We start from the raw sequence: 45,562 nt of genomic DNA, 5'->3' as shown, positions 1-45,562 counted from the left end.
AGGGTTGAAAACCTGGGGGATGACCTGTGGTTAGGGGTGAAAGGCCAATCAAACTCCGTGATAGCTGGTTCTCCCCGAAATGCATTTAGGTGCAGCGTCGTGTGTTTCTTGCCGGAGGTAGAGCACTGGATAGGCGATGGGCCCTACCGGGTTACTGACCTTAGCCAAACTCCGAATGCCGGTAAGTGAGAGCGCGGCAGTGAGACTGTGGGGGATAAGCTCCATGGTCGAGAGGGAAACAGCCCAGAGCATCGACTAAGGCCCCTAAGCGTACGCTAAGTGGGAAAGGATGTGGAGTCGCAGAGACAACCAGGAGGTTGGCTTAGAAGCAGCCACCCTTGAAAGAGTGCGTAATAGCTCACTGGTCAAGTGATTCCGCGCCGACAATGTAGCGGGGCTCAAGCGTACCGCCGAAGTCGTGTCAATCCAGCATAGAAGGCTAACGCCTGTTGGGTTGGGTAGGGGAGCGTCGTGTGCCGGGTGAAGCAGCCGCGTAAGCGAGTTGTGGATGGTTCACGAGTGAGAATGCAGGCATGAGTAGCGATTCACACGTGGGAAACGTGTGCGCCGATTGACTAAGGGTTCCTGGGTCAAGCTGATCTGCCCAGGGTAAGTCGGGACCTAAGGCGAGGCCGACAGGCGTAGTCGATGGACAACCGGTTGATATTCCGGTACCCGCTTTGAAGCGCCCAATACTGAATCTTCTGATGCTAAGGCCGTGAAGCCGCCCTGGAGCCTTCGGGCAAAGGGGAGTGGTGGAGCCGCTGACCCTAGGGGGTAGTAGGTAAGTGATGGGGTGACGCAGGAAGGTAGTCCAGCCCGGGCGGTGGTTGTCCCGGGGTAAGGGTGTAGCCCGTCATCTAGGTAAATCCGGATGACATGAGGGTGAGACCTGATGCCGAGCCGATTGTGGTGAAGTGGATGATCCTATGCTGTCGAGAAAAGCCTCTAGCGAGTTTCATGGCGGCCCGTACCCTAAACCGACTCAGGTGGTCAGGTAGAGAATACCGAGGCGTTCGGGTGAACTATGGTTAAGGAACTCGGCAAAATGCCCCCGTAACTTCGGGAGAAGGGGGGCCATTTCTGGTGATCACTTTTACAGTGTGAGCTGGGGGTGGCCGCAGAGACCAGCGAGAAGCGACTGTTTACTAAAAACACAGGTCCGTGCGAAGCCGTAAGGCGATGTATACGGACTGACGCCTGCCCGGTGCTGGAACGTTAAGGGGACCGGTTAGCTGACTTTCGGGTTGGCGAAGCTGAGAACTTAAGCGCCAGTAAACGGCGGTGGTAACTATAACCATCCTAAGGTAGCGAAATTCCTTGTCGGGTAAGTTCCGACCTGCACGAATGGCGTAACGACTTCTCGACTGTCTCAACCATAGGCCCGGTGAAATTGCATTACGAGTAAAGATGCTCGTTTCGCGCAGCAGGACGGAAAGACCCCGGGACCTTTACTATAGCTTGATATTGGTGTTCGGTTCGGCTTGTGTAGGATAGGTGGGAGACTGTGAAGCATGCACGCCAGTGTGTGTGGAGTCGTTGTTGAAATACCACTCTGGTCGTGCTGGATGTCTAACCTGGGTCCGTGATCCGGATCAGGGACAGTGTCTGGTGGGTAGTTTAACTGGGGCGGTTGCCTCCTAAAGGGTAACGGAGGCGCCCAAAGGTTCCCTCAGCCTGGTTGGCAATCAGGTGTTGAGTGTAAGTGCACAAGGGAGCTTGACTGTGAGACTGACGGGTCGAGCAGGGACGAAAGTCGGGACTAGTGATCCGGCGGTGGCTTGTGGAAGCGCCGTCGCTCAACGGATAAAAGGTACCCCGGGGATAACAGGCTGATCTTCCCCAAGAGTCCATATCGACGGGATGGTTTGGCACCTCGATGTCGGCTCGTCGCATCCTGGGGCTGGAGTCGGTCCCAAGGGTTGGGCTGTTCGCCCATTAAAGCGGTACGCGAGCTGGGTTTAGAACGTCGTGAGACAGTTCGGTCCCTATCCGCTGTGCGCGTAGGAGTCTTGAGAAGGGCTGTCCCTAGTACGAGAGGACCGGGACGGACGAACCTCTGGTGTGCCAGTTGTTCTGCCAAGGGCATGGCTGGTTGGCTACGTTCGGGAGGGATAACCGCTGAAAGCATCTAAGCGGGAAGCCTGCTTCGAGATGAGGGCTCCCACCCACTTGATGGGGTAAGGCTCCCAGTAGACGACTGGGTTGATAGGCCAGATATGGAAGCCTCGTAAGGGGTGGAGTTGACTGGTACTAATAGGCCGAGGGCTTGTCCTCAGTTGCTCGCGTTCACTGTGTTAGTTCTGAAATAACGACCGTGTCATTGTCTGGTTGGTTTATTTCATAGTGTTTCGGTGGTTATTGCGTTAGGGAAACGCCCGGTTACATTCCGAACCCGGAAGCTAAGCCTTTCAGCGCCGATGGTACTGCAGGGGGGACCCTGTGGGAGAGTAGGACGCCGCCGAACTCCTTTTGAGAAGAGCCTTGTTAGGACCCTGGTCCTAACAAGGCTCTTCTGCGTTGTGTTGCAGGCCACTCGGCGTTCATATTTGATGGGCACCATCCGGCCTATGGGGACTCCAGCGGATGAGCTGCGACATGAGTTGGCGCGGGCAGGCGTGCGGGCCGGCGACGAGGTGATCGTGCCCTCGTACGACGTGTGCGAGACCGCCCACGTGGTGCTGGCCCTCGGGGCGGAGCCGGTGTTCGCCGATATAGAACCGGCGTCCTTCTGCCTCGCTCCCGCGGCCGTGGAAGCCGTGGTGACCGAGCGGACGCGGGCCGTCGTGGCCGTTCACACCTTCGGTCACCCCGCGGACCTGGCCCGCCTGGCCGAGCTGGGCCAGCGGCACCAGCTCGCGGTCATCGGGCACGGCCTGTCCGCCGAGCCGGCAGCCGACATCGCGCGACGGCAGCAGCACGCCCGATATCTGAGCGCCCGACTCACGGGCGTTCTCACCCCGCCGACGTGTTCCGCGGTGGCGCACGGGTTCCAGCAGTACGTGGTGCGGGTGCCGGGCAACGGCAGGCCGGACCGGGACGCGTTCGCCCGCGCCCTGCGCTCCCGCGGCGTCGACTGCCGGGTTCCCGTGCAGACCCCGGTGCACCGAAGTGCGGCGTTCCGGCGTGACGTGTGGCTGGTCGAGACCGAGCGGGCCGCTGACGAGTCCCTGGCGCTGCCGGTCGCTGCCGGAATGTCGCGGCGTGAGGTGCAGCGTGTCGTCGCCGCCTGCAACGCGCTCGGTGGGCTTTTGCAGCCCGCCTCGTAGAGCCGGGTTCGGCCCCGTGGCGGCGGGTGTTGGACCTACTCGACGTGGTCGGAAGCGCTCGTGAGTTCGGGTAAGATTCTTTCCGTCGCTGCGCCCCAATAGCTCAGTCGGCAGAGCGTCTCCATGGTAAGGAGAAGGTCTACGGTTCGATTCCGTATTGGGGCTCGATGGAAAGAGGCCCTCACCGTCTGGTGGGGGCCTCTTCGCGTATAGGCCGGCTTGCGCCGGTCGTCGCTCGATCAGGTGGTCTGCGGTTCGGGCTGCGGCTCGGGGACCCGCATGGCGAGGATGGCCATGTCGTCCGAGGCCGGTTGCGCGGCGAAGCGTTCCACCGCGCGCAGCACGCGGGAGGCGACCGCGCCCGCCGTCAGGCCCGTACACGTGGTGAGCACGTCGACCAGCCCGTCGTCGCCGAGCATGCGGGTGCCCTCGCGGCGTTCCGTGACGCCGTCGGTGACGCACAGCAGCACGTCGCCGGGGGCGAGGGACACCGTCTGCTCGTACAGCTCCAGGTCGTCCATGACGCCGAGCAGCGGCTGCGGTTCGGCCGCCGCCTCGACGTCGCCGGTCTGGCGCAGCCGTAGGGGCAGCGGGTGCCCGGCGCAGACGATCTTGAGGGTGGCGCTGCCGTCCTCCTGCGGCCACAGCTCGCCGTAGAGCAGGGTCAGGAAGCGGCTGCGGGCCCCCTCGTCGAGGATGGCCGCGTTCAGGCGCTCCAGTACGGCGGGGCCGCCGAAGCCCTCGCGGGCGAGCAGCCGCAGCGCGTGGCGGGCCAGCCCGGTGACGGCCGCGGCCTCCGGGCCGGTTCCGCATACGTCGCCGATGGCGAAGCCGTAGGCGCCGTCGCGGATCGGGAAGAGGTCGTAGAAGTCGCCGCCGACCTCGTTGCCCTCGCCGGCCGCGCGGTAGATGACCTCGACCTCGACGCCCGGCACGTCGGGCAGCTCCGGCGGCAGCAGACTGCGCTGGAGGGACTGGCTGATGGCCGTGCGCTCGGAGTACAGGCGGGCGTTGTCCAAGGCGAGTGCGGCCCGGCGCGAGAGGTCCTCGGCGAGTTCGAGGATCTCCTGCCTGAAGTGCTCGTCGGTGGGCTTGCCGAGGGTGAGCATGCCGATGACGCGGTTGCGGGCCACGAGCGGCAGCACCACCGTCTCGCCGCCGACCGCGGAAGCCGTGGCCAGGGACGTGCCGGGGCCGGTGGCCGGGCGTACCGAATCGCCCAGACCCAGGCTGCGCAGTGAGGTGCGCAGCGCGGCGGCGTGCGCGGCGTGCGCCGGCGCGGTCCACACCTGCGCGCCGGGCGTGGTCACCGGCTCTGGTGGGTCGACCTTGGCGAGCAGTGCCTTGAGGCCGTCGATGCGGTCCTCGTCCTCGTGCAGTACGTAGGAGAGTTCGGGCTCGGACGCCGGGTCGGCGATGGTGTAGACGGCGCACCAGGTGGCCAGCGTCGGTACCGTCATCTGGGCCATCAGCGCGAGCGTCTGGTCCCGGTCCAGGGTGCCGGCGAGCAGGTCGGACGCCTCGACGAGGAAGGAGAGCGAGCCGCGGCGCAGCCGCTCCAGCTCGGTCAGCCGGGCGGACTCGACGGCCAGGGCGATGCGGTCGGCGGCGAACTGGAGCCGCAGCGCCTCCTCGTTGCTGTACCGGCCGGGGGCCTCGGCGGCGACGCCGAGCGAGCCGGTCAGCCGGCCCTCGACCTTGAGCGGGACCGTGACGACCGAGCGCATGCCGGTGTTGCTGAGCAGCGGCACGGCGCCCGGCACGGCGCTCAGGTCCTCGTGGACGGCGGGCATCCGGGCCGATCCGTACCGCCCCGAGCCGGCCTCGACGGGCACCCGGGCGAAGCGCTGACGGGAGGAGGGCAGGCCGGTGGAGGCGCGGACTTCGAGTTCGGTCTCGTCGTCGGTGGCGAGCAGGAGGTAGGCGCTGTCGCCGTCGAGCATGTCCCGGGCCCGTTCCACGGTGCGCTGGAGCAGCCCGTCGAGGTCGTCCGGGGCCGGGGAGCCGATGAAGACCTCGAACGCGTCGGTGGCCGTGCCCCGCTCGGAGGCGGTGTGCCGGTCGGACGCGGGGGCGCGCGAGGGGGTCTGCAGGACGGCGCGCTCGTGGTCGCGTACGAGCAGGCAGACGGTGGACGGGTCGCCGTCGGCGTCGCGGACCCGCAGGTGCGAGGCGTAGACGGGGATGACGCGGCCGTCGGCGCCGCGGATGCCGTACGAGCCCTCCCAGCGGGAGAGCTGGAGGGCCTCGACGATGCCGGTGCTGGTGCCCGGGGTGTGGGGCCAGGCCGCGAAGTCCGTGAGCTGCTTCCCCGTGACCTGCTCGGGGCTGAAACCGAAGAGGACCTGCGCGTCCTCGTTCCAGGAGCTGATGCCGCCGAGGCTGTCGATCTGGATGACCGCGACCCGCACCCGGGCGTCGGTGACCGGCAGCGCGCCGACGGGCAGCGACGGGCCGGCGGAGCGGGTGCCGGCGGGGCGGTCGGGCAGGTCGAGCTGGAACCAGACCTGCTTGTTGGTGGCGGTGTACTCCACGCCCCAGCGGGAGGCCAGGGCGGCGCACAGCAGGAGGCCGCGTCCGCCCTCCCGGTCCGGGCTGCCGAACTGGACGCCGGCGCTCTGGAGCGGGACCTCGCGTTCCGGATAGCGGTCGCCGACCTCGACGCGTACGCCGGTGTCGGTGCGCATGCAGGCCACGTCGGCGGCGGTCCCGGCGTGCACCACGGCGTTGGTGACGAGTTCGCTGGTGAGCACCACGGCGTCGTCGACGACGTCGGTGAACCCCCAGCCCTGGAGCGTGTCGCGGACGAAGGCGCGGGCGGAGGCGACCGAGCGGCCGACCGGGTCGAAGGTGGCGGCTGCCCGCGCGGTGATCACAGGTCTCCTCATACGTGTCTCGGCGATCTGCTCACCCATGTCGCAGCGCCCCTCCGATGCCCTAGCCGAATGCCAGGTTACTTACCTTCGCCGTGCGCGCGGATGCCGGTCGCCTGTGATTCCACCCCGAGCGCGTCCCCGACGGTGTGCGATGCTGCCGAACTGTTATGGCCTGGTTGGGCCATGGTGAAACACTGGGAAGGCTCAAAAGAGAGCCCGACGAGGATGGTCGACCCTGCGGGAGGCATACGGTGGAGTCTGGCGCAGCCGCGCGGGGCACGAGCACGCGCGCGAAAGGCGGACGTACCCGTACGAACGGGACGACCGAGGTAGATACGGCAGCCCTGAACCGGCTGCTGACGGCGCTGACTGCCATGCGGGACGGTAATTTCCGCAAGCGTCTGACGGTCTCGGGCGAGGGCGTCATGTCCGAGATCGCCGCGGTATTCAACGAGGTTGCCGACCGCAACCTGCAGCTCACCGGGGAGCTGGCGCGGGTGCGCCGGGTCGTCGGCCGGGAGGGCAAGCTCACCGAACGCCTGGAGGCCGGCGCCTGCGAGGGCTCCTGGGCTGCGGCGATCGACGCGTCCAACGCCCTGGTCGACGATCTCGTACGCCCGGTGTCCGAGGTCGGACGGGTGCTGTCCGCGGTGGCCGAGGGCGACCTCGAGCAGCGGATGGACCTGCGTTCGCGCGGAGCGGACGGTTCCGCGCACCCGCTGCGCGGCGAGTTCCTCAAGGTCGGGCGCACCGTCAACGGGCTCGTGGACCAGCTCTCGGCGTTCACCGACGAGGTGACGCGGGTAGCGAGCGAGGTCGGTACGGAGGGCAAGTTGGGCGGTCAGGCCCGGGTGCGCGGGATGTCGGGCTCGTGGAAGGACCTGACCGACTCCGTCAACACCATGGCGTCCCGGCTGACGGCGCAGGTTCGCGACATCGCGCTGGTCACCACGGCGGTCGCCAAGGGTGACCTGTCGCGCAAGGTCACGGTGCACGTGGCCGGCGAGATGCTCGAACTGAAGAACACCGTCAACACGATGGTGGACCAGCTCTCGTCGTTCGCCTCCGAGGTGACGCGGGTGGCGCGCGAGGTGGGCACCGAGGGCGAGCTGGGCGGGCAGGCCAAGGTGCCGGGCGTGGCCGGGGTCTGGAAGGACCTGACCGACTCCGTCAACCTCATGGCCGGGAACCTGACCGCGCAGGTCCGCGGGATCGCCCAGGTGACCACGGCGGTCGCCAGCGGCGACCTGTCGCAGAAGGTCACGGTGAGCGCGCGCGGCGAGATCGCGCAGCTCGCGGGCACGATCAACACGATGACCGAGACGCTGCGCACCTTCGCCGACGAGGTGACCCGGGTGGCCAGCGAGGTGGGCGCCGAGGGCCTGCTGGGCGGGCAGGCGCAGGTGCCGGGCGCGGCGGGGACGTGGAAGGACCTGACCGACTCGGTCAACACCGCCTTCCGTAACGTCACCACGCAGGTGCGGGACATCGCGCAGGTCACGACGGCGGTGGCCAACGGTGATCTGGGGCAGAAGGTCACGGTCGACGTCTCCGGCGAGATGTTGGAGCTGAAGAACACCGTCAACACGATGGTCGACCAGCTCTCCTCGTTCGGTGCCGAGGTGACGCGCGTGGCGCGCGAGGTGGGCGTCGAGGGCGAGCTGGGCGGACAGGCGCAGGTGCCGGGCGCGGCGGGGACGTGGAAGGACCTGACCGACTCGGTCAACACCGCCTTCCGCAACCTCACCGGCCAGGTGCGCAACATCGCGCAGGTCACGACGGCGGTGGCCAACGGCGACCTGTCGCAGAAGGTCACGGTCGACGTCTCCGGCGAGATGCTCCAGCTCAAGAACACCGTGAACACCATGGTGGACCAGCTCTCCCTCTTCGCCGACCAGGTCACGCGGATGGCGCGGGACGTCGGCACCGAGGGGCGGCTCGGTGGGCAGGCCCAGGTGGACGGGGTGAGCGGCACCTGGAAGGAGCTGACGGACTCCGTCAACTTCATGGCCGGGAACCTGACGTCGCAGGTGCGGCAGATCGCCCAGGTGACCACGGCGGTGGCGCGCGGCGACCTGTCGCAGAAGATCGACGTGGACGCCCGCGGGGAGATCCTGGAGCTGAAGAACACCATCAACACGATGGTCGACCAGCTCTCGGCCTTCGCCGAGCAGGTGACGCGGGTGGCCCGTGAGGTGGGCACGGACGGCAGGCTGGGCGGTCAGGCGCAGGTGCCCGGCGTGGCCGGTGTCTGGCGCGACCTGACCGACTCGGTCAACAGCATGGCGGGGAACCTGACCGCGCAGGTCCGCAACATCGCGCAGGTGGCCACGGCGGTGGCGCGCGGCGATCTCTCGCAGAAGATCGACGTGGACGCGCGGGGCGAGATCCTGGAGCTGAAGAACACCCTCAACACGATGGTGGACCAGCTCTCGTCGTTCGCCGGCGAGGTCACCCGGGTGGCCCGCGAGGTCGGTACCGAGGGCCGGCTCGGCGGCCAGGCCGAGGTGCAGGGCGTCTCCGGCACCTGGAAGGACCTGACCCAGTCGGTCAACTTCATGGCCAACAACCTGACCTCCCAGGTCCGTAACATCGCCGAGGTCACCACCGCGGTCGCCGAGGGCGACCTGTCGAAGAAGATCACGGTGGACGCCAAGGGGGAGATCCTGGCGCTGGTCACCACCGTCAACACGATGGTGGACCAGCTCTCCTCGTTCGCCGACCAGGTCACCCGGGTCGCCCGCGAGGTGGGTACCGAGGGGCAGCTCGGCGGCCAGGCGCGGGTGCCGGGTGTGACCGGTATCTGGAAGGACCTGAGCGACAACGTCAACCTGATGGCCAACAACCTGACCATCCAGGTGCGCAACATCTCGCAGGTCTCGGCCGCGGTCGCCAACGGAGACCTGACGAAGAAGGTGACGGTCGAGGCGCGCGGCGAGGTCGCACAGCTCGCGGACACGGTGAACACCATGGTCACGACGTTGTCCTCGTTCGCGGACGAGGTGACGCGGGTGGCCCGCGAGGTGGGCACCGAGGGACGGCTTGGCGAGCAGGCGCGGGTGCCCGGTGTCGCCGGGACCTGGAAGGACCTGACCGACTCGGTGAACGGGATGGCCGGGAACCTGACCGCGCAGGTCCGCAACATCGCCATGGTGACCACCGCGATCGCCAAGGGCGACCTCACGAAGAAGATCGACATCGACGCGCGGGGCGAGATCCTGGAGCTGAAGACGACCGTCAACACGATGGTCGACCAGCTCTCCTCGTTCGCCGAGCAGGTGACCCGGGTGGCCCGCGAGGTGGGCACGGACGGGCAGCTCGGCGGCCAGGCCCGGGTGGACGGCGTCAGCGGCACCTGGCAGGACCTGACCGTTTCGGTGAACGAGATGGCCGGCAACCTCACCCGGCACGTGCGCGCCATCGCCGAGGTGGCCACCGCGGTGACCCGCGGCGACCTCAGCCTCAAGATCGAGGCGGACGCGGCGGGCGAGATCCTGGCGCTCCAGGAAAACATCAACACGATGATCGCCAACCTGCGCGAGACCACGCTGGCCAACAAGGAGCAGGACTGGCTCAAGGGCAACCTGGCCCGTATCTCCGGGCTCATGCAGGGCCGGCGCGACATGGAGGACGTGGCGCGGCTGATCATGAGCGAGCTGACGCCGGTGGTCACCGCGCAGCACGGCGCGTTCTTCCTGGCCACGCCCACCGGCGACGCCATCGACGCCACCCAGGAGGCCGGTGACGGCTCGGGGAGCGGGGCGTACGAGCTGCGCATGATCGGTGGGTACGGCTACTCGAAGCGCGACATGCCCACCGTCTTCGAACCGGGTGACGGGCTGGTCGGGACGGCCGCCGAGGAGAAGCGGACCATCGTCATCGAGAACGTCCCGGCTGGCTACCTCAAGATCGGCTCCGGGCTCGGTGAGGCGCCGCCGGCGCAGGTCATCGTGTTGCCGGTGCTCTTCGAGGGACAGGTACTCGGCGTGATCGAGCTGGCGTCCTTCCAGCCGTTCACGCAGATCCAGAAGGATTTCCTGAACCAGATCGCCGAGATGATCGGCACCAGCGTCAACACCATCAGCGTCAACACCAAGACCGAGGTGCTGCTCAAGCAGTCGCAGGAGCTGACCGAGCAGTTGCGCGAGCGCTCGGCCGAGCTGGAGAACCGGCAGAAGGCGCTCCAGGCGTCCAACGCCGAACTGGAGGAGAAGTCGGACCGGCTGGCCCGGCAGAACCGCGACATCGAGGTCAAGAACACCGAGATCGAAGAGGCCCGGCAGGTGCTGGAGGAGCGCGCGGGGCAGCTCGCGGTCTCGATGCGCTACAAGTCCGAGTTCCTGGCCAACATGTCGCACGAGCTGCGCACGCCGCTGAACTCGCTGCTCATCCTGGCCAAGTTGCTGGCCGACAACGCGGACGGCAACCTCTCCCCGAAGCAGGTGGAGTTCGCCGAGACCATCCACGGGGCCGGCTCCGACCTGCTCCAGCTCATCAACGACATCCTCGACCTGTCGAAGGTCGAGGCCGGCAAGATGGACGTCAGCCCGACGCGGATCGCGGTGGTCCAGCTCGTGGACTACGTGGAGGCCACCTTCCGGCCGCTGACGGCGGAGAAGGGCCTGGACTTCTCGGTACGGGTCTCGCCGGAGCTGCCCGCCACGCTCAACACCGACGAGCAGCGCCTGCTCCAGGTGCTGCGCAACCTGCTGTCCAACGCGGTGAAGTTCACCGACACCGGCGCGGTGGAACTGGTCATCAGGTCGGCCGGCGCCGACGTGCCCGACGCGATCAGGGAACAACTGCTCGAACACGGCGCGCTGCGCAACGCCGACGCCGAGATGATCGCCTTCTCCGTGACCGACACCGGCATCGGCATCGCCGCCAGCAAGATGCGGGTCATCTTCGAGGCGTTCAAGCAGGCGGACGGCACGACCAGCCGCAAGTACGGCGGCACCGGCCTCGGCCTGTCCATCAGCCGCGAGATCGCCAGGCTGCTCGGTGGCGAGATCCACGCCGACAGCCAGCCGGGTCGCGGCTCCACGTTCACCCTCTACCTGCCGCTGCAGCCGAGCACGCTGCCGCCGCACGGCTACCCGGAGCTGGCCGTCAGCGACATCAGCACGCTGTCCACCGAGGCCACGCTGTCCACCGAGCCCGCCGCGCCGTTGGAGCTGGAGGGGTCGGCGAGTGAGTCGGGCCCGGCCGGCGGGGCGAACGGGGAGGCCGTGGAGCCGCCGGCGGGCGAGGAGTCGGGCGGTCAGCGGGCGGCGGAGCAGCCGACCGGTGACGCGACGCGGGAGGCGGGCAGTGCGCTGCCGACGCGAGGCACGGCGCGGCGAGCGCCGCGCGGCGGCGCGAGCCGGCCGCCGGCGGAGCCGTGGATGCTCTCCGGCCAGGACCTGGTCGCCGAACCCGGCGGCAGCACCGGGTTCGACGGCGAGAAGGTCCTCATCGTGGACGACGACATTCGCAACGTCTTCGCCCTGACCAGCGTGCTGGAGCAGCACGGGCTCCAGGTGCTGTACGCGGAGAACGGGCGCGAGGGGATCGAGGTCCTGGAGCAGCACGACGACGTGGTGCTGGTCCTGATGGACATCATGATGCCGGAGATGGACGGCTACGCCACCACGGCGGCCATCCGCCGGATGCCGCAGTTCGCCGGGTTGCCCATCGTCGCGCTGACCGCGAAGGCGATGAAGGGGGACCGGGAGAAGAGCATCGAGGCCGGGGCGTCCGATTACGTCACCAAGCCGGTGGATACCGATCACTTGCTGACGGTGATGAGGCACTGGATGCGCGCGGAGTGACGGAGCGTACGCGATGAGGGCGGCGCCCCGCGGTTTCGTTGACTGACTGTGGCCAAACACGTGTGGAAACGCGGCATTCGGGGAACCTTCTCGGTCCCCGCCGCGTTTCCGCTATGTGCACAGTGACATCGCGGTGACAGGGTGTGGCGAGCAGCGGGGTGCGGCTACCATGACCGGCACAAGGGCGGGCGGCGTAAGGGAGTCGCCCCCTGGGGCGGCGCCCGGTGCATCCCCCGGCACGAGCTGGGGGGACCCCATGCCGGGGCGAGGAGGGCGAGGCATGGTGCAGAAGGCCAAGATCCTCCTGGTCGATGACCGGCCGGAGAATCTGCTGGCGTTGGAGGCCATTCTCTCCGCGCTGGACCAGACGCTGGTGCGGGCATCGTCCGGGGAGGAAGCGCTCAAGGCGCTGTTGACGGACGACTTCGCGGTCATCCTGTTGGACGTTCAGATGCCCGGCATGGACGGCTTCGAGACGGCCGCGCACATCAAGCGCCGGGAGCGGACCCGGGACATCCCGATCATCTTCCTCACGGCGATCAACCACGGCCCGCACCACACCTTCCGTGGGTACGCGGCGGGCGCGGTGGACTACATCTCCAAGCCCTTCGACCCGTGGGTGCTGCGCGCCAAGGTCTCGGTCTTCGTCGACCTGTACATGAAGAACTGTCAGTTGCGCGAACAGGCGGCGCTGCTGCGGCTCCAGTTGGACGGTGGTCAGCCGGTCGCCGACGCCAAGGAGCCGGCGGGCCTGCTCGCCGAACTCTCGGCGCGGCTCGCGGCCGTGGAGGAGCAGGCCGAGGCGCTGTCCAAGCAACTCGACGAGAGCGCGGACGCGGCCGCCGTGGCGACGGCCGCGCACCTGGAGCGCAAGCTCACCGGGTTGCGGCGGGCGCTGGACGCGCTGGAGCCGGGCGCGGGCAACGGCGCCGGCGCGGTGCCGTCCAAGAGCTGAGCCTGGCGCGCGGACGGGCGACCTGACCGGGCGCGGAGCCGGGCCCGGTGACCCACCGCCGTATGCCCTGTGGGCGCCGGCGACTGGCCCCTTGCCATGACCGACACGCCCCCGACGGACACGCCCGTGGCTCATGCCCGCGCGGTGCGCCCGCCGCGCCGACCGGGCGCTGGCCCTCACTCAGTCCCCGTGCGCCACGCCGGGCCTGACGCCCCCTCGCCCGCCGCCGCGACTCCGCCCGCCCCGGCCTCCCGTGGCGCGGAGGCTCCACCGGCTCCGCCAGCCACACGGCAAACCGTGGGCGTGCGTGCCCCATACGGCCGACGCGGGTAATCTCGGCGCATGGCTTCTCGTACGTCCGGCAAGGGTTCCCCGAGCGCGGCGGGCACCTCGAAGCAGTCCGCCGGACGCGCCGCGGGCGCTGCGAAGAAGGCCGCCGCCAAACCGCCCGCGAAGAAGGCCGCGGCCAAGAAGGCGCCGCCCAGGAAGTCCGCGCCCGCGAAGAAGGCCCCGGCGAAGAAGGCGCCCCCCAAGGCGGCGCCGTCGCCCACGGGCGGCATCCTGCGGATGCTCCGCGCGCTCTGGCGGGGCCTGGCGCGCGCGGTCGGGGCGGTCTTCCGTGGCATAGGGCGCGGCGCGCGCGGCCTCGACCCGGCGCACCGCAAGGACGGCCTGGCACTGCTGCTGTTCGGGGTGGCTCTCGTGGTCGCCGCCGGTACGTGGTCGAACCTGGACGGGCCGGTCGGCGACCTGGTCGAGATGCTGGTGACGGTGACGTTCGGGCGGCTCGACCTGGTGGTGCCGATCCTGTTCGCGATCATGGCCATGCGGTTGTTCCGGCATCCGGAGAAGCCCGAGGCCAACGGACGCATCGTGGTCGGCCTGTCCGCGCTGGTCCTCGGCGTCCTCGGGCAGGTGCACATCGCGTGCGGCGCGCCGGGCCGGGACGAGGGCACCGAGGCCATGCAGGACGCGGGCGGCCTGATCGGCTGGGCCGCGTCCAAGCCGTTGATCTTCACGGTGCGCGAGGCGCTCGCCGTGGCGCTGCTGGTCCTGATCACGATCTTCGGCCTGCTCGTGGTGACCGCGACGCCGGTGAACACCATCCCGCAGCGGATGCGCCAGCTCATGGTCAGGCTCGGGCTCATCGACGACGCCGGCTCGCACGAGATGCTCGACGCCGAGGCGTACGAGGACGAGGAGTACGCGGACCAGTGGCGGCAGCAGGCGCCCGCCCGGCGCCCGCGACGGGGCGCGCGCGGGCGCGACGAGGGTGGCGCGGAGGCTGAGCGCGCGGAGGAGGAGGCGCTCAGCAAGCGGCGTAAGCCCCGCCGGGCCGCCGTCGCGGACACCGACGACGTGGAGCCGCCGCAGAGCAGGCCGATGGACGCGGTGGACGTGGCGGCGGCGGCCGCCGCCTCGCTGGACGGGGCGGTGCTGCACGGCGTGCAGCCCTCGCCGTTGGTCGCCGGGCTCAGCAGCGGCATCAGCACCGACTCCGGCGCGGGGCTGCCCAGCGCGCGGGGCGGCGGGGCCGCGGACCGCGACGGCGCGGGCGGGCAGCAGGGCAACGCCGTGGAGCAGGTGCCCGACCTCACCCGCGCCACGCCCGAGCCCCCGGACCTGCCCGAGCGCCCCGGCGGCCTCCAGCCGCGCGCCGAGCAGTTGCAGCTCGCCGGTGACATCACGTACGCGCTGCCCTCGCTCGACCTGCTGGAGCGGGGCGGCCCGGGCAAGACCCGCAGCGCGGCCAACGACGCCGTGGTGGCCTCGCTGACGACGGTGTTCACCGAGTTCAAGGTGGACGCCTCCGTCACCGGCTTCACCCGTGGCCCGACGGTGACCCGGTACGAGGTGGAGCTGGGCCCGGCCGTCAAGGTCGAGCGGATCACGGCGCTGACCAAGAACATCGCGTACGCCGTCGCCAGCCCCGACGTGCGCATCATCAGCCCGATCCCCGGCAAGTCCGCGGTCGGCATCGAGATCCCCAACACCGACCGCGAGATGGTCAACGTCGGTGACGTGTTGCGGCTGGCCGACTCGGCCGGCGACGAGCATCCGATGCTGGTGGCGCTCGGCAAGGACGTCGAGGGCGGCTACGTGATGGCTAACCTGGCGAAGATGCCGCACGTGCTGGTGGCGGGCGCGACCGGTTCGGGTAAGTCCTCGTGCATCAACTGCCTGATCACCTCGATCATGATGCGGGCCACGCCCGAGGACGTGCGCATGGTCCTCGTGGACCCCAAGCGCGTCGAGCTGACCGCGTACGAGGGCATCCCGCACCTGATCACGCCGATCATCACCAACCCGAAGCGGGCCGCCGAGGCGCTGCAGTGGGTGGTGCGCGAGATGGACCTGCGCTACGACGACCTGGCCGCCTACGGCTTCCGGCACATCGACGACTTCAACGCCGCGGTGCGCTCGGGCAAGGTCAGCCCGCCGGACGGCAGCGAGCGCGAGCTGACGCCGTATCCGTACCTGCTGGTCATCGTGGACGAGCTGGCGGACCTGATGATGGTGGCGCCGCGCGACGTGGAGGACGCGATCGTGCGCATCACCCAGCTCGCGCGGGCGGCGGGCATCCACCTGGTGCTGGCGACGCAGCGGCCGTCGGTCGACGTCGTCACCGGCCTGATCAAGGCCAACGTGCCGTCCCGGCTCGCGTTCGCGACCTCCTCGCTGGCCGACAGCCGGGTCATCCTCGACCAGCCGGGCGCGGAGAAACTCATCGGCAAGGGCGACGGGCTCTTCCTGCCGATGGGGGCGAACAAGCCGATCCGGATGCAGGGCGCCTTCGTCACCGAGGAGGAGGTGGGCGCCGTGGTCCGGCACTGCAAGGACCAGATGGCGCCGGTCTTCCGCGATGACGTGACGGTGGGTACGGCGAAGAAGAAGGAGATCGACGAGGACATCGGCGACGACCTCGACCTGCTGTGCCAGGCCGCCGAACTGGTGGTCTCCACACAGTTCGGTTCCACCTCGATGTTGCAGCGCAAGCTGCGGGTGGGCTTCGCGAAGGCGGGCCGGTTGATGGACCTGATGGAGTCGCGGAACATCGTGGGGCCCAGCGAGGGCTCCAAGGCGCGTGACGTTCTCGTCAAACCGGACGAACTGGATGGGGTGCTGGCCGTTATCCGTGGCGAGGAACACTCGTCATAAGGTTGCGGGCAACCGTTTCCTCTGCTGATACGTCAAGTTGAGAGAGGCGTTCGACACTGCCCACAGTCGGGACCCGTGCGGCCATTCCGATGGCGTACAAAGTCCGGCCTCCCGCTTGCCCGACCCTTTCGTACCACCCCTAGACTGAACCTCCAGCAGGTGGCTACACGCTCGAAAGGCACCCTCGTGTCCATCGGCAACTCCCCCGCAGACGACCGCCCTTCCATCGGCCGCGTCCTCCAGCAGGCGCGCATCGGCGCCCGGCTGACCGTCGACGAGGTCAGCACCGCCACCCGGGTGCGCATTCCCATCGTGCACGGCATCGAGCAGGACGACTTCTCCCGCTGTGGCGGCGACGTCTACGCCAGGGGGCACATCCGTTCCCTCGCGCGCGCCGTCGGGGTCGATCCCGAGCCGCTCATCGCCCAGTACGACGAGGAACACGGCGGCCGCCCCGAGCCCACCGCCGCCGCGCCGCTCTTCGAGGCCGAACGCATCCGCTCCGAGCCGCGCCGCCCGAACTGGACCGCGGCCATGGTCGCGGCGATCGTGGCCGTCGTCGGGTTCGTCGGCTTCACGCTCTTCAGCGGTGGCGACGAGGGGACGGGCAGCACCGCGGCGGACGCCACCGACGCCACCAAGCCGACCCCGTCGGCGGAGAAGTCCACCAAGCCGGCCGACCCCAAGCCCGACCCGTCCGAGAGCGCCGTCGCCGGCGTGCCCGCCAACAAGGTGACGGTCAAGCTCACCGCCGCCGACCGGCAGGCGTGGATCTCCGCGAAGGACCACAACGGGCGGCTGCTGCACGTCGGCGTGGTCCAGCAGGGCGCGTCGAAGACGTTCACCGACTCCAAGCGGATCGATCTGGTGCTCGGCGACGCCGGCGCGGTCAAGCTCTTCGTCAACGGCAAGGAAGTCAAGGACGTCGGCGAAGACGGCCAGGTCCAGCGCCTGAGCTACACCAAGGGAGACCCCGAGGCGGGCTGATCGGGACGGGTTCGTGTCGGGCATACCCGGAATCGGGGCGGGTGGGCGCCGCCCCGAGCGCACCGGGCGGGTGCTTCGTGTGCCCTTGGCGCGGGGACAGGTGCCGGAACAAAGTAGTCTGAGCGTATGCCCGAACGCCGTACCGTCGCTCTCGTCACTCTTGGCTGCGCCCGTAACGAGGTGGACTCGGAGGAGCTCGCAGGCCGCTTGGCGGCGGATGGCTGGGAGCTCGTCGAGGAAGCCGGCGAAGCCGATGTCGCCGTCGTCAACACCTGTGGCTTCGTCGAGGCCGCCAAAAAGGACTCGGTCGACGCCCTCCTGGAAGCGAACGACCTGAAGGACCACGGCCGCACCCAGGCCGTCGTCGCGGTCGGCTGCATGGCCGAGAGATACGGCAAGGAGCTGGCCGACGCGCTGCCAGAGGCCGACGGCGTGCTCGGATTCGACGACTACGCCGACATCTCCGACCGGTTGCGCACCATCCTCTCCGGTGGTGTGCACGCCTCCCACACCCCGCGCGACCGGCGCAAGCTGCTGCCGATCAGCCCCGCCGAGCGGCAGGGCGCCGGGGTGGCGCTGCCCGGGCACGGCGCCGCGACCACCGAGGCCGACCAGGGACCGCAGGCCGACCTGGCGGACCTCCCGGCCGGCGTGGCCCCCGCCTCGGGGCCGCGCGCGCCGCTCCGGCGCCGCCTGGGCACCAGCCCGGTGGCCTCCGTCAAGCTCGCCTCCGGCTGCGACCGACGCTGTTCCTTCTGCGCGATCCCCTCCTTCCGCGGCTCGTTCATCTCCCGCCGCCCCGCCGACGTGCTCACCGAGACCCGCTGGCTCGGCGAGCAGGGCGTCAAGGAGATCATGCTGGTCTCCGAGAACAACACGTCCTACGGCAAGGACCTCGGCGACATCCGGCTCCTGGAGACGCTGCTGCCCGAGCTGGCCGCGGTGGACGGCATCGAGCGGGTGCGGGTCAGCTACCTGCAACCCGCCGAACTGCGGCCCGGCCTGATCGACGTCCTCACCTCCACGGACAAGGTCGCGCCCTACTTCGACCTCTCCTTCCAGCACTCCGCGCCCGGCGTGCTGCGCGCGATGCGCCGGTTCGGTGACACCGACCGCTTCCTGGAGCTGCTCGACCAGATCCGGGGCAAGGATCCGCAGGCCGGCGCGCGCTCCAACTTCATCGTGGGCTTCCCCGGCGAGAGCGAGGCCGACTTCGCCGAGCTGGAGCGCTTCATCACCGAAGCCCGGCTGGATGCCATCGGCGTCTTCGGGTACTCGGACGAGGACGGCACCGAGGCGGCCACCTACGACAACAAGCTCGACCCGGAACTGGTCGCCGAACGCCTGGAGCACCTCTCCCGACTGGCCGAGGAGCTGACGGCGCAGCGGGCCGAGGAGCGCCTGGGCGAGACCGTGCGGGTGCTCGTGGACCGGGTGGACGAGAGCGAGGGCACCGTCGGCCGGGGCGCGCACCAGGCGCCCGAGACCGACGGGCAGACCACCCTCCTCACCGACCAGGAGCTGGTGCCCGGCCAACTGGTGGAGGCGAAGGTGATCGCGTCGGAAGGCGTGGACCTCGTCGCCGAGCCGCTGACCGACGCGTGTCCCGAGGGGGCGGCCAGATGACCGGAGTCCCGGCCTCCGCGGCGGGAGGCGCCCGTACGGCGACGGTGACCGCCCGCACCGCCGGGCTGTGGAACATCGCCAACATCCTCACCATGGTGCGGCTCGTGCTGGTGCCCGGTTTCGTGCTGCTGATGCTGCACGGCGACGGCTACGACCCGGCCTGGCGCTCCTTCGCCTGGGCGGCGTTCTCGGTAGCGATGATCACCGACCTGTTCGACGGCCAGCTCGCGCGGCGCTACAACCTCGTCACCGACTTCGGGAAGATCGCCGACCCGATAGCGGACAAGGCGATCATGGGAGCGGCGCTGGTCTGCCTGTCCGTGCTGTCCGACCTGCCGTGGTGGGTCACCGGCGTGATCCTCTTCCGCGAGATCGGCATCACCCTGATGCGCTTCTGGGTGATCAAGCACGGCGTCATTCCGGCCAGCCGCGGCGGCAAGATGAAGACGCTGGCGCAGGGCACGGCCGTGGGCATGTACATCCTCGCGCTGACCGGCCCGCTGGCCACCCTGCGTTTCTGGGTGATGGCGGTGGCCGTGCTGCTCACCGTGGTGACCGGCCTGGACTACGTACGCCAGGCCGTCGTGCTGCGCCGCGCCGGCCTCGCCGCCGAGCGCGAACGCGCGCGCACGCGAGCGGGAACGGACCGGGAATCGGTGCGCTGACGTGCGCGGTATGGGGAACCCGGTGAGGGAGTGGCGTGCTGCGGGCGGTGGGGACCCCACCGCCCGTCGCCGTCCGAAGCCGATGGGAGTGAAGAGGGAGCACGGTGTCTGAGGCGGATTCAGTGACGGAAGAGCGCGCGCTGGCGGACGAGGCGATCGCCGCACGCGCGCGACGGGCGACGCTCGCGACCGACGTGTTGACGACGCTCGGCGCCCGTGGCGAGAGCGTGGCGGTGGCCGAATCGCTGACCGGCGGACTGCTCGCCGCGGCGCTCACGGACGCGCCCGGAGCCTCGCGCTCCTTCCGCGGCTCGGTCACGGCGTACGCCACCGAGGTCAAGGCCGGCGTGCTGGGCGTGGACGAGGCGCTGCTCGCCGCGCGCGGAGCGGTGGACGCCGAGGTCGCGGCCCAGATGGCACGGGGCGTACGACGCGTGGTCGGGGCCGACTGGGCACTCGCCACCACCGGGGTCGCCGGGCCCGAGCCACAGGACGGCCAACCGGTGGGCACCGTCCACATCGCGGTCGCCGGCCCGCACGACGCATCGGCCGCCACGGAGCTGCAACTGGCTGGAAACCGCGCCGAAATCCGAGCACGCAGCGTCACATCCGCCCTCGAACTGCTGCAGAGCGAATTGATTGAGAATGCGAGGGCACAGGGTACGGAACAGGGTGGGCCCGTTTGATGTTTGCAGCCCTGAGTGAACACGACATCGCCCCCGGCACGGGTGGAGCCCGAGGCGGTACGGTGGGGCGAGAAGGAACCGGATACGCGGTCCGAGGAGGGAGCCAGCGATGATTCTGCTCCGTCGCCTGCTGGGTGACGTGCTGCGCCGACAGCGTCAGCGCCAGGGCCGGACGCTGCGCGAGGTCTCCTCGTCCGCCCGGGTGTCCCTGGGATACCTCTCAGAAGTCGAGCGAGGACAGAAGGAAGCGTCCTCCGAACTGCTCTCCGCCATCTGCGACGCCCTGGATGTACGCATGTCCCAGGTGATGCGCGAAGTGAGCGACGAGCTGGCGCTCGCCGAGCTGGCGCGGTCCGCCGCGGCGAGCGAGCCGGTGCCGGCGCCGATGCGGCCACGCCTGAACTCCGTGTCCGTGACCTCGGTGACGTCCGTCCCGGAGGAGCGGGTCACCATCAAGGCGCCCACCGAGGCGGTCAACGTGGTCGCCGCCTAGAGAGCCGTCCATCGGCCGCGCGACCAGCCGAGCACCTGCTGTCCCGTACGCCCCGTCCGAGTCCCGGACGGGGCGTACGGCGTTGTGGGGCTGGCTGGCTGGCTGGCTGGCTGGCTGGGTGGGTGGGTGGGGGCCGAGGTGGGCTGGGTGGGGTCAGGCCGGGCTGGGCTGGGTGGGGTCAGGCCGGGCTGGGCTGGGTTGCTGAGTCCTTGGACTGGGTGGGTCGGCGTGCGGTGTGGGGCCGGTGCCGGTCGTGGCGGGGCGGCGGGCGGTGGGGGAGTGGGGTCGCGCTGGCTGGAGTGGGCCTGGTGGCGGGGGGTAGGTGGATGGTCCGTTCGAGAAGGTGGAACGTGTTGGCCATATGCCGCGTATGCCTGGGTACGCGGGAGTATGGCAGGGTGAGGGAAGGGACTTATCCGTCACATAGGAGGAATTTATGACTGTCGTCAAGAGCTCGCTGCCCGAGTCGGACCGGAAGACCGTCGGCGACGCGCTCCAGGGTGCGCTGGTGGACCTGGTGGATCTGTCCCTGGTGGCCAAGCAGGTGCACTGGAACGTGATCGGCCCCCGGTTCCGCTCCATCCACCTGCAGCTCGACGATGTGGTGGAGTCCGCGCGGACACACACCGACACCGTGGCCGAGCGCGCGTCCGCGATCGGCGTGAGCCCCGACGGCCGAGCCGAGACCGTCGCCAAGACGAGCGGCATCGAGAACGTCAAGGACGGTTGGATCAAGGACACCGAGGCCGTGCAGATCCTGGTCGGGGCGCTCAACGCGGTCATCGGCCGGATGCGCGAGCGCATCGCGGCCACCGACAAGCCCGACCCGGTGTCGCAGGACATCCTCATCGGCCTGACCGCGGACCTTGAGAAGCACGCCTGGATGTTCCAGGCGGAGGCCGGCTGAGCTTAGGTCAGGGCTCGCGAATGGTGAAATGAGCCTCTGACCTGCGCGAGTGGGCGTTTCCTCGCGCTGCTGGGCGTGATGACGCGTTGACGCGTTCCGGATTTCGGCGGCGGATTCCGTCGGAATTCCGCGCCGCCACCGGAACGTCACCGGAACGCGGCAGGCCCTGTCGACACGGAGCCGGCCCCACGGGATGTGGGGCCGGCTCCGTCGTGTCGCGGGGCCGTCGGCGGTGCGGGGCGTCTCGGCGCGTCGCACCGCAGGTCGCACCGGGAGTCGCAGAGCGCGTCGCACTGGGAGTCACACGGGGTGGCGTGGCGGACACGCTTCGGATGCGAGGGGCGGGGCGTCGGGTGAGACTGGCACGACAGGACCAGTACGGGGTGTGCGAAGGGGCCCGGCGCCCCGAGCCCTACCGCGAGAGGTGCCCGGACATGCGAGACGAACCGATATCCGCCCTACGTTCTCAGTTCGTTCCGCGTCCGCCGGCTGTTGAGCGCCGGGCAGGCGCCCGGGGGAGGCGCCCTGGGCCAAGCCGTGGGGCGGGCCTCGGGGAGGCGGGGCATCGCCGTCGCGTGGGGGCGAGTCACCGTGGGTTCGGGGAGTGGGCGACGGCCGACGGTGCCTGACCGCGTGCGACTGGCCGGCGCGCTGCTGTTGAGCGGGGCCTGGGGCTGGGCCGTGCTGCGGACGGCTGCCGAATCCGCGCAGGCGGGACCGGTGGAGGGAGCGCTGCTCGCGGGCGGCTGGGGCCTGAGCCTGCTGCCTGTGCACTGCGCGCCGGCCGACCGTCGGGGGCACGGCAGCGAGCGGGGGATGGGGCGGGCGCGCCACGGAGGGCGGGGGCCGACGACGCGGGGTGCTGGAGTGGCGTGGGTGCGTCCTGCGGCTCGGGCCGCGAGGGGGACGGACACGGCGGTGTCGGCGCGGCTCGCGGTGCGCGAACCCGTACGGGTGGGCGGCGGCGGGTCGCGGCGGCGCGCGGGCTGGCGGAGGGCGCGGGGGCGTACGAGGGGTGGGCGGCGCGTTTCTTCGTAGCGCGGCTGGCTGTACGGGAGTGGCCTGTGGGACGCGGTGGTGCGCCGGGGCTCGTCGGGGCAGAGGCAGAGGGAGACGCCGAGGCCGGGGGCGGTCGCGCTGGGCGTGATCCTGTCGGCCCTGCTGGGTGCGGCGCTGGGCATGGCAGGGGAGCATCGGCGTGGTCCTGGAGGAGCATCAGGTGCGGCCATGGGGGCGCGGCGGTGTCCGGCAGTGGTGAGGCCTGGTCCTGATCGCCGTGCCGCCGTACGGGCCCGTACTCGGTCGGTGCGGCTGTGGTGCCGCCCGTATCGGGTGAGGGCTTACGGTGCCGGCTCGGGCCCGGGGCCCGGCTGGCAGCGGGGGCACCAGTAGGTGATGCGGGCCGGGGTGCTGTTCGGGTCGTCAGGGCTGGTCTGTTGGGCCACGCGGATGGCCGTGCCGCAGCGCGTACACGGTTTGCCCGCGCGGCCGTAGACCCACAGCCGGTGGTCGGGGTGGCGCTCGGCAGTGGTGATCCGGGTGGGGCGCGCCTTGTTGACCTCCAGCAACTTCTTGGCCAGTGGCATCAGTCGCTGGCGTGCTGATATGCCGAGATCGGCCACCGGCGACCACGGGCTGACCCGGAGCAGGAAGCACAGCTCGGCCTTGTACACGTTGCCGATGCCCGCGAGGTTGCGCTGGTCCAGCAGCGCTTCGCCGAGTGCTCGGCGCGGTGTGGCGAGTACGCGGCGCAGCGCCTCGTCCGGGTCCCAGTCCGGGCCCAGCAGGTCCGGGCCGAGGTGGCCGACGACGGTGTGCTCCTCGGCGGTGGGCAGGAGGCCGAGCACGGGCAACCGGTAGCCGACGGCCGTACGGTCCGCCACCCCGAGCACCGCCCGGATCTGGTGCCCCGGGCCGCCGCGCCAGCGCTCACCGCTGTCGTAGACGTACCAGGCGCCGTCCATCCGCAGGTGCGAGTGGAGCGTGAGGCCCCCCTCGACGCGGGCGAGCAGGTGCTTGCCGCGCGGTACGACCTCGTGCACGTGCCGTCCGGTCAGGTCGGTCTCGGGGAGGCGGGGGCGCCGGTTGCCGCGGGCGTCGGGGCGCAGGCTGGCGCCGGTCGGAGCGCGTAGCTCCCAACGGGTCAGGGGCTTGCCCGCCAACGCGGCGTGGAGGCGGTGTGCGGTGCGCCAGACCGTGTCTCCTTCGGGCATGAGGCCATCATGCCGTTCCTCGCGCGGTCGGGTGCCGACCAGGGTGCCCGGCGCCCGGCGGCCAGTGCTTGGCGTTCGGCGCTCTACGGTCGGCGGATGCCGCCCTGCCCCCGCCCCGTCCTCGGCCAGCGGGCCAGCCTCAGCGCGGGGAGCGCAGGCGTAGCCCGCGGGGGGTGGCGTGGAAGCCGGCGGTCTCCAGGGGTGGTCCGTACGGTGAGGAGAGCGCCGCCAGACCGTTGATCCGCTCGACCGTGATGGTGCCGAGGGACCCGGCGTGGGCCGCGGTGGCCAGCGCTTCGAACGCCGGTATCAGCCGGGGGTCGTCGGCTGCGCCGGGGCCGTGGGCCGGTTCGCGCGGCGGGGCCGGCGAGGGGGTGGTGCGCTCGGGGGAGGGCGGGGGCGCGCCGGTCGAGCTGGGCCAGGCGAGGAGCGTCTTTCCGCCGCGTTCCAGGTAGAGCACCAGTTCGCCGTCGACCAGGACCACCAGCGAGCCGGCCTTGCGTCCCGGCTTGTGGGTGGCGCCCGGCGGTGGGTCCGGCCAGTTGAGGGCGGCGCCGTACGCGTTGGCGGGGTCGGCGGCCGCGAGCACCAGGGCCCGCGACGCGGAGCCCGCCCCCGGGCCGCCGTCGCGTCCCGCGCCGTCGCCCAGGCCGTGGCGGAAGGCCGGGTCGAGGGCCGCGCCCTCCGCGCGGTCGCGCGCCGTACCCACCGCGCGGAGCCGGTCCACCGCCCCGTCCATGGCGAACTGGGCGGCCCCCAGCCCCTCCACGACATAGCCACGGCGCGCCTGGCCGCTCTCTTCGAAGACGGACAGCACCCGGTAGGCCGCGGCGAACCCACCCTCGACCCCTTCGGCCGCCACCGCGCCGCGGGTCACGACGCCGTGCCGGTCGAGCAGCGTGCTGGCCAGCGCGTGCGCCCGGTGCGTGGGGTCGGCCGCCCGCTCGGGCACCAGCGACCAGCGCCCCGCCACCGTGGGCGGCCCGCCGAGCGAGGCCGTGGGACGGGCCACCCGGCCGTACCCCCGCGAGCCCGTCAACGAGCCGTACCGGCCGCGTGGGACCGCCCGCTTGGCGCGGTGGGCGGTCGCCCCCGCCGTGCGCCCGGATCCGAGGAGGGAGCGCAGCGGGGCGACGGTGTCGTTGGTGATCCGGCCGGACCAGGCCAGGTCCCAGATGACGTCGGCGATCTCGGCGTCGGCGCCGGGCGTCGGCTCGGCGAGCCCGGCGGCCCGCACCTGGTCGGCGATCTGGCGGAAGAACAGTCCGTACCCACCGGCGAGCGCGCCGAGCACCGCCTCGTGGAGCGGGGTCAGCTCCAGCGGGCGTGGCTCGGGCAGCAGCAGGGGCGCGGCCTCCGCCAGGTAGAGCGAGACCCAGCCGTCCTTGCCGGGCAGCGCGCCCGCGCCGGCCCACACCACCTCCCCGGCCACGGTCAACTCGTCGAGGAGGGCCGGCGAGTACCGCGCAACTCGGGAGGGCAGCACCAGCTTCTCCAGCGCGGAGGCGGGCACCGCCGCGCCCTGCAACTGCTCGATGGCGCGCACCAGGCCGTCCACGCCGCGCAGCCCGCCACCGCCCACGTGCTGCCACTGCGGCAGGAACGCGGCGAGCGCGGACGGCGCGACCGGCTCCAACTCGTGGCGCAGGGCGGCCAGGGACCGCCGCCGCAACCTGCGCAGCACCGCCGCGTCGCACCATTCCTGGCCGATGCCCGAGGGGTGGAACTCGCCCTGGACGACCCGGTTGTCGGCGGCCAGGCGGTGCAGCGCGCCGTCCGTGACGGCCGGGCCGAGGCCGAAGCGCGCCGCCGCGTCGGCCGAGGTGAAGGGCCCGTGCGTGCGCGCGTACCGGGCCAGGAGGTCACCCAGCGGGTCCCGTACCGGCTCGGTGAACGCCTCAGGGACGCCGACCGGCAGCGCCGTGCCCAGCGCGTCCCGCAGCCGCCCCGCGTCCTCCACCGCGGCCCAGTGCTGGCGGCCCGCGATGCGCACCCGAATGGCGCGCCGGGCGGACTCCAGTTCCGTCGGCCACTCGGGCGCCGCGCCCCGGCGTGCCAACTCCTCGTCGGTGAGCGGCCCGAGAACGCGCAGGGCGTCGGCGACGGCCTCGGCGTCCTTGATCCGCCGATCGTCGCTAAGCCAGGCCAACTCGCGTTCCAGCTCGGCCAGCACCTCGGGGTCCAGCAACTCGCGCAGCTCCGCCTGGCCGAGTAGCTCGGCCAGGAGCCGCGAGTCCAGCGAGAGCGCGGCGGCCCGGCGCTCGGCCAGCGGCGAGTCGCCCTCGTAGAGGAACTGGGCCACGTACCCGAAGAGGAGGGAGCGCGCGAACGGCGAGGGCTCGGGCGTGGTCACCTCCACCAGCCGCACGCGGCGCGCCTCGATGTCGCCCATCAGCTCGGTCAGCCCCGGCACGTCGAAGACGTCCTGGAGGCACTCGCGGACGGCCTCCAGGACGATCGGGAACGAACCGAACTCGCTGGCCACCTGCAACAGTTGCGACGCCCGCTGGCGCTGCTGCCACAGTGGGGTGCGCTTGCCCGGGCTGCGTCGCGGCAGGAGCAGCGCACGGGCGGCGCACTCCCGGAAGCGGGCGGCGAACAGCGCCGAGCCGCCCACCTCGTCGGTCACCAACTGGGACACTTCGCCCTGGTCGAAGACGACGTCGGCCGCGCCGACGGGGGACTGCTCGCTGTCGAAGGCCGTGCCGTGGTCGGGCGCCGGCCGCGTGCCGGCCGCGGAGGCCGGCTCGCCGTCGCCCAGCTCCGTCTGCATGGTTACGTCGAGCAGGTCGAGGCCGAGCAGGTCCGCGTCGGGCAGCCGCAGCACGATGCCGTCGTCGGCGTGCATGACCTGGGCGTCCATCCCGTACCGCTCGGTCAGCCGGGCGCCGAGGGCCAGCGCCCAAGGGGCGTGCACCTGCGCGCCGAAGGGGGAGTGGATGACCACGCGCCAGTCGCCCAGCTCGTCCCGGAACCGCTCGACCACGATGGTGCGGTCGTCCGGGACGTGGCCGCACGCCGTGCGCTGCTCCGTGACGTACGCCAGCACGTTGTCCGCCGCCCAGCGGTCGAGCCCGGCGGCACTCAGCCGGTCCCGGGCGGCCTCCGGGGCCAGGGCGCCGACCTCCCGCAGGAAGGCGCCCAGGGCGCGGCCCAGCTCCAGCGGCCTGCCGAGCTGGTCGCCCTTCCAGAACGGCAGCCGCCCCGGCACGCCGGGCGCGGGCGTCACCAGCACCCGGTCCCGCGTGATGTCCTCGATCCGCCACGAGGTCGTCCCGAGGGTGAACACGTCGCCCACCCGGGACTCGTACACCATCTCCTCGTCCAACTCGCCGACCCGCCGCCCGCCGCTTCGGCCGCCCCCGCCGCTGGAGGGCTCGGCGCCGGCGAGGAAGACCCCGAACAGCCCACGGTCGGGGATCGTGCCGCCGGAGGTGACCGCGAGCCGCTGCGCCCCGGGGCGGCCGGTGACCGTCCCGGCGACCCGGTCCCAGACCACCCGGGGCCGCAACTCGGCGAAGGCGTCCGAGGGATAGCGCCCTGCGAGCATGTCGAGCACCGCCGTGAACGCCGACTCGGGCAACGTCGCGAAGGGCGCGGCCCGGCGCACGACGGCCAACAGCTCGTCGACGTCCCAGGTGTCCATCGCCGTCATGGCGACCAGTTGCTGTGCGAGAACGTCGAGCGGGTTGGCCGGGACGCGCAGCGCCTCGATCGCGCCGGCGCGCATCCGCTCGGTGACCACCGCGGCCTGCACCAGGTCACCGCGGTACTTGGGGAAGACGACGCCGGTGGACACGGCCCCCACCTGGTGGCCCGCGCGGCCGACCCGCTGCAGCCCGGAGGCCACCGAGGGCGGCGACTCGACCTGTACGACCAGGTCCACGGCGCCCATGTCGATACCGAGCTCCAGGCTCGAGGTGGCGACCACGGCGGGCAGCCGGCCGGCCTTGAGGTCCTCCTCGACCAGCGCCCGCTGCTCCTTGGAGACCGAGCCGTGGTGCGCGCGGGCCAGCACCGCTGGCGCGCCCTTGGCCGCCCCCGCCTCGGCCATCACCTCGGCCGGCGCGTGGTGCTCGGGTAGCGGGTCGCCGGTGGCCCGCTCGTACGCGATCTCGTTGAGCCGGTTGCACAGCCGCTCGGCCAGGCGGCGGGAGTTGGCGAAGACGATGGTCGAACGGTGGGCCTGCACCAGGTCGACGATCCGCTCCTCCACGTGCGGCCAGATGGACGGCCGCTCGCCCTCCTGCTCCTGCCCGTCCCGCACGGGCGAGGAGCCCAACTCGCCCAGATCCTCCACCGGGACGACCACCGACAGGTCGAACTCCTTGCCGGAAGGCGGCTGGACGATCTCCACCCGGCGCCCCGGCGAGAGATAGCGCGCCACCTCCTGCACCGGGCGCACCGTCGCGGACAGGCCGATGCGGCGCGCCGGACGCGCGCGTCCCGACCCGCCCTCGCCCGCCCCGCGCAGGGCGTCGAGCCGCTCCAGGGAGAGCGCCAGGTGCGCACCGCGCTTGGTGCCCGCCACCGCGTGCACCTCGTCCAGGATGACCGTCTCGACGCCGGCCAGCGCCTCGCGCGCGGCGGAGGTCAGCATCAGGAACAGCGACTCGGGCGTGGTGATCAGGATGTCCGGCGGCCGGGTGGCCTGGGCGCGGCGCTCCGCCGGCGGGGTGTCGCCGGACCGGATACCCACCCGCACCTCCGGTTCGGGCAGGCCGCGCCGCACCGCCTCCTGCCGGATGCCGGTCAGCGGGCTGCGCAGGTTGCGCTCCACGTCCACCGCGAGGGCCTTGAGTGGCGACACGTACAGCACGCGACAGCGCTTCTTCGCCTCCGCCGGCGGCGGCACGCTCGTGAGCTGGTCGAGCGCGGCCAGGAAGGCCGCGAGGGTCTTGCCCGAGCCGGTGGGCGCGACCACCAGCACGTCCGAACCCTCGCCGATCGCTCGCCAGGCGCCGGCCTGGGCGGCGGTCGGCGCCGTGAACGCCCCGGTGAACCAGCCACGGGTGGCCGCCGAGAACCCCGCCAGCGCCGCGGCGTGCGCGCTCGCGCCGTCCGGGGCCCCACCCCCCGCCGGCTCACCACGCTGCTCGTTCCTCACCATGCCCCCATCGTGCACCGCACCACTGACAATCGACCGGAGCAGCAGGTCACCGGGGCCGTACGGGCCGTCGCGGGGCCCGTCCGAGCGCACAGGCGGCCGGCCGGGGACCGCCGAGCGCCCGTTACGCACAATGGGGGCATGAGCGAGCGGGAGCGGGCGAGGCACTGGCAGTACGCGGAGCTGCCGGGCGTGGACCTGCTGAGTGCCCGCTACATCCGACACGCCTTCCCGCAACACGCTCACGACGGCTACGTCATCGGCGCGATCACCGGCGGCGTCGAGGAGATCCGGCTGCCGACCGGCGTGCGACGGGTGGGCCCGGGCGGCGTCGTCATGATCAACCCCGACGTGGCCCACACGGCACGCGCCGGGGTGCCCGAGGGCTGGGCGTACCACGTGCTCTACCCGGCCGCCGCCATGGTCGGCGACATCGCCGCCGAGGTGTCCGCGCCCCGTGGGACGGCCTGGTTCCGCGAATCGGTCGTACGAGATCCGGAGAGCGCACGTTTGATCACGGCCGTGCACCGGGCCGCGGAGCGGGGCAACGCGCTGGCCGCCGACACGGTGCTGCGGCAGGCCATCGCGCGGCTGCTGCGTGGGCACGGCGGGGCGCTCCCCGACCGCCCCACACCGCGCGGGGCCGGCGCCCGCACCGCCGCCCGGGCCAGGGAGATCCTGGAGGCCCGGATGGCCGCCCCGCCCACCCTCGCGAGCCTGGCCGCGGAACTCGGCACCGGCCCCTTCGCCCTGCTCCGTGCCTTCCGCGCCGCGTACGGAATGCCCCCGCACGCCTGGCTGACCGACGCCCGGGTGCGGCGCGCCCGCCGACTCCTTGAGGACGGCACGCCGCCCGCCGAGACCGCCGCCCTGGTCGGCTTCACCGACCAGCCGCACCTGGGGCGCCACTTCACCCGCATCGTCGGCGTGCCACCGGGCGCCTACCGCAGGGAGCGCTCGAACGCCCACCAGCGCCCCTGACCGCGGCCCGGCCCGCAAGAACGTACAAGACCGCGCCGTTCGGCCGCCCGTACGTTGCCGGCGTGGTCGAACAAGCAGAACGCGAGGAATGGCAGCACCCCGCGCGGCACACGCGCCGCGCTAACGGTGCGGAACGAGTCCCGCGCCGTGGGGGCGAGGACGGAGCACGGGGCACGGGGCGGCCGGCTGCTCCCGCCGGGCCGGGCGGCGCGGGGTCGCGGCACTCGGAGGGTGACACTGGCGGCGCGGACGCGGGGGACGGCGCCGTGGTGCGGGACGCGCTCGGGGTGGGCGTGGCGGTCGGGCTCTCCGGGTTCGCCTTCGGCGTCACGTCCGCCGGCTCCGGGCTCAGCCTGCCGCAGACGTGCGTGCTCAGCCTGCTTGTGTTCACCGGAGCCTCGCAGTTCGCGCTCGTCGGCGCCCTGGCCGCCGGCGGTAACCCGTTGACGGCGGCGGCCGGCGCGTTCTTCCTCGGCATACGCAACGCCTTCTACGGGCTGCGCCTGTCCCAGCTCCTGCGGCTGCCTCGGGCTCTTCGGCCGCTGGCCGCCCACTGGGTCATCGACGAGACCGCCGTCGTCGCGCTGGCCCAGCGGGACCGGCGCGCCGCTCGGCTGGGCTTTGCCGTGACGGGAGCGAGCCTGTACGCGCTGTGGAACCTCACCACGTTGATCGGCGCACTCGGCGCCGCCTCACTGGGCGACCCCAACGACTGGGGCCTCGACGCGGCGGGCCCTGCGGTCTTCCTCGCCCTCCTGGCTCCGATGCTCCGCAGCACGGTGGAGCGCGTGGTGGCCGGCCTCGGCGTCGTCCTCGTCCTCGGCTGCGTGCCGATCCTGCCCGCCGGGGTGCCGGTGCTGGTGGCAGCGCTCGCCGCCCCGATCGTGCTGGCCGTGTACGGCCGCCGCGCCGCCACACAGACCTCGGAGCGGCCCGAGCCCCCGACCGCGACCGACGCCACGGAGCCGAGCGGGCCCGTCGAAGGAGAGAACCGATGAGCACGTGGATCGCCATAGCCCTGACGGCCGCCGGCTGCTACCTGGTCAAGCTGCTCGGCCTCGCCGTGCCGGCGGGTGCCCTGGAGCGCCCGCTGGTCAAGCGACTGTCCGCCCTGCTGCCCGTGGCGCTGCTGGCCGCCCTGATCGCGCAGCAGACGTTCAGCACGGAACACACGCTCGTCGTCGACGCCCGCGCGGCGGGCCTGGGTGCGGCGGTCCTCGCCCTGGTGCTGCGCGCCCCGTTCTTGCTCGTGGTGGCGGTCGCCGTGGCGGTGACGGCACTGGTGCGGGCCGTCACCGGCTGACGCCCCGACCGCGCGCACCGTATGGGCCCCGCTCCGTGCCCCGTGCTTGTACTCAGGGCCACCGCTCCGTGCCCCGTGCCCCGCGCCCCGCGCCCCGTGCCCCGTGCCATCGGGCCGGGGCACGGGGCGGGCGGTGGGCCGGTGCGCGGCGCCGTACCGGCGTGCGCGGAGCCCTCACGGCCGCCGCCACCGCCTCGCCGCCAGTGGCGCCGTAGCCGTCGCGCCCGTCCTCCGTCCCGTGCCGTGCCGTCAGTCGATCTCCCGGCCGTACGCGCGCAGGGTCAGCAGGGCGTCGATGGTCACCATGGGGCGACACTCCAGCGCCGTGCCGGGCGCCCACTGGCGCCAGTTGATGGGCCAACCGCCGTCCTCCTGCTGCGCCGCCGCGAGGTGGTCCAGGGAGGCCGACATCTCCGCGTCGGAGAACCACGGGCGGGCGACGGAGCCGGGGAGGCGGGCGAAGTCGTGCGCGAAGTGGTGCTCCCCGGGGCCGTACCCCGCCGGCACCGGGTGGTCGGCGGCCTCCCGCGGGTCGAGTACGACGATCCGCTGCTCCCGTACGCGCGCGCCGAGCCGCTCCGCGACCGCGACCGCGCGCTGGCGGTCCGGCACGCAGTCCAGAAAGGTGATCGCCGCCATGACCTCGTACGGATGCGTTGGCGCTCCGTCCGCCAGTCGCTCCACCGCCGACCAACAGAAGTCCGTGGCCCGGAACAGCCAGGCGTGCCACACGCCGCCCCGGTGCAGCAGCCCCGTGACGGGGCCGGTGGCGAGCAGGTCGCTCGGCGGGTCGTCCACCACCGGAATCCACGGTGCCGCCGGGTACCCGCGCAGCGAGGGGTGGAGCGCCGGGAGGGCGCCGGCCGGGGTGGAGATCTCGGTCAGATACCGGCAGACCCGCTCTATCCGCTGCCCGCCGCAGCGCCCGACCTCGTCGAGCACGCGCAGGGCGTACGCGGTGTGCAGGGGCTGGCTGACGGGGCCGCGCAGATCCGGCTCCAGGGCGTGCCCGTACCCGCCGTCGTCGTTCAGGTACGCGGCCAGCGCCCGTTCCACGGCGTCGACGGCGGGCTCCAGGCCGTCGCGCCGGGGCAGGAAGTGGTACTCGAACCTGCGCTGTTCCAGGACGCGGGCCGTGAGCCAGACGAAGTGCTCGGCGCGGGCGAGGGGTGAGGTCGGTGCTGGGTCCGTCGGTGCTGGGTCCATCCCCCGACCGTAGGACCGGAACGGGGCGCGGGGCGGCGGATGCCGTACGGCTGCACTCTCAGGGGCGCGATACTGGACGTATGCGGTTGACGGTCTTCTGGCAGCGAATGGCGGACTACTTCGGAGAGGGGTACGCGGACTCGTTCGCGCGTGACCACGTGATGTCCGAGTTGGGCGGCCGGACCGTCCACGAGGCCCTGGAGGCCGGCTGGAGCGCCAAGGACGTGTGGCGCGGGGTCTGCGCGGCCGTTGACATCCCGTACGAGCGGCGCTGACGGAACGGAGCCGGGACGACCACGCGTGCCAGGAGCCTGCCCCCGGGCAAGCTTTTTTCGGAGCCACGGAGCCACGGAGCCACGGAGCCACGGAGCCACGGAGCCACGGAGCCACGGAGCCACGGAGCCACGGAGCCACGGAGCCACGGAGCCACGGAGCCACGGAGCCACGGAGCCACGGAGCCACGGAGCCACGGAGCCACGGAGCCACGGAGCCACGGAGCCACGGAGCCACGGAGCGGTGCGTCGCTTGGGGTGGCGGCACCGGACGACACAGGCGACAGTTGCGGCACGGGGCACGGGGCACGGGGCACGGGGCACGGGGCCGGGCGCGTCCGCCGGCCAGAGCCTCCCGGGCGCGGGGCGTGGGTGGCCCGGATATCTTGAGTTGAACGCGGACATGACAGGGGTGCGCGGGGTCACGTCGGTCACATGGGCCACACTTGCTCCGTGGTAGCGACAGAAGACACCGTTCAGGAAGCGCCCCCAGCGGGCCCGCGTGACGCGGCGAGTGCGCGTATGCCCCGTTGGTTGCCCCGGGCCATGGTCCTCGCCCTGGCACTGGTGGCCGGCTTTCAGTTCGCCAGTTGGGCCTTCCACGAGCTGACGTCGCTACTGCTCAACATCCTGATCGCGTTCTTCCTCGCGCTGGCCATCGAGCCCGCCGTGGACTGGATGGCCGCTCGTGGGCTGCGCCGTGGGGCGGCGACCGGGCTGGTCTTCCTCGGCATCCTCATCGCCGTCGCCGGCTTCTTCACCCTGCTGGGTTCGATGCTCGCCGACCAGATCGTCACCATGGTCGAGGACTTCCCGAACTACCTGGACAAGGTCATCAGTTGGGTCAACACGACCTTCCACACCGAGCTGTCCCGGGTCGAGGTGCAGGACAGCCTGCTGCACTCCGACTGGCTCCAGAAGTACGTACAGGACAGCGCCGACAACGTGCTGGACGTGTCGGCGCAGGTGCTCGGCGGGCTGTTCAAGCTGCTGACGGTGACCCTCTTCGCGTTCTACTTCGCCGCCGACGGCCCGCGGTTGCGTCGTGCGCTGTGCTCCGTGCTGCCGCCGCACCGGCAGTCCGAGGTGCTGCGCGCTTGGGAGATCGCGGTCGCGAAGACCGGCGGCTACCTGTACTCCCGTGGCCTGATGGCCCTGATCTCCGGCATCGCCCACTACATACTGCTGGAGGTGCTGGGCGTGCCGTACGCCCCGGCTCTGGCCGTGTGGGTGGGCCTGATCTCGCAGTTCATCCCCACCATCGGCACCTACCTGGCCGGTGGCCTGCCGATGTTGATCGCCTTCACCGTCGACCCCTGGTACGCGGTGTGGGTGCTCGGCTTCGTCGTGATCTACCAGCAGTTCGAGAACTACCTGCTCCAGCCCCGCATCACCGCCAAGACCGTGGACATCCACCCGGCTGTCGCCTTCGGCTCGGTGATCGCCGGCACGGCGCTGCTCGGCGCGGTCGGCGCCCTCATCGCGATCCCGGCCACCGCGACGCTCCAGGCGTTCCTCGGTACGTACATCAAGCGGTACGAGGTGACGGACGAGGCGCGGGTGCAGGGCGGCACCCGCAGGCCGCGGAGCGTGTCACGGCTGGCGCGCGTGCGGCGCGCGCTCCAGCGGGGGGAAGGCGGAGCCGCCCCGGGCGCGTCGACGCCCGACGGGGCGGACGGCGAGCCTGCCGCGCCGGCCGTGGTTCCGGCGCGCCCCGGTCGGAGGGGCGGAGCCCGGCCCACGGGAACGGCGTCCGTGCAAGCGCCCGACACGGAGCGGGCGAGGCCCTCGGCAGATGCCCCGGCGCCCTCCCAGCCTTCCGAGCCCACGGGGCCGGTGCCGGGGGAGCCGGTCCCCGAGGGCTGACGGCCGAGCGGTCACCGTGCCGCGGTGGAGGCGGGGCCAGTGGAGACGAGTCGCAGCGCGGCGTCCGGCGCCCCACGGGGCGGAGCGTGGCGCGGCGGCGTGGACCGGAGCATCGACCGCGCCGCAGCGGCGCCGTCGGCCCGAAGCTTCGGCCCGCCGGAACGCGGGCGCGCCACGGCCTGAGCCTGCTTGACACCAAAATCGAACATCTATTCTCATGGGGGTGCTGGCTGGCGGTTCTGCCCCGGTTATCCACAGGCGGAGAGGGTGTCCGGGCCGATTGTCAGTGGCAGGCGTTAGCGTCGTGGACGTGAAGCGATCGACTCAAGCAAACCGGGTGGAGCCCATGGCGGCAGGAACTGACCGCGAGAAGGCGTTGGACGCCGCGCTCGCGCAGATTGAACGGCAATTCGGCAAGGGTGCCGTAATGCGGATGGGTGACCGGCCCAACGATCCCATCGAGGTCATCTCCACAGGGTCGACCGCCCTCGACGTGGCGCTGGGCGTCGGCGGCCTCCCGCGTGGCCGTGTGGTGGAGGTGTACGGACCGGAGTCCTCCGGTAAGACCACGTTGACGCTGCACGCCGTGGCCAACGCCCAGCGGGCCGGCGGCACCGTCGCCTTCGTGGACGCCGAGCACGCGCTCGACCCCGACTACGCGCAGAAGCTCGGCGTGGACACGGACTCCCTGATCCTGTCCCAGCCGGACAACGGCGAGCAGGCGCTGGAGATCGTGGACATGCTGATCCGCTCCGGCGCGCTCGACCTCATCGTGATCGACTCCGTGGCGGCGCTCGTCCCGCGCGCGGAGATCGAGGGCGAGATGGGCGACTCGCACGTGGGCCTGCAGGCCCGACTGATGAGCCAGGCGCTCCGCAAGATCACCAGCGCGCTCAACCAGTCCAAGACCACGGCGATCTTCATCAACCAGCTCCGCGAGAAGATCGGCGTGATGTTCGGTTCGCCGGAGACCACGACCGGTGGCCGCGCGCTGAAGTTCTACGCGTCGGTCCGGATCGACATCCGCCGGATCGAGACCCTCAAGGACGGCACCGAGGCGGTGGGCAACCGCACCCGGTGCAAGGTGGTCAAGAACAAGGTCGCCCCGCCCTTCAAGCAGGCCGAGTTCGACATCCTCTACGGCCAGGGCATCAGCCGCGAGGGCGGCCTGATCGACATGGGCGTGGAGCACGGCTTCGTCCGCAAGTCCGGCGCCTGGTACACGTACGAGGGCGACCAGCTCGGCCAGGGCAAGGAGAACGCCCGCAACTTCCTCAAGGACAACCCCGACCTCGCCGACGAGATCGAGAAGAAGATCATGGAGAAGCTCGGCATCGGGGTGAAGGCCGACAAGCAGGCCGCGGAGTCCGACAGCACGGCGGCCGCCGCCGAGCCCGCGACCGCCGCGAAGACGGTCGCGCCGACGGCGGTGAAGGCGACCAAGGCAACCAAGGCCGCCGCGGCCAAGAGCTAGCCGATGACCCGGCGAAGTGACTGGCCGGACAGTGGCGACGCGGGACGACCGGACAGCGACGACCTCGGCCCGTCGAGGGCCGGGCGGAGGGCGTCGCGTGGGGGCCAGGGGGAGGCCCCCAGCATGGAGCCCGGTGAGCGGGCACGGGCGATCTGCCTGCGCCTGCTCACCGGGACACCACGCACCCGCAAGCAACTCGCCCAGGCCCTGCGCCAACGCGACATCCCCGATGACGTGGCGGAGGAGGTGCTGTCCCGCTTCGAGGACGTCGGCCTGATCAACGACGCGGCGTTCGCCGAGGCGTGGGTCGAGTCCCGGCACCACAGCAGGGGGCTCGCCCGGCGAGCGCTGGCGCGGGAGCTGCGCACCAAGGGCGTGGACCCCGCGCTCATCGACGAGGCGGTCGGTCAGCTCGACCTGGAGCAGGAGGAGCGAACCGCCCGCGAGCTGGTGGAGCGCAAGCTGCGCTCCACGCGGGGACTCGACCGGGACAAGCGCATCCGGCGACTGGCCGCGATGCTGGCCCGCAAGGGCTACTCCGAGGGCGTGGCCCTGCGGGCGGTGCGACGGGCGCTGGAGGAGGAGGGCGAGGACGCGGAACTGCTGGAGCACCACCTCCCCGACGCGTGACCGAACGACGACGCGGGGTCCGCTGGACGCGCAGGAATCCCTCGCCACGGCGGGGGTCCGCTGAACGTCATGGCCTCGTCACGGGGCGCATCTGGCGCGGGCTCACGATCGCCGCGCCCTGAGTGCGCCCTGGGCGGGCCCGAAGCGCAAGCCACAGCCAGGCGAACGGTCCCGCGCGGGACCGTTGACCTCTGCGGTACCCCCGGTACGCCGAGACGGGCGCGCCAACCCGCCGCGTGGGCGGCGTACCCCGTGGAAGGCGTTCGCGTCAGCCCGCGATGGTCCGGGCCGGGACGGACGGCTGATCGGCGTGCCGTACCGGCAGTCCCGCCGCCCGCCACGCCTGGAAGCCACCGACGATGTCGGTGGCCCGCGCCAGGCCGAGCTGGTGGAGGGAGACCGCCGCGAGGCTGGAGGCGTACCCCTCGTTGCAGAACACCACGGCACGCACGTCGTGCCCGGTGACCTCGGGCAGGCGGTGGTCGCCGTGCGGGTCGAGCCGCCACTCCAACTCGTTGCGCTCCACGATCAGCGCGCCGGGGACCAACCCGTCCCGGTCGCGGAGGGCGCCGTAGCGGGTGTCGATGAGCAGGGCGCCGTCCCGTGCCGCCGCCGCGGCCTCGTGCGGGCTGAGCCGGTGGAACCGGGCCCGGGCCCGTTCGAGGAGGGTGTCCACGCCGGTCGGCGGGTGGGCGCTCATGCCCACTCCCCGGGGTGCTCGACCTGCTCAAGGCGGAGTACGGGGCCCGTACGGCTGTAGCGGCGCATGAGCGGCAGCGGGGGGTAGTAGGCGTGCACGGAGATGGCGTGTCGCTGGGCGGAGAGGTTCAACACCTGGTGGACGTGGTGCGGGCCGAAGGCGCGGCCGTTGCCCCGGGGCAGGGCGCGCTGGCGGTCCACGCCCTCGGCGAGCTCCAGCGTCTTCCACCCCTCGGTGGGCAACTGAGCGGCGAGTGACTGCTCGATCAACTCACCGTCCGCGACGGCGAAGGCGCCGTGCGAGCCGCCGTGGTCGTGCCATCCGGTGCCGGTGCCCGGCGGCCAGCCGATGAGCCACGCCTCGCTGCCTCCCGGCCCCTCCAGACGGGTCCAGGTGCGGCCCTCCGGGTCAAGGGGCAGCGTGGCGACGAGGGCGGCGTCGGCCGCGACGCGGCGGACGTAGTCGAGGAGTTCGGTCAGGGAGGTGTCGTTGCCCTGGGGCGCGGGCGCCGTCTCCGGGCGCCCGGAGACGGCGAACGGAGCCCCGTCGGGCGGCGCGGCAGCGAGCCCCGGCCCAGCGGCGCGACTAGGTGTGGCGGTGGGGGGTGCGGCGATGGCCGAGGCGTACGGGGACGCGGTGGGCGGGGCCGAGAGGGTGGGCGAGGGGTTCGCCGTGGCCGAGGTGGTGGCAAGGGGAGCGGCGGCAGGGCCGACCGAGCTGGTTGTCACGGAGACCGTCCTGAGGGCTCGCGAGGGCGCGCGGCGGCGGGCCACGCGGAAGGGGAAAGGCGGATCAGCAGGACGGTCGACACACGCAGCCCGCGTAGCGAAGGAGGTCCATGTGGACCCTCCGCCAGAGACGCAGGCTGGTGTCAGACATGGTTCGGAGTAGACCACCTCCCTTCGCCCATGGTCAACAGCGACCGGGTGTGCGCCCGCGCACTTTCCCACCCCCACCGGCCGCTCACGCGGCGCGCCGTCCACGCCTCGGGTTGACGCGCCGCGTCCGCTCCCGCCATCGCGCGTCGCCCCCGAACCGGCCCCCGAACGCACCCGCGCGAGCCCACCGCGGCCCCCGGTGACGGGCGGCCCCGTGCGCACCAGCGCGCCGGGGCGCGCGCGGCGGCGGTCGCCCGTGCGTGGTCGGCGGCAGCGCGTAGGCGGCCCCGCCTGGACCGGGCGGCGTACGGAGCCCGCGGACGTAGCCCGGCACGTACGGTGCGGGTGGACACCGCTCGACGCGCTCGCCCCGCACCGCCGTACCCGCGTCTGTCACCGCTGCCCCGGCCGGCGTACGCCCACGGAGCACGGCGTACGGAGCACGGCGCCCCGGTGTACTGGCGCACGGTGTACGGAGCGCGGGGGTCGGCCGTGGTGTGCGGTCAGGTGGGGCTGTGGGCGGGGGCCTGGAGGAGTCCGCCCCGTGCGGCGTCCGCGCAGGCGTACAGCTCGGCCTGGCGGACCCCCGCCAACGCCGCCACCAGGTAGCCGTCGGGCCGTACCAGCAGCACGGTGTGCGCGGCGGCCCCCGGATAGCCCTCCGCGACCAGGATCTCGGCCCGTACCGGCAGCGCGGCGACGGCCGCGGCGAGGCGGGGCATGAGCCCGGCGCCCACCCAGTGCCGGCGCTCCCACACGCCCGTACCCGGGGCGACCAGGACCACGAGGAGCGCTCCGCCGAGCCGGCTGCGGAGCCGGGTCAGTGAGCCGTCGGGCGCCGTCACCGGCACGTCGGCCACCGGGCTGCCGGGCGCCGTGTCCACGGTCTCCGCGCCCTCCGGGGGCGCGGGTTGCAGCGGGCCGCGCTCGTAGCTCGGGGGCGCGCCGAGTTGCCCGAGGCCCGCGTGGCCGTCGGTGAGCAGCGCGTCGTGGCTCCGTACGGAGCCCGGCAGCACCGAACGGCGCACGGCGGACCAGCCGCCCGGCGCGCGCACCTGGGACAGCAACTGGTCGGCGGTGCGCAGCCGGGCGCCGACGGCGCCGCGCCGTTCCGTCTGGTAGCTGTCGAGCAGCGGGTCGCCCGCGGCGTGGTGCCAGGTGAGGGCCAGCTTCCAGGCGAGGTTGTCGACGTCGCGCAACCCCTCGTCGAGCCCCTGCGTACCGAGCGCCCCTATCAGGTGCGCGGCGTCCCCGGCGAGGAACGCCCGCCCCACCCGCCAGCGGCGGGCGAGCCGATGGTGCGCCAGGTACACGCCGGTGTCCAGCAGTTCGTACGGTGGCAGGGTGCCGCACCAGCCGGTCAACGTGTCCCGCACGCGGCCGAGCAGGGCCTCGGGGGTGACCAGGTCGCCGCCGGGCGGCAGCAGCCAGTCGAGCCGCCAGGCGCCACCCGGCAGCGGGCGCGCGGTCACCTCCGCGTCGGCGCCGCGCCACGGCGGCAGCCGGTGCAGCAGGCCCTCGCCGGGGAACGGGAGGTCGGCCCTGAGCGCCGCCACGGCATGCCGCTCCACCGCCGTCCGACCGGGGAACCGCACGCGCAGCAACTTGCGGACCGTCGACCGCGGGCCGTCACAGCCGATCACGTAACTCCCGCGCCACCAGATGCCCTTGGCCTCCGGGCCGCTCGGGAAACCCGACGCGCCCGCGGCCGGGCCCTCGCCCGGATCGGTGGCGTCCGCCTCGTCCGTCGGCTCCGTGTCCGGCACGGGCCGGGTGTGGACACTGACGCCGGTCTCGTCCTGCTCCATGGCGTCCAGCCGTCCGCCTGTGGCGATCCGCACCAGCCCGCCGCCGGGCTGCTGGCAGAACGGGGCCAAGGCGGCGCGCAGCGATCGGGTGAGCACGTGCTGGGGGAGGTGGAGCGGCGAAGCGATGCCCGACGGTTCCTCCGCAGCGGTCGCGTCACGCGGAGCCGGGAGCGCCGGCGGGGTGTCCGCGGCAGCGCTCCGTGGTGTTCGCGGGCTATCGAAGGTCACCTGACGCACCGTCTGGCGCCGGCGCATGGTGCGCCACCCCGCCCAGCGGGCACCGCCGTCGGTGGCGACGGCGCATCCGAGGCGGCTCAGCATCTGAGCGGTGTCCGGCCGGAGCACGGCGGTACGGGCGGGGCGCTGCTCGTCTATGCGCGGCCGGCCTGGCCCCTCGTCGAGCAGGATGACGGGGACGTCGCGGCGGGCGAGAGCCAACGTCAGCGCGAGGCCAACGGGGCCCGCACCCACGACGATCACCGGGTCCACGGCGCGGTTCCCCCGTCCCTGCGGCAGGTAGGAGAACTGACAATAGGAGCCCGGTACGCGATCACAGAACGTATGCAACCCACTGCGCGTGCCCCCGTCAAGTGACGGCCGGGGGCATGCGGGAGCACGTACGCACCCAACCCGGCCGAGGATATACGCCCAGTACAGGGCCGGATACGCCAGCGTCGCACTTCCGGTCACCGCCCTCGCGTGGAGGCGGCCCCACGGCCCAGCCGCACCGTCACCGCTCGCCCGTCCGCACCTGGTTGGCGTCCTCGCCCCGCTACGGGGAGACCCGGCCCCCGCGCCCAGCTTCGGCCCCGTACCCCAGCGCGACGCCCACTCGTTGGCCCCGTGCCCCGTGCCCCGTGCCCCGTGCCCCGTGCCCCGTGCCCCGTGCCCCGTGCCCCGTGCCCCGTGCCCCGTGCCCCGTGCTCGCACAGCGTGCCCAACCGTGGCGCTCCGTGGGCGAGGCGGCGGGCCGCTCGGGCCTTGCGGTTGCCTGACGCCCCATCGGTCACCCCTGGCTGCCGCGCGGCGTGCTCCCGCGTGCCTCCGTGCTTCGCCGCCCGCGGGCATACGTGCGCCGCGCGGGGCGACGGGCACGCTGCGGGCGACGGGGCGGCGCCCTCCCCACGCACCGTGACCACCTCCGCCGCGCCCCGGCGCCGCCGCACCGCACCGCGCCCCCGCCGCGCGGGCCCCGTCCCGCCCCACCCAACCTCGTCCCGCACCCAACCTCGCTCCGCTCCGCTGCGCCGCGTCACGCCCCGCACCGGCCGCCCCCGACACGCCGGGTGGTGCGCCGGATCGGTCCTCAACGTGCGAGCGCCCCGTGTTCCCGCCGTGGGGCGGGGACACGGGGCGTGGGGTGCGCCGTCGCGCGCGGGGCCTGTGCGGGCGCCGGCGCGAGGGGCGCGGGGTCAGTCGGCCTTCGGGCCGCCTCCTCGCGCGTCGCCGTCCCGCGAGCCGCCGTCCACGCTCTGCGAGGGGTCGGCCATGACGGTGGCCGCGCCGGCCGGTACCGCCGCCGGGGCGCCCTTGCGGCTGCGCTTGGTGCTCCGCTCGATCCAGGTGGCCAGCGACGAGAGCGCCAGGCACAGCAGGATGTAGATGGAGCCGAAGACGATGACCATCGGGATGAAGGCGTAGACGCCGTTCTCCGGAGGGGTCCGCTCCGCGAACGCCTTGCCGACGTAGAGCAGCTCCTCGTAGAGGATGATGAAGCCGAGCGAGGTGTCCTTGAGCGTGACCACGAGCTGGCTGATGATCGACGGCAGCATGGAGCGCACGGCCTGCGGGATGAGAACGGTCGTCATCACCTGGGTCTTGCGCATCCCGAGCGCGTACGCGGCCTCGCTCTGCCCCTTGGGTACGGCGTTGATGCCGGCGCGGAAGATCTCCGACTGCACCGACCCGTTGTACAGCGTCAGCCCGAGGACCAGCGCCCACATGGGCTCGGTGTCGAAGTACGCGTAGTACAGCAGGAAGATCATGATCAGCAGCGGCATGGCGCGGAAGAACTCCACGAGCACCGCCGTCGGCCACCGCACCCACCGGTGGTCGGAGAGGCGCCCCGCGGCCAGCACGGCGCCCAGGGCGAGCGAGAAGACCGCCGCGAGCGCGAAGGTCTTCAGCGTCGTCAGCAGACCTTCGAGGATGCGGTCCTGGGTGTTCGCGTACTGGTAGTCGTCCCACAGGCCGGCCTGGAACTGCCCCGTGTCGTCCAGTCGGTAGATGACGAAGGCGATGAGGCCGAGGAGGGCGAGGGTGGAGATGACGCCGTAGACGCGGTTGCGTCGGCGGGCCTTGGGGCCCGGGACGTCGTAGAGGACACTGGCACTCATCGGGCCACCGCCAGCCGGTTCTCCAGCAGCCGGAACAGGCCGCTGAGGGTGAGCGTGATGATCAGGTAGCAGACCGCGATCCAGAGGAAGATCACCAGGATGTCGTAGCCCGCGTCCGCGTTGAGCTGCTTCTGCAACGCCCCGAGCTCCATGACGTCGAAGCCGGAGGCGATGGCGGAGTTCTTGGTGAGGGCGATGATCAGGCTCCCGACCGGGGGTATCGCCGTGCGCGCCGCCTGCGGCAGCACGATCTGGCTCAGCGTCTGCGTGAAGGTCATGCCGATGCTGCGCGCCGCCTCGGCCTGCCCGACCGGCACCGTGTTGATGCCGGAGCGGACGGCCTCGCAGATGAAGGCCGACGTGTAGCAGCCGAGGGCCATCACCGCGAGCCAGAACGAGTCCCAGCCCTTGAGTCCGAGCGCGGGCAGGCCCAGCGTGACGATGAGGAACAGGAGCACCAGGGGCGTGTTGCGCAGCAGCGTTACCCACACGGTGCCGAAGACCCGCAGCGCGGGCACCGGAGACACCCGGAAACCCGCGATCAGGATGCCGAGCACGAGGGCCAACAGCGAGCTGTACGCGGTCAGTTCGACGGTCTTGAGGAAGCCGTCGCGGAATGCCGCGAAGTTGTCCGTCAGTACGTTCAAGTCAAGTCTCCGGTGGTGAGCACGGCGGCCGGGGGCGTCCGCGGCGGGTGGGCCCTCACGGGGCCCGGGCCGCGCCGTGGACGCCCGGCCGCTCAGGCGTCAGCCGTCGTGGCGGCGGCTCAGTAGCGGTCGACCTTCGGCGGCGTCGGGGCCGGGATGCCGGACTTGCCGAGCGTGGCGTCGTACGCCTTCTTCCAGTTGCCGTTCTTCTGGTGCGTCTCGATGGCGTCGTTGATCGCGTCGCGCAGCGCCTTGTCGCCCTTCTTCAGGCCGACGCCGTACGGCTCCTCCGAGAACGGCTTGCCGAGCACCCGCAGCCCGTCGTTCTGGGCCGCGTAGCCCTTGAGGATCGTGTCGTCCGTGGTGACCGCGTCCACCTGGCCGTTGTTCAGGTCCTGCACGCACAGCTGGTAGCCCTGCTGCGCCTTGGCCTTGGCGACCCCGTACTTCTTCTCCTTGATCCGCTTCAGCGGCGTGGAGCCGGTGACGGAGCAGACCTTCTTGCCCTTGATGTCCTCCGGGGTCTTGATGTCGCTGTCCTTGTCGACCAGCAGGTCCTGGCCGGCGAGGTAGTACGGGCCACCGAAGTCGACCTGCTTCTTGCGCTCGTCGTTGATCGTGTACGTGCCGACGTAGAAGTCGACGCCACCGCTGGAGAGCTGCGTCTCGCGGGCCTCGGTCGGCACCGTCTTCCACTCGATGTGCTGCTCGTCGAAGCCGAGTTCGGCGGCGATCATGCGGGCGATCTCGACGTCGAAGCCGGAGCGCTTCCCGGTGCTCGGGTCCTCGTAGCCGAGGTTCGGCTGGTCGGCCTTGGTGCCGATCTTGATCTTCTTGCCCTTGACCTTCGACCAGACCGGCGAGTCCTTGACGTCCGCCGCGGTGTTGACCTTGTAGGAGAGCTTCGGGGCGTCCTTGTCCTGATTGTCGTCGTCCGGGCTGCCCTCCTTGCCACACGCTGTCGCCGTCACGGCCATGGCCAGTACGACGGCCGCCGCCGCTGCAGTCCTGCGGAGCTTCATGGTGAATGTCCTTTACGTCGTCGAGCGGGGGGCGGTCAGTGGTGCAGGATCTTCGAGAGGAAGTCCTTGGCCCGGTCGCTGCGGGGATTGCTGAAGAACTGGTCCGGCGTCGCCTCTTCGACGATGCGGCCGTCGGCCATGAAGACCACGCGGTTCGCGGCGGAGCGCGCGAAGCCCATTTCGTGGGTGACGACGATCATCGTCATGCCCTCCTGGGCGAGCTGCTGCATGACCTCAAGGACCTCGTTGATCATCTCTGGGTCGAGGGCCGAGGTCGGCTCGTCGAAGAGCATCACCTTCGGGTCCATGGCCAGTGCGCGGGCGATGGCCACGCGCTGTTGCTGGCCGCCGGAGAGCTGCGCGGGGTACTTGTCGGCCTGCGTGCCGACGCCGACCCGGTCGAGCAGGGCCCGCGCCTTGGTCTCGGCGGCCTTCCGCTCGATCTTGCGGACCTTGATCTGGCCCAGCGTCACGTTCTCCAACACGGTCTTGTGGGCGAAGAGATTGAAGGACTGGAAGACCATGCCGACGTCGGAGCGCAGCCGGGCCAGTTCCCTGCCCTCCTGCGGCAGCGGCTTACCGTCGATGGTGATGGTGCCGGAGTCGATGGTCTCCAGTCGGTTGATGGCGCGGCACAGCGTGGACTTGCCGGACCCGGACGGCCCGATGACGACGACGACTTCGCCGCGGGCGATGGTCAGGTCGATGTCCTGGAGCACATGCAGCGCGCCGAAGTGCTTGTTGACTCCTGCCAGCGCGACCAAGTCGCCCGCCACGGCCGTGGCGCCCTTGGTCACCGATACTTCGCTCATCGGCGTCTCGCTCCGTCCTCCTCGATTGGGAGGACCCTAATGAGCCGCCACGACCAGCGTCATTACATCTGAGCTGAAATTGAGCATAACGATCCGGCCGCAAAGCGACACTCTGCGTGAACGGGGCGCCCGGCATGATCGGTGTACGGCCTGGGCAACAACGCGGTGCCCATACCGGCTACGTAACGGAAACAACTGGGTGGTCGCATTCCCTTGACGTGCCCCGTGGGTATCGGCGTTCATGCCTGTGGCCCCGGTGGGGGGACACGCTGCCTGGCGCCGACGAACGGCGCGGGTCGGCGCGAGGAACAGCGAGGGAACACACCAGGTGAGCGATCCGCGCCCCGGCGCGCACCGGCCCGGGCGGGGGCCGCGGCGGCGCCAGTCGGCCAGGGCTCGCGCGTCGCGGAGCACGGAGCGGGGAGGGCCTGAAGCGCCGGCGCGTTGCCTCTCCTCGCGCGCCGGTCCGTACGCCACGGGGCGCGGGCCGGCACGGGATGGCGGCGGTACGGAGCGCGTGGCGTCTCGGCGCCTCGGCCTCCCGGAGCGCGGCGCCGGCGCCGTGGGGCACTGGGCCCGGACCGGAACGGGGCACGGGGCGGGCACGGTACGCGGGCCACGCGGGCGCGTGGGCACGGGGCATGGAGCAGGACGGGGGCGGCGGGACACGGTGCCGTGGTGGCGCGGCGCGGGAGCCCCACCGAGATGGAGCACGGGGCACGGAGCACGGTGCACCGGGAAGACACGAGAGTACGGAGCAGGCAGTGGCGCACGCGGGGCACGGCGCGTCGGGGCGCGCGGGTGGAAGCGGGGCGCCCCTGGCGGCGCTGCGAGCGGGCCCCGCGCCCCGTGGCGCCGCCAGGACACCCCTGCG

Annotated in this window: 29 protein-coding genes, 1 tRNA gene and 2 rRNA genes (1 of these 32 cut by a window edge); 20 read left to right on the top strand and 12 right to left on the bottom strand. The window is 71.8% G+C overall.

Annotated elements, in window-relative coordinates; genetic code table 11:
• From OYE22_RS07310 to OYE22_RS07295, 4 genes are all read left to right on the top strand, one after another.
• Positions 1–2,277 (top strand): 23S ribosomal RNA (locus OYE22_RS07310); it begins 847 nt to the left of the window's first position.
• Between the two features lie 73 nt (positions 2,278–2,350).
• Positions 2,351–2,467, top strand: a 5S ribosomal RNA gene (rrf, locus tag OYE22_RS07305).
• Positions 2,468–2,570: 103 nt separating this feature from the next.
• Positions 2,571–3,269: a DegT/DnrJ/EryC1/StrS family aminotransferase gene (locus tag OYE22_RS07300; protein WP_277319645.1), complete on the top strand. Its 699-nt coding sequence runs from the start codon at positions 2,571–2,573 to the stop codon at positions 3,267–3,269.
• A 92-nt stretch (positions 3,270–3,361) separates the two neighbouring features.
• Positions 3,362–3,434, top strand: a tRNA-Thr gene (locus OYE22_RS07295).
• Positions 3,435–3,508: 74 nt separating this feature from the next.
• Here the strand turns inward: OYE22_RS07295 and OYE22_RS07290 are convergent.
• Positions 3,509–6,145 (bottom strand): SpoIIE family protein phosphatase, encoded by a 2,637-nt coding sequence (locus OYE22_RS07290; RefSeq protein WP_277324031.1) that lies wholly within the window; start codon positions 6,143–6,145, stop codon positions 3,509–3,511.
• 251 nt (positions 6,146–6,396) lie between these two features.
• Between OYE22_RS07290 and OYE22_RS07285 the strand changes: the two genes are divergently transcribed.
• The 9 genes from OYE22_RS07285 (at position 6,397) to OYE22_RS07245 (ending at position 21,433) form a co-directional block, all read left to right on the top strand.
• Positions 6,397–11,955: a HAMP domain-containing protein gene (locus OYE22_RS07285; RefSeq protein WP_277319644.1), complete on the top strand. Its 5,559-nt coding sequence runs from the start codon at positions 6,397–6,399 to the stop codon at positions 11,953–11,955.
• A gap of 280 nt (positions 11,956–12,235) precedes the next feature.
• On the top strand, positions 12,236–12,910 hold the full coding sequence (locus OYE22_RS07280) for a response regulator (protein ID WP_277319643.1): 675 nt from the start codon (positions 12,236–12,238) through the stop codon (positions 12,908–12,910).
• Between the two features lie 342 nt (positions 12,911–13,252).
• Positions 13,253–16,069 (top strand): DNA translocase FtsK, encoded by a 2,817-nt coding sequence (locus OYE22_RS07275; protein WP_277319642.1) that lies wholly within the window; start codon positions 13,253–13,255, stop codon positions 16,067–16,069.
• Positions 16,070–16,255: 186 nt separating this feature from the next.
• Positions 16,256–17,056 carry a RodZ domain-containing protein gene (locus OYE22_RS07270; RefSeq protein WP_277324030.1) on the top strand — a complete coding sequence of 267 codons (801 nt, stop codon included), beginning with the start codon at positions 16,256–16,258 and terminating at the stop codon, positions 17,054–17,056.
• A gap of 126 nt (positions 17,057–17,182) precedes the next feature.
• Positions 17,183–18,682 carry a 30S ribosomal protein S12 methylthiotransferase RimO gene (gene rimO / locus OYE22_RS07265; protein WP_277319641.1) on the top strand — a complete coding sequence of 500 codons (1,500 nt, stop codon included), beginning with the start codon at positions 17,183–17,185 and terminating at the stop codon, positions 18,680–18,682.
• The gene (pgsA, locus tag OYE22_RS07260; RefSeq protein ID WP_277319640.1) at positions 18,679–19,347 is read left to right on the top strand and encodes a CDP-diacylglycerol--glycerol-3-phosphate 3-phosphatidyltransferase; all 669 of its coding nucleotides are present in this window, start codon (positions 18,679–18,681) and stop codon (positions 19,345–19,347) included. The genes rimO and pgsA overlap by 4 nt, the downstream gene beginning before the upstream one ends.
• 194 nt (positions 19,348–19,541) lie before the next feature.
• Positions 19,542–20,033, top strand: a complete 492-nt coding sequence (locus OYE22_RS07255; RefSeq protein WP_277324029.1) for a nicotinamide-nucleotide amidohydrolase family protein — start codon at positions 19,542–19,544, stop codon at positions 20,031–20,033.
• Between the two features lie 109 nt (positions 20,034–20,142).
• Entirely contained in the window at positions 20,143–20,526 is a 384-nt protein-coding gene (locus tag OYE22_RS07250; RefSeq protein ID WP_176164453.1) for a helix-turn-helix transcriptional regulator, read from the top strand.
• Between the two features lie 436 nt (positions 20,527–20,962).
• Positions 20,963–21,433: a DNA starvation/stationary phase protection protein gene (locus tag OYE22_RS07245; RefSeq protein WP_277319639.1), complete on the top strand. Its 471-nt coding sequence runs from the start codon at positions 20,963–20,965 to the stop codon at positions 21,431–21,433.
• Positions 21,434–22,773: 1,340 nt separating this feature from the next.
• Here OYE22_RS07245 and OYE22_RS07240 read toward each other — a convergent pair.
• Both OYE22_RS07240 and OYE22_RS07235 read right to left on the bottom strand, forming a co-directional pair.
• Positions 22,774–23,646, bottom strand: a complete 873-nt coding sequence (locus OYE22_RS07240) for a DNA-formamidopyrimidine glycosylase family protein (RefSeq protein ID WP_277319638.1) — start codon at positions 23,644–23,646, stop codon at positions 22,774–22,776.
• A gap of 139 nt (positions 23,647–23,785) precedes the next feature.
• Positions 23,786–28,756, bottom strand: a complete 4,971-nt coding sequence (locus OYE22_RS07235; protein ID WP_277319637.1) for a DEAD/DEAH box helicase — start codon at positions 28,754–28,756, stop codon at positions 23,786–23,788.
• A gap of 138 nt (positions 28,757–28,894) precedes the next feature.
• Here OYE22_RS07235 and OYE22_RS07230 point away from each other — a divergent pair, with 138 nt between their 5' ends.
• From OYE22_RS07230 to OYE22_RS07220, 3 genes are all read left to right on the top strand, one after another.
• Positions 28,895–29,734, top strand: a complete 840-nt coding sequence (locus OYE22_RS07230) for an AraC family transcriptional regulator (protein ID WP_277319636.1) — start codon at positions 28,895–28,897, stop codon at positions 29,732–29,734.
• 266 nt (positions 29,735–30,000) lie between these two features.
• A complete protein-coding gene (locus OYE22_RS07225; RefSeq protein WP_277319635.1) occupies positions 30,001–30,732 on the top strand; it encodes an AzlC family ABC transporter permease in 732 nt (243 codons plus the stop codon).
• A complete protein-coding gene (locus OYE22_RS07220; RefSeq protein ID WP_277319634.1) occupies positions 30,729–31,037 on the top strand; it encodes an AzlD domain-containing protein in 309 nt (102 codons plus the stop codon). The genes OYE22_RS07225 and OYE22_RS07220 overlap by 4 nt, the downstream gene beginning before the upstream one ends.
• 249 nt (positions 31,038–31,286) lie before the next feature.
• Here OYE22_RS07220 and OYE22_RS07215 read toward each other — a convergent pair whose 3' ends face one another.
• Positions 31,287–32,243: a hypothetical protein gene (locus OYE22_RS07215; protein ID WP_277319633.1), complete on the bottom strand. Its 957-nt coding sequence runs from the start codon at positions 32,241–32,243 to the stop codon at positions 31,287–31,289.
• Positions 32,244–32,323: 80 nt separating this feature from the next.
• Here OYE22_RS07215 and OYE22_RS07210 point away from each other — a divergent pair, with 80 nt between their 5' ends.
• The 4 genes from OYE22_RS07210 (at position 32,324) to recX (ending at position 36,485) form a co-directional block, all read left to right on the top strand.
• A complete protein-coding gene (locus OYE22_RS07210; protein ID WP_277319632.1) occupies positions 32,324–32,518 on the top strand; it encodes a DUF3046 domain-containing protein in 195 nt (64 codons plus the stop codon).
• 519 nt (positions 32,519–33,037) lie between these two features.
• A complete protein-coding gene (locus OYE22_RS07205; protein ID WP_277319631.1) occupies positions 33,038–34,381 on the top strand; it encodes an AI-2E family transporter in 1,344 nt (447 codons plus the stop codon).
• Between the two features lie 346 nt (positions 34,382–34,727).
• The gene (recA, locus tag OYE22_RS07200) at positions 34,728–35,855 is read left to right on the top strand and encodes a recombinase RecA (protein ID WP_277319630.1); all 1,128 of its coding nucleotides are present in this window, start codon (positions 34,728–34,730) and stop codon (positions 35,853–35,855) included.
• Positions 35,856–35,858: 3 nt separating this feature from the next.
• Positions 35,859–36,485 carry a recombination regulator RecX gene (gene recX, locus OYE22_RS07195; protein ID WP_277319629.1) on the top strand — a complete coding sequence of 209 codons (627 nt, stop codon included), beginning with the start codon at positions 35,859–35,861 and terminating at the stop codon, positions 36,483–36,485.
• Between the two features lie 268 nt (positions 36,486–36,753).
• On the opposite strand, the gene OYE22_RS07190 is transcribed toward recX, so the two are convergent.
• From OYE22_RS07190 to OYE22_RS07160, 8 genes are all read right to left on the bottom strand, one after another.
• Positions 36,754–37,185 carry a rhodanese-like domain-containing protein gene (locus OYE22_RS07190; RefSeq protein WP_277319628.1) on the bottom strand — a complete coding sequence of 144 codons (432 nt, stop codon included), beginning with the start codon at positions 37,183–37,185 and terminating at the stop codon, positions 36,754–36,756.
• On the bottom strand, positions 37,182–37,664 hold the full coding sequence (locus OYE22_RS07185; protein WP_277324028.1) for a cysteine dioxygenase: 483 nt from the start codon (positions 37,662–37,664) through the stop codon (positions 37,182–37,184). The genes OYE22_RS07190 and OYE22_RS07185 overlap by 4 nt, the downstream gene beginning before the upstream one ends.
• Positions 37,665–37,977: 313 nt before the next feature.
• Complete coding sequence (locus OYE22_RS33395; RefSeq protein ID WP_311314449.1) at positions 37,978–38,025, bottom strand: hypothetical protein; 48 nt, start codon at positions 38,023–38,025, stop codon at positions 37,978–37,980.
• Positions 38,026–38,566: 541 nt separating this feature from the next.
• The gene (locus OYE22_RS07180) at positions 38,567–40,360 is read right to left on the bottom strand and encodes an FAD-dependent monooxygenase (protein ID WP_277319627.1); all 1,794 of its coding nucleotides are present in this window, start codon (positions 40,358–40,360) and stop codon (positions 38,567–38,569) included.
• A 923-nt stretch (positions 40,361–41,283) separates the two neighbouring features.
• Positions 41,284–42,207 carry an amino acid ABC transporter permease gene (locus OYE22_RS07175; RefSeq protein ID WP_277319626.1) on the bottom strand — a complete coding sequence of 308 codons (924 nt, stop codon included), beginning with the start codon at positions 42,205–42,207 and terminating at the stop codon, positions 41,284–41,286.
• On the bottom strand, positions 42,204–42,854 hold the full coding sequence (locus OYE22_RS07170; RefSeq protein ID WP_187061433.1) for an amino acid ABC transporter permease: 651 nt from the start codon (positions 42,852–42,854) through the stop codon (positions 42,204–42,206). The genes OYE22_RS07175 and OYE22_RS07170 overlap by 4 nt, the downstream gene beginning before the upstream one ends.
• A gap of 119 nt (positions 42,855–42,973) precedes the next feature.
• Complete coding sequence (locus OYE22_RS07165) at positions 42,974–43,876, bottom strand: glutamate ABC transporter substrate-binding protein (RefSeq protein ID WP_277319625.1); 903 nt, start codon at positions 43,874–43,876, stop codon at positions 42,974–42,976.
• A gap of 35 nt (positions 43,877–43,911) precedes the next feature.
• Positions 43,912–44,688, bottom strand: a complete 777-nt coding sequence (locus OYE22_RS07160) for an amino acid ABC transporter ATP-binding protein (protein WP_277319624.1) — start codon at positions 44,686–44,688, stop codon at positions 43,912–43,914.
• Positions 44,689–45,562: the final 874 nt, after the last annotated feature.

The sequence above is a fragment of the Streptomyces sp. 71268 genome (assembly GCF_029392895.1).
GTDB lineage: Bacteria > Actinomycetota > Actinomycetes > Streptomycetales > Streptomycetaceae > Streptomyces.
Note: the sequence above shows the minus strand (reverse complement) of the source record. Positions and strands in the feature narration are given on the sequence as shown.

Excerpts from the sequence above, each read along its gene's own strand:
- OYE22_RS07230 (WP_277319636.1), top strand. The coding sequence starts at position 28,895 with ATGAGCGAGCGGGAGCGGGCGAGGCACTGGCAGTACGCGGAGCTGCCG.
- OYE22_RS07300 (WP_277319645.1), top strand. The coding sequence starts at position 2,571 with ATGGGGACTCCAGCGGATGAGCTGCGACATGAGTTGGCGCGGGCAGGC.
- pgsA (WP_277319640.1), top strand. The coding sequence starts at position 18,679 with ATGACCGGAGTCCCGGCCTCCGCGGCGGGAGGCGCCCGTACGGCGACG.
- OYE22_RS07280 (WP_277319643.1), top strand. The coding sequence starts at position 12,236 with ATGGTGCAGAAGGCCAAGATCCTCCTGGTCGATGACCGGCCGGAGAAT.
- OYE22_RS07220 (WP_277319634.1), top strand. The coding sequence starts at position 30,729 with ATGAGCACGTGGATCGCCATAGCCCTGACGGCCGCCGGCTGCTACCTG.
- OYE22_RS07205 (WP_277319631.1), top strand. The coding sequence starts at position 33,038 with ATGCCCCGTTGGTTGCCCCGGGCCATGGTCCTCGCCCTGGCACTGGTG.
- OYE22_RS07190 (WP_277319628.1), bottom strand. The coding sequence starts at position 37,185 with ATGAGCGCCCACCCGCCGACCGGCGTGGACACCCTCCTCGAACGGGCC.
- rimO (WP_277319641.1), top strand. The coding sequence starts at position 17,183 with ATGCCCGAACGCCGTACCGTCGCTCTCGTCACTCTTGGCTGCGCCCGT.
- OYE22_RS07235 (WP_277319637.1), bottom strand. The coding sequence starts at position 28,756 with ATGGTGAGGAACGAGCAGCGTGGTGAGCCGGCGGGGGGTGGGGCCCCG.
- OYE22_RS07275 (WP_277319642.1), top strand. The coding sequence starts at position 13,253 with ATGGCTTCTCGTACGTCCGGCAAGGGTTCCCCGAGCGCGGCGGGCACC.
- OYE22_RS07165 (WP_277319625.1), bottom strand. The coding sequence starts at position 43,876 with ATGAAGCTCCGCAGGACTGCAGCGGCGGCGGCCGTCGTACTGGCCATG.
- OYE22_RS07215 (WP_277319633.1), bottom strand. The coding sequence starts at position 32,243 with ATGGACCCAGCACCGACGGACCCAGCACCGACCTCACCCCTCGCCCGC.
- OYE22_RS07245 (WP_277319639.1), top strand. The coding sequence starts at position 20,963 with ATGACTGTCGTCAAGAGCTCGCTGCCCGAGTCGGACCGGAAGACCGTC.
- recX (WP_277319629.1), top strand. The coding sequence starts at position 35,859 with ATGACCCGGCGAAGTGACTGGCCGGACAGTGGCGACGCGGGACGACCG.
- OYE22_RS07240 (WP_277319638.1), bottom strand. The coding sequence starts at position 23,646 with ATGCCCGAAGGAGACACGGTCTGGCGCACCGCACACCGCCTCCACGCC.
- recA (WP_277319630.1), top strand. The coding sequence starts at position 34,728 with ATGGCGGCAGGAACTGACCGCGAGAAGGCGTTGGACGCCGCGCTCGCG.
- OYE22_RS07250 (WP_176164453.1), top strand. The coding sequence starts at position 20,143 with ATGATTCTGCTCCGTCGCCTGCTGGGTGACGTGCTGCGCCGACAGCGT.
- OYE22_RS07210 (WP_277319632.1), top strand. The coding sequence starts at position 32,324 with ATGCGGTTGACGGTCTTCTGGCAGCGAATGGCGGACTACTTCGGAGAG.
- OYE22_RS07175 (WP_277319626.1), bottom strand. The coding sequence starts at position 42,207 with ATGAGTGCCAGTGTCCTCTACGACGTCCCGGGCCCCAAGGCCCGCCGA.
- OYE22_RS07160 (WP_277319624.1), bottom strand. The coding sequence starts at position 44,688 with ATGAGCGAAGTATCGGTGACCAAGGGCGCCACGGCCGTGGCGGGCGAC.